General features: G+C 41.7%; 47 protein-coding genes and 1 pseudogene (2 of these 48 only partly in view). 35 read left to right on the forward strand and 13 right to left on the reverse strand.

Annotated features, from left to right (window positions below):
* The 9 genes from purQ to ablB all read left to right on the forward strand — a co-directional run.
* Positions 1–299 carry the 3' portion of a phosphoribosylformylglycinamidine synthase subunit PurQ gene (gene purQ, locus C9414_RS15675; protein WP_024424510.1) on the forward strand. The gene continues 385 nt to the left of window position 1, outside the view, so only the last 299 of its 684 coding nucleotides appear in the window; its start codon lies off the left edge, out of view; its stop codon occupies positions 297–299.
* The gene (gene purL / locus C9414_RS15680) at positions 283–2,514 is read left to right on the forward strand and encodes a phosphoribosylformylglycinamidine synthase subunit PurL (RefSeq protein WP_107164011.1); all 2,232 of its coding nucleotides are present in this window, start codon (positions 283–285) and stop codon (positions 2,512–2,514) included. Before purQ ends, purL begins: the two co-directional genes overlap by 17 nt.
* Positions 2,490–3,920, forward strand: coding sequence for an amidophosphoribosyltransferase (purF, locus tag C9414_RS15685; protein WP_039183010.1), 1,431 nt, complete (start codon positions 2,490–2,492; stop codon positions 3,918–3,920). Before purL ends, purF begins: the two co-directional genes overlap by 25 nt.
* Positions 3,921–4,016: 96 nt before the next feature.
* The gene (purM, locus tag C9414_RS15690) at positions 4,017–5,057 is read left to right on the forward strand and encodes a phosphoribosylformylglycinamidine cyclo-ligase (RefSeq protein ID WP_047202803.1); all 1,041 of its coding nucleotides are present in this window, start codon (positions 4,017–4,019) and stop codon (positions 5,055–5,057) included.
* Positions 5,054–5,623: a phosphoribosylglycinamide formyltransferase gene (purN, locus tag C9414_RS15695; RefSeq protein WP_058837849.1), complete on the forward strand. Its 570-nt coding sequence runs from the start codon at positions 5,054–5,056 to the stop codon at positions 5,621–5,623. Before purM ends, purN begins: the two co-directional genes overlap by 4 nt.
* Positions 5,624–5,638: 15 nt before the next feature.
* The gene (gene purH, locus C9414_RS15700; RefSeq protein ID WP_024426697.1) at positions 5,639–7,177 is read left to right on the forward strand and encodes a bifunctional phosphoribosylaminoimidazolecarboxamide formyltransferase/IMP cyclohydrolase; all 1,539 of its coding nucleotides are present in this window, start codon (positions 5,639–5,641) and stop codon (positions 7,175–7,177) included.
* A 12-nt stretch (positions 7,178–7,189) separates the two neighbouring features.
* Positions 7,190–8,464, forward strand: a complete 1,275-nt coding sequence (gene purD / locus C9414_RS15705; protein WP_107164012.1) for a phosphoribosylamine--glycine ligase — start codon at positions 7,190–7,192, stop codon at positions 8,462–8,464.
* A gap of 111 nt (positions 8,465–8,575) precedes the next feature.
* Positions 8,576–8,770, forward strand: a complete 195-nt coding sequence (locus tag C9414_RS15710; RefSeq protein WP_107164013.1) for a hypothetical protein — start codon at positions 8,576–8,578, stop codon at positions 8,768–8,770.
* 21 nt (positions 8,771–8,791) lie between these two features.
* On the forward strand, positions 8,792–9,637 hold the full coding sequence (ablB, locus tag C9414_RS15715) for a putative beta-lysine N-acetyltransferase (RefSeq protein ID WP_107164014.1): 846 nt from the start codon (positions 8,792–8,794) through the stop codon (positions 9,635–9,637).
* On the opposite strand, the gene C9414_RS15720 is transcribed toward ablB, so the two are convergent.
* On the reverse strand, positions 9,632–11,290 hold the full coding sequence (locus C9414_RS15720) for a PucR family transcriptional regulator (protein WP_107164015.1): 1,659 nt from the start codon (positions 11,288–11,290) through the stop codon (positions 9,632–9,634). The genes ablB and C9414_RS15720 overlap by 6 nt on opposite strands.
* Before the next feature lie 191 nt (positions 11,291–11,481).
* Here C9414_RS15720 and C9414_RS15725 point away from each other — a divergent pair, with 191 nt between their 5' ends.
* The 4 genes from C9414_RS15725 to C9414_RS15740 are packed head-to-tail and all read left to right on the forward strand — an operon-like array spanning position 11,482 to position 15,466.
* On the forward strand, positions 11,482–12,846 hold the full coding sequence (locus C9414_RS15725; protein WP_107164016.1) for an aspartate aminotransferase family protein: 1,365 nt from the start codon (positions 11,482–11,484) through the stop codon (positions 12,844–12,846).
* Between the two features lie 12 nt (positions 12,847–12,858).
* Entirely contained in the window at positions 12,859–13,545 is a 687-nt protein-coding gene (locus C9414_RS15730) for a CoA transferase subunit A (RefSeq protein ID WP_064497684.1), read from the forward strand.
* Positions 13,521–14,186 (forward strand): 3-oxoacid CoA-transferase subunit B, encoded by a 666-nt coding sequence (locus tag C9414_RS15735; protein WP_064497685.1) that lies wholly within the window; start codon positions 13,521–13,523, stop codon positions 14,184–14,186. Before C9414_RS15730 ends, C9414_RS15735 begins: the two co-directional genes overlap by 25 nt.
* A 14-nt stretch (positions 14,187–14,200) precedes the next feature.
* A complete protein-coding gene (locus tag C9414_RS15740; RefSeq protein ID WP_107164017.1) occupies positions 14,201–15,466 on the forward strand; it encodes a peptidase in 1,266 nt (421 codons plus the stop codon).
* Between the two features lie 30 nt (positions 15,467–15,496).
* Here the strand turns inward: C9414_RS15740 and C9414_RS15745 are convergent, their stop codons facing one another.
* Positions 15,497–15,718, reverse strand: coding sequence for a YgaP family membrane protein (locus C9414_RS15745; RefSeq protein ID WP_047204239.1), 222 nt, complete (start codon positions 15,716–15,718; stop codon positions 15,497–15,499).
* A 125-nt stretch (positions 15,719–15,843) separates the two neighbouring features.
* Between C9414_RS15745 and C9414_RS15750 the strand changes: the two genes are divergently transcribed.
* Together C9414_RS15750 and C9414_RS15755 are read left to right on the forward strand one after the other, a co-directional pair.
* A complete protein-coding gene (locus C9414_RS15750; protein ID WP_099662993.1) occupies positions 15,844–17,586 on the forward strand; it encodes an adenine deaminase C-terminal domain-containing protein in 1,743 nt (580 codons plus the stop codon).
* A 559-nt stretch (positions 17,587–18,145) separates the two neighbouring features.
* Positions 18,146–18,460, forward strand: a complete 315-nt coding sequence (locus tag C9414_RS15755; RefSeq protein ID WP_024424524.1) for a YerC/YecD family TrpR-related protein — start codon at positions 18,146–18,148, stop codon at positions 18,458–18,460.
* Positions 18,461–18,701: 241 nt separating this feature from the next.
* On the opposite strand, the gene C9414_RS15760 is transcribed toward C9414_RS15755, so the two are convergent.
* A complete protein-coding gene (locus C9414_RS15760; protein WP_047204237.1) occupies positions 18,702–20,282 on the reverse strand; it encodes an FMN-binding glutamate synthase family protein in 1,581 nt (526 codons plus the stop codon).
* 139 nt (positions 20,283–20,421) lie between these two features.
* Here C9414_RS15760 and C9414_RS15765 point away from each other — a divergent pair, with 139 nt between their 5' ends.
* On the forward strand, positions 20,422–20,652 hold the full coding sequence (locus C9414_RS15765; RefSeq protein WP_039176971.1) for a hypothetical protein: 231 nt from the start codon (positions 20,422–20,424) through the stop codon (positions 20,650–20,652).
* A 47-nt stretch (positions 20,653–20,699) separates the two neighbouring features.
* Here the strand turns inward: C9414_RS15765 and C9414_RS15770 are convergent, their stop codons facing one another.
* Positions 20,700–21,059: a DUF2283 domain-containing protein gene (locus C9414_RS15770; RefSeq protein ID WP_258182641.1), complete on the reverse strand. Its 360-nt coding sequence runs from the start codon at positions 21,057–21,059 to the stop codon at positions 20,700–20,702.
* Between the two features lie 265 nt (positions 21,060–21,324).
* Between C9414_RS15770 and pcrB the strand changes: the two genes are divergently transcribed.
* The 5 genes from pcrB to C9414_RS15795 all read left to right on the forward strand — a co-directional run bounded on the left by pcrB (position 21,325) and on the right by C9414_RS15795 (position 28,696).
* Complete coding sequence (gene pcrB, locus C9414_RS15775) at positions 21,325–22,017, forward strand: heptaprenylglyceryl phosphate synthase (RefSeq protein WP_047204235.1); 693 nt, start codon at positions 21,325–21,327, stop codon at positions 22,015–22,017.
* A gap of 57 nt (positions 22,018–22,074) precedes the next feature.
* Positions 22,075–24,297, forward strand: coding sequence for a DNA helicase PcrA (gene pcrA, locus C9414_RS15780; RefSeq protein WP_047204234.1), 2,223 nt, complete (start codon positions 22,075–22,077; stop codon positions 24,295–24,297).
* Between the two features lie 44 nt (positions 24,298–24,341).
* Positions 24,342–26,348, forward strand: a complete 2,007-nt coding sequence (gene ligA, locus C9414_RS15785; RefSeq protein ID WP_047204233.1) for an NAD-dependent DNA ligase LigA — start codon at positions 24,342–24,344, stop codon at positions 26,346–26,348.
* A gap of 15 nt (positions 26,349–26,363) precedes the next feature.
* On the forward strand, positions 26,364–27,560 hold the full coding sequence (locus C9414_RS15790; RefSeq protein ID WP_047204232.1) for a CamS family sex pheromone protein: 1,197 nt from the start codon (positions 26,364–26,366) through the stop codon (positions 27,558–27,560).
* A 128-nt stretch (positions 27,561–27,688) separates the two neighbouring features.
* Positions 27,689–28,696 carry a phosphotransferase enzyme family protein gene (locus C9414_RS15795; RefSeq protein ID WP_064497688.1) on the forward strand — a complete coding sequence of 336 codons (1,008 nt, stop codon included), beginning with the start codon at positions 27,689–27,691 and terminating at the stop codon, positions 28,694–28,696.
* Positions 28,697–28,740: 44 nt separating this feature from the next.
* On the opposite strand, the gene C9414_RS15800 is transcribed toward C9414_RS15795, so the two are convergent.
* The gene (locus C9414_RS15800; RefSeq protein ID WP_024424547.1) at positions 28,741–29,433 is read right to left on the reverse strand and encodes an MgtC/SapB family protein; all 693 of its coding nucleotides are present in this window, start codon (positions 29,431–29,433) and stop codon (positions 28,741–28,743) included.
* Between the two features lie 167 nt (positions 29,434–29,600).
* Positions 29,601–31,082: a sodium/proline symporter PutP gene (gene putP / locus C9414_RS15805; RefSeq protein ID WP_107164019.1), complete on the reverse strand. Its 1,482-nt coding sequence runs from the start codon at positions 31,080–31,082 to the stop codon at positions 29,601–29,603.
* A 422-nt stretch (positions 31,083–31,504) separates the two neighbouring features.
* On the opposite strand from putP, the gene gatC reads away from it, so the two are divergent.
* From gatC to gatB, 3 genes are read left to right on the forward strand one after another with little or no spacing between them, the layout of a single operon-like run.
* Positions 31,505–31,795 (forward strand): Asp-tRNA(Asn)/Glu-tRNA(Gln) amidotransferase subunit GatC, encoded by a 291-nt coding sequence (gene gatC / locus C9414_RS15810; protein WP_024424549.1) that lies wholly within the window; start codon positions 31,505–31,507, stop codon positions 31,793–31,795.
* 14 nt (positions 31,796–31,809) lie between these two features.
* Entirely contained in the window at positions 31,810–33,267 is a 1,458-nt protein-coding gene (gatA, locus tag C9414_RS15815) for an Asp-tRNA(Asn)/Glu-tRNA(Gln) amidotransferase subunit GatA (RefSeq protein ID WP_107164020.1), read from the forward strand.
* 13 nt (positions 33,268–33,280) lie between these two features.
* Entirely contained in the window at positions 33,281–34,711 is a 1,431-nt protein-coding gene (gene gatB, locus C9414_RS15820) for an Asp-tRNA(Asn)/Glu-tRNA(Gln) amidotransferase subunit GatB (RefSeq protein WP_024424551.1), read from the forward strand.
* Positions 34,712–34,892: 181 nt separating this feature from the next.
* Here gatB and C9414_RS15825 read toward each other — a convergent pair whose 3' ends face one another.
* A complete protein-coding gene (locus C9414_RS15825) occupies positions 34,893–35,738 on the reverse strand; it encodes a TetR/AcrR family transcriptional regulator (protein ID WP_039176996.1) in 846 nt (281 codons plus the stop codon).
* A 131-nt stretch (positions 35,739–35,869) separates the two neighbouring features.
* On the opposite strand from C9414_RS15825, the gene C9414_RS15830 reads away from it, so the two are divergent.
* Entirely contained in the window at positions 35,870–39,079 is a 3,210-nt protein-coding gene (locus C9414_RS15830) for an efflux RND transporter permease subunit (protein WP_107164021.1), read from the forward strand.
* A 30-nt stretch (positions 39,080–39,109) separates the two neighbouring features.
* Here C9414_RS15830 and C9414_RS15835 read toward each other — a convergent pair whose 3' ends face one another.
* The gene (locus tag C9414_RS15835) at positions 39,110–40,063 is read right to left on the reverse strand and encodes a nucleoside hydrolase (RefSeq protein ID WP_061110519.1); all 954 of its coding nucleotides are present in this window, start codon (positions 40,061–40,063) and stop codon (positions 39,110–39,112) included.
* A 181-nt stretch (positions 40,064–40,244) separates the two neighbouring features.
* Between C9414_RS15835 and C9414_RS15840 the strand changes: the two genes are divergently transcribed.
* From C9414_RS15840 to C9414_RS15850, 3 genes are all read left to right on the forward strand, one after another.
* Positions 40,245–41,153 carry a diacylglycerol kinase gene (locus tag C9414_RS15840; RefSeq protein WP_039177003.1) on the forward strand — a complete coding sequence of 303 codons (909 nt, stop codon included), beginning with the start codon at positions 40,245–40,247 and terminating at the stop codon, positions 41,151–41,153.
* Between the two features lie 19 nt (positions 41,154–41,172).
* Positions 41,173–42,600, forward strand: a complete 1,428-nt coding sequence (gene rlmD, locus C9414_RS15845) for a 23S rRNA (uracil(1939)-C(5))-methyltransferase RlmD (RefSeq protein WP_181286160.1) — start codon at positions 41,173–41,175, stop codon at positions 42,598–42,600.
* Positions 42,601–42,841: 241 nt separating this feature from the next.
* On the forward strand, positions 42,842–47,227 hold the full coding sequence (locus C9414_RS15850; protein WP_107164022.1) for a hypothetical protein: 4,386 nt from the start codon (positions 42,842–42,844) through the stop codon (positions 47,225–47,227).
* 142 nt (positions 47,228–47,369) lie between these two features.
* Here the strand turns inward: C9414_RS15850 and C9414_RS15855 are convergent, their stop codons facing one another.
* A complete protein-coding gene (locus tag C9414_RS15855) occupies positions 47,370–47,939 on the reverse strand; it encodes a hypothetical protein (RefSeq protein WP_107164023.1) in 570 nt (189 codons plus the stop codon).
* Between the two features lie 489 nt (positions 47,940–48,428).
* Here C9414_RS15855 and C9414_RS15860 point away from each other — a divergent pair, with 489 nt between their 5' ends.
* Together C9414_RS15860 and C9414_RS15865 are read left to right on the forward strand one after the other, a co-directional pair.
* Positions 48,429–49,403: a tRNA dihydrouridine synthase gene (locus C9414_RS15860; protein ID WP_017366774.1), complete on the forward strand. Its 975-nt coding sequence runs from the start codon at positions 48,429–48,431 to the stop codon at positions 49,401–49,403.
* 108 nt (positions 49,404–49,511) lie between these two features.
* Positions 49,512–49,961, forward strand: a pseudogene (locus C9414_RS15865) (SMI1/KNR4 family protein); the annotation flags it as partial.
* A gap of 135 nt (positions 49,962–50,096) precedes the next feature.
* Here C9414_RS15865 and C9414_RS15870 read toward each other — a convergent pair.
* Complete coding sequence (locus tag C9414_RS15870; RefSeq protein ID WP_059376692.1) at positions 50,097–50,861, reverse strand: MurR/RpiR family transcriptional regulator; 765 nt, start codon at positions 50,859–50,861, stop codon at positions 50,097–50,099.
* Positions 50,862–51,009: 148 nt separating this feature from the next.
* Between C9414_RS15870 and C9414_RS15875 the strand changes: the two genes are divergently transcribed.
* Positions 51,010–52,596 (forward strand): alpha-glucoside-specific PTS transporter subunit IIBC, encoded by a 1,587-nt coding sequence (locus C9414_RS15875; protein ID WP_107164024.1) that lies wholly within the window; start codon positions 51,010–51,012, stop codon positions 52,594–52,596.
* A 17-nt stretch (positions 52,597–52,613) separates the two neighbouring features.
* Entirely contained in the window at positions 52,614–53,939 is a 1,326-nt protein-coding gene (locus C9414_RS15880) for a 6-phospho-alpha-glucosidase (protein WP_039177012.1), read from the forward strand.
* Positions 53,940–54,035: 96 nt separating this feature from the next.
* Here the strand turns inward: C9414_RS15880 and C9414_RS15885 are convergent, their stop codons facing one another.
* Positions 54,036–54,407, reverse strand: coding sequence for a hypothetical protein (locus C9414_RS15885; RefSeq protein ID WP_039177014.1), 372 nt, complete (start codon positions 54,405–54,407; stop codon positions 54,036–54,038).
* A gap of 184 nt (positions 54,408–54,591) precedes the next feature.
* On the opposite strand from C9414_RS15885, the gene C9414_RS15890 reads away from it, so the two are divergent.
* A complete protein-coding gene (locus C9414_RS15890; protein ID WP_107164025.1) occupies positions 54,592–55,029 on the forward strand; it encodes an Rrf2 family transcriptional regulator in 438 nt (145 codons plus the stop codon).
* Between the two features lie 64 nt (positions 55,030–55,093).
* Entirely contained in the window at positions 55,094–56,005 is a 912-nt protein-coding gene (locus tag C9414_RS15895; RefSeq protein ID WP_107164026.1) for an NAD(P)/FAD-dependent oxidoreductase, read from the forward strand.
* Between the two features lie 10 nt (positions 56,006–56,015).
* On the opposite strand, the gene C9414_RS15900 is transcribed toward C9414_RS15895, so the two are convergent.
* Positions 56,016–56,216 carry a hypothetical protein gene (locus C9414_RS15900; RefSeq protein WP_047204219.1) on the reverse strand — a complete coding sequence of 67 codons (201 nt, stop codon included), beginning with the start codon at positions 56,214–56,216 and terminating at the stop codon, positions 56,016–56,018.
* Between the two features lie 113 nt (positions 56,217–56,329).
* Between C9414_RS15900 and C9414_RS15905 the strand changes: the two genes are divergently transcribed.
* Positions 56,330–56,977: a DUF3885 domain-containing protein gene (locus tag C9414_RS15905; protein ID WP_107164041.1), complete on the forward strand. Its 648-nt coding sequence runs from the start codon at positions 56,330–56,332 to the stop codon at positions 56,975–56,977.
* 33 nt (positions 56,978–57,010) lie between these two features.
* Here C9414_RS15905 and C9414_RS15910 read toward each other — a convergent pair whose 3' ends face one another.
* Positions 57,011–57,671, reverse strand: partial view of a 6-phospho-beta-glucosidase gene (locus C9414_RS15910; RefSeq protein WP_041116119.1) — the 3' portion only. Its footprint extends 668 nt past the window's final position; only the last 661 of its 1,329 coding nucleotides appear in the window; its start codon lies beyond the right edge, outside the window; its stop codon occupies positions 57,011–57,013.

The following is a 57,671-nucleotide window of genomic DNA, read 5'->3' on the forward strand; positions in this document are numbered from 1 at the left end:
GTTATCAAAAAGGCGAATCCATTACGATTCCTGTAGCGCACGGTGAAGGCAACTTCTACTGTGATGAAGATACTTTAGCGAAGCTCATTGAACGCGGCCAAATCGCTTTCACTTACGGAGACGATATTAACGGCAGTGTGAATCGAATTGCAGGTGTAACGAATGAAGAGGGCAATGTACTCGGCATGATGCCGCACCCTGAGCGCGCGGTTGATTCATTACTAGGCAGCGCAGACGGACTTAAATTGTTTCAATCTATCGTGAAAAATTGGAGGGACACTCATGTCACTACTGCTTGAACCAAGTCACAAGCAAATTAAAGAAGAGAAATTGTATCAGCAAATGGGATTGAGTGATGAAGAATTCGCTTTAATCGAATCCATTATTGGCAGGCTGCCAAACTACACAGAAACGGGCATTTTTTCTGTCATGTGGTCAGAGCATTGCAGTTATAAAAACTCAAAGCCTGTTTTAAGCAAATTCCCGACAAAAGGAGAGCACGTTCTTCAAGGTCCTGGGGAAGGCGCTGGAATCGTTGATATTGGAGACAACCAAGCGGTTGTATTTAAAATCGAATCACATAACCATCCATCTGCGATTGAACCGTATCAAGGAGCGGCGACAGGTGTCGGCGGAATTATCCGTGATGTATTCTCCATGGGTGCGCGTCCAATTGCTGTATTAAACTCTCTTCGTTTTGGTGAACTGACTTCACCGCGCGTGAAGTACTTGTTTGAAGAAGTAGTGGCAGGGATCGCAGGCTATGGAAACTGTATCGGAATTCCAACAGTCGGCGGAGAGGTTCATTTCGATCAAAGCTATGAAGGCAACCCGCTCGTGAATGCAATGTGTGTTGGACTAATCAACCATGAGGACATTAAAAAAGGGCAGGCCAAAGGTGTTGGCAACACGGTCATGTACGTTGGTGCCAAAACGGGACGTGACGGAATTCACGGTGCAACATTTGCGTCTGAGGAATTTTCTGATGAATCAGAAGAAAAACGCTCAGCTGTTCAAGTCGGTGATCCGTTCATGGAAAAACTGCTGCTTGAAGCGTGCCTTGAAGTCATCAAAAACGATGCACTCGTTGGGATTCAGGATATGGGAGCGGCTGGCTTAACAAGCTCAAGTGCGGAAATGGCGAGTAAAGCAGGTTCTGGTATCGAGATGAATCTAGATCTCATCCCGCAGCGTGAAACAGGCATGTCAGCATACGAAATGATGCTTTCTGAATCTCAAGAGAGAATGCTTTTGGTCATTGAAAAAGGCCGTGAACAAGAGATCATTGATATTTTTGAAAAATACGATCTTGAAGCGGTATCAGTCGGTCATGTGACAGACGATAAAATGCTTCGTTTACTTCACCAAGGTGAAGTGGTATGTGAGCTTCCTGTTGACGCGCTTGCAGAAGAAGCGCCGGTTTATCACAAGCCGTCAAGTGAGCCTGCCTACTATCGTGAGTTTTTAGAAACAAAAGTTGAAGCACCTGCTATCACAGATGCAGCCGACACGTTAAAGCAGCTTCTCCAGCAGCCAACAATTGCAAGTAAAGAATGGGTTTATGATCAATATGACTACATGGTTCGGACAAATACAGTCGTTGCACCAGGCTCTGATGCGGGCGTTTTAAGAATCCGTGGAACGAAAAAAGCCCTTGCGATGACAACCGATTGTAACGCACGTTATCTGTACCTTGATCCAGAGGTCGGCGGGAAAATCGCAGTCGCAGAAGCAGCACGTAACATTGTGTGCTCAGGCGCTCGTCCGCTTGCAGTAACAGATAACTTAAACTTCGGTAACCCAGAGAAACCAGAAATTTTCTGGCAAATTGAAAAATCTGCTGACGGTATTAGCGAAGCTTGCCGCAAGCTAAGCACACCAGTTATCGGTGGTAACGTCTCTTTATATAACGAATCAAATGGAACAGCCATTTACCCAACACCAGTCATTGGGATGGTTGGTTTGGTCGAAGATACAGCTCATATTACGACGCAGTCATTCCAGCAGGCTGGCGATGTGATTTTCGTGATTGGTGAGACGAAGGAAGAATTCGCAGGCAGTGAGCTTCAGAAGATGACAGAAGGCCGTATTTACGGAAAAGCACCAGAAATTGATTTGGATGTAGAGCTCACGCGTCAGGAAGCCCTTCTTGCTGCGATTCAAAACGGACTTGTTCAATCAGCACACGATGTGTCTGAAGGCGGTCTTGGTGTCGCACTTGCTGAAAGTACATTTGGAACAGACGGTCTTGGCGCTCAAATCCAATTGGGTTTAAACAACGAAGCTTCATTATTCAGTGAAACACAGTCACGTTTTGTTGTCACAGTGAAACCAGAGCACCGCGAAGCATTTGCTGCGGCTGTCAAAGATGCGAAAGAAGTTGGAACGGTCACAAATGATGGTGTATTCACCGTCAAAAATCAAGAAGGACAACAATGGATTCATGCAGCGGTCAACGAACTTGAACGCGCATGGAAAGGAGCGATCCCATGCTTGCTGAAATCAGAGGCTTAAACGAAGAGTGTGGCGTCTTTGGGGTTTGGGGACACGAAGAAGCCCCGCAAATCACATATTACGGATTGCATAGTCTTCAACACCGTGGTCAAGAAGGTGCGGGAATCATTGCAACAGATGGTGAAAACCTGACGGCACATAAAGGCCTTGGACTGATTACGGAAGTCTTTCAAAACGGTGAGCTAAAGGATTTGAAAGGAAAAGGTGCAATCGGACATGTCCGGTATGCGACAGCAGGCGGAGGCGGCTTTGAAAATGTGCAGCCCCTTTTCTTCCGCTCGCAAAACAACGGCAGTCTTGCCCTTGCTCATAATGGGAACTTAGTGAATGCAACGCAATTAAAGCAGCAGCTAGAGAACCAGGGGAGTATATTTCAGACATCTTCTGACACTGAAGTGCTCGCTCATTTAATTAAGCGCAGCGGCTATATTGAATTGAAAGAGCAGATCAAAAATGCCCTGTCCATGCTTAAAGGAGCATATGCTTTCTTAATTATGACGGAAACTGAAATGATTGTGGCACTTGATCCGAACGGCTTACGTCCGCTTTCACTAGGTATGCTTGGGGACGCTTATGTCGTTGCTTCTGAAACATGTGCATTTGATGTTGTCGGCGCCACGTATTTACGAGATGTGGAGCCTGGCGAAATGCTGATTATTAATGATGAAGGCCTCAAATCTGAGCGCTTCTCCATGAATATTAACCGCAGCATGTGCAGCATGGAATACATTTATTTCTCAAGACCTGACAGCAATATCAACGGCATCAACGTGCATAGTGCGAGAAAGAACCTTGGCAAAAAGCTTGCTGAGGAAGCACATGTCGAAGCAGATGTTGTGACAGGTGTACCAGATTCGAGTATTTCTGCAGCGATTGGATATGCCGAAGCAACAGGTATTCCATATGAGCTCGGTTTAATTAAAAACCGTTATGTCGGCAGAACCTTTATCCAGCCGTCTCAAGCACTGCGTGAGCAGGGCGTGCGCATGAAGCTGTCTGCTGTGCGCGGGGTCGTCGAAGGAAAGCGTGTCGTGATGGTGGATGATTCCATCGTACGCGGAACAACAAGCCGCCGCATTGTGACGATGCTAAGAGAAGCGGGTGCGACGGAAGTCCATGTCCGCATTAGTTCACCGCCAATTGCACATCCGTGTTTTTATGGAATTGATACGTCCACACATGAAGAGCTGATTGCTTCTTCTCATTCAGTGGAAGAAATTAGACAGGAAATCGGTGCAGACTCCATTGCATTTTTATCTGTAGACGGTTTAATGGACGGGATTGGCAGAAAGTATGATGATCCGCAGCGCGGTCAATGCTTAGCATGCTTTACTGGGAAATACCCGACTGAAATTTATGAAGATACTGTTCTTCCGCATGTGAAGGAAACAGCACTGACGAAATAATCGAATAAAGGAGCAGCAGTCAAGATGCTTTGATATGCTGCTCTTTCATTCTGCTGAAAATAAATGGAAGAGAAGCAGCTAAAAGGAGTGAATGGGATGTCAGAAGCATATAAAAACGCCGGTGTCGACATCGAAGCAGGATACGAAGCCGTCAAACGAATGAAAACACACGTAGAACGTACAAAAAGAGCAGGCGTCATGGGTGCTCTAGGTGGATTTGGCGGTATGTTTGATTTATCTGAGCTGCCATATAAAAAGCCAGTTCTTGTTTCAGGAACAGATGGTGTCGGAACAAAATTAAAGCTTGCCTTTTTAATGGATCAACACGATACGATCGGCGTCGATGCCGTGGCAATGTGTGTCAACGATGTGCTTGCACAAGGGGCAGAACCGCTCTTTTTCTTAGATTACTTAGCAGTCGGAAAAGCAGATCCTTTGAAAATTGAATCCATTGTCAAAGGTGTGGCTGACGGCTGTGAGCAGTCTGGTTCAGCGCTTGTCGGCGGAGAAACAGCAGAAATGCCGGGTCTTTATACAGAAGATGAATATGATATTGCTGGTTTTTCAGTAGGCGTCGTTGAAAAGGATGAAATCGTGACAGGAGAGAGCATCAAAGAGGGGCACTTGCTGATTGGACTCAGCTCAAGTGGAATTCATAGCAATGGGTACTCTCTCGTTCGTAAAGTATTGCTTGAAGACGCTGGTCTTGACCTTCATCAGACGTATGAACCTTTTACAAGACCGCTTGGAGAAGAGCTTCTTGAACCGACTAAAATTTATGTAAAGCCTGTTCTTAAACAAGTGAAAGCCGGTAAGGTTGACGGTATGGCACATGTGACAGGCGGCGGTTTTATTGAAAATTTACCACGTATGCTACCTGAAGGGCTTGGCATTGAGATTGATAACGGTTCATGGCCAGTACCGCCAATTTTCTCCTTTATTCAAGAAAAAGGACAGTTAAAGGCAGAAGAAATGTTCAACGTGTTTAATATGGGCATTGGTTTTGTCTTAGCGGTAAAAGAAGATGATCTTGTCGAAGTGATCAGAGGACTTGAAGAAGACGGAGAGAAAGCTTTTCTCATCGGCCGTGTTCAAAAAGGAGAAGGTGTCACATTCGGCGGTGGAAGCCTCTCATGAAGAAGTTTGCGATCTTCGCCTCCGGAAGCGGGACGAATTTTCAAGCCATTATTGATACATTAAAAAAAGAACAGTGGCAGGCAGAGGCTGCCATTGTGATTTGTGATAAACCGGGGGCAAAGGTGCTGGACCGTGCTGAGAAAGAGGGCATTCCCTCCTTTGCATTTACCCCGAAGGCTTTTCCGAATAAGGCCGCTTTTGAACAAACGATCATTGAACAGCTTAGGCTGCATGAAGTGGAATGGGTTTTCCTTGCTGGGTATATGAGACTGATTGGTCCGACATTACTTGAAGCATTCAGAGGGAAAATTGTGAATATCCATCCGTCCTTGCTGCCAGCCTTCCCAGGGCTTGATGCTATTGGTCAAGCCTATCAAGCAGGCGTCAAAGTGGCAGGCATTACTGTCCATTTTGTCGATGAAGGCATGGATACAGGTCCAATCATTGACCAAGCGTCGATTTACATCGAACAAGGGGAAGAGCTTGAATCGATTGAAAAAAGAATGCATGAACTAGAACACACACTATATCCAAAAGTGATCAAATCACTTTTAGAATTATCTTAATGAGGTGACGAAGGCATGACGATCAAACGCGCATTAATCAGTGTTTCCGATAAAACGAATCTTGTACCTTTTGTGAAAGAATTAACAGAACTTGGTGTTGAAGTGATTTCAACTGGAGGTACACACAAGCTTCTTCAAGAGAACGGCATTGATGTCATTGGGATTTCAGAAGTCACTGGATTCCCTGAAATCATGGACGGACGACTCAAAACACTTCACCCGAACATTCATGGCGGACTTTTAGCAGTGAGAGAAAACGATGAGCATATGGCACAGATTGAAAAGCATGGCATTCAGCCGATTGATCTTGTTGTCGTGAATCTCTATCCATTCAAAGAGACGATCTCAAAAGACGATGTGACATATGAAGAAGCGATTGAAAACATTGATATTGGCGGACCGGGAATGCTTCGTGCAGCATCAAAAAACCATCAAGACGTCACAGTGATTGTCGATCCTCGTGATTATGATACAGTCATTCAGCAAATCAAAGAAGGCGGCGTGTCACTAGAGAAAAAGCGTGAACTTGCTGCAAAGGTATTCCGTCATACGGCTGCTTACGATGCTCTAATTGCGGATTACTTAACAAACTTTGTCGGAGAAACAGAGCCAGAACAGTTCACTGTCACGTTTGAGAAAAAACAATCCCTTCGTTATGGAGAAAACCCGCACCAAGCGGCGACTTTCTATGAAAATGCTCTTCCAGCGAAAGGTTCGTTGGCTACTGCAAAGCAATTACATGGAAAAGAGCTTTCCTATAACAATATTAAAGATGCAGATGCAGCACTCCAAATTGTACGAGAATTCACGGAGCCAGCCGCTGTTGCTGTGAAGCATATGAACCCGTGCGGCGTTGGTACAGGAGAAACGATCGCAGAAGCATTTGACCGAGCGTTCAAGGCAGACGAAACTTCTATTTTTGGCGGCATTGTGGCACTTAACCGTGAAGTAGATAAACAAACGGCTGACGTACTGCATACGATTTTCTTAGAAATTGTCATCGCTCCTTCGTTCAGCCAAGAAGCACTTGACGTGTTAACGGCGAAAAAGAACCTTCGTCTATTAACATTAGATGTAGAAGCGGATCTCGGAAAAAAAGAAAAACAGCTGACAAGTGTCCATGGCGGATTGCTTGTTCAGGATATTGATACGTACGGTTTAGAGGAAGCAACGATCTCAATTCCAACGAAAAGAGAACCAACAGAAGACGAATGGAAAGACTTAAAACTTGCTTGGAAAGTGGTCAAGCATGTGAAATCAAATGCCATTGTTCTTGCGAAAGATCAAATGACAGCAGGGATCGGCGCTGGACAAATGAACCGTGTCGGCTCAGCGAACATTGCGATTGAGCAAGCAGGTGAAAAGGCAAAAGGAAGCGCACTAGGCTCTGATGCATTCTTCCCAATGGGCGATACAGTGGAAGCTGCTGCAAAGGCAGGCGTCACAGCGATCATTCAGCCAGGCGGATCTATTCGTGATGAAGAATCGATTCAAAAGGCAGATGAATACGGCATCGCTATGGTCTTCACTGGCGTTAGACATTTCAAACATTAAGGGGATGACAGTGTGAACGTACTAATTATCGGCAGAGGCGGAAGAGAGCATACCATCGCATGGAAAGTGAATCAAAGTGAACTTGTCAGCCAAGTATTTGTCGCACCCGGCAATGACGGAATGACAGATGCTGCGAAGCTTGTACCAATCGACGAAGGCGATCATGAGGCATTAATTCGTTTTGCAAAAGAAAACGAAATCGGCTTAACCATTGTCGGCCCAGAGGTTCCTTTAATTGCTGGTGTGGTGGATGCATTTGAAGAAGCAGGTCTAAAAGTATTTGGACCGAATGCAAAAGCTGCGGTCATTGAAGGCTCAAAGGAATTTGCAAAAGACTTAATGAAGAATTACCATATCCCGACAGCCGCCTATGCTGCCTTTACATCGTTTGAAGAAGCAAAGGCGTATGTGGAAGAAAAGGGTGCGCCGATTGTGATTAAAGCAGACGGTCTCGCCGCAGGAAAAGGTGTGACAGTCGCGATGACACTTGAAGAGGCGATCGACTGTCTGCATGATTTCTTAGAGGATGAAAAGTTTGGCGATGCAAGTGCATCTGTCGTCATCGAAGAATTTTTAACAGGCGAAGAATTTTCACTCATGGCCTTTGTCAACGGAGAAAAGGTGTACCCGATGGTGATTGCGCAGGATCACAAACGGGCCTTTGAAGATGACAAAGGGCCGAACACCGGCGGAATGGGCGCTTATTCACCAGTTCCGCAAATTTCAGATGAAGTCGTCCAAAAAGCGGTGGAGGACGTCGTCAAACCGGCAGCTCGCGCGATGGTGCAGGAAGGGCGTCCATTTACAGGCATTTTATATGCTGGCTTAATGCTGACACCAGAAGGCTCAAAGGTGATTGAATTCAATGCACGCTTTGGCGACCCTGAAACGCAAGTGGTTCTCCCTCGTCTACAATCAGATCTAGTTCAAGTATTTCTCGATATTCTTGATGGAAAAGATGTGGACTTACAGTGGAAAGACACTGCGGCTGTCAGTGTGGTTCTTGCATCAGAAGGATACCCAGAAGACTATGCAAAAGACACACCAATCGGTACCTTGCAAACGACTGTCTCTGATGTCGTGACCTTCCACGCAGGAACAAAAAAAGAAAACAATCAATTCGTCACAAATGGCGGCCGTGTAGCAAATGTGACCGCATTTGACGACACATTTGAAGCGGCAAGATCAAGAGTGTATGAAGCAGTTGAAGAAATCATACAGCCAGGTCTATTTTATCGCCGTGACATTGGTGCCCGTGCGCTGAAGGCTGCGGGGAAAAACGTTTAATCAAAACACCTTTCTATCTGACGAGATGGAAAGGTGTTTTTTGTTCATGAGAAGGGATGATGCTCGAATATGAAGAAGTAATATGGGATGACGAATTTATGAGGAGGCAGCATGGTCATTCAAGGAATCATTCTATTTGCCATCGTACTACTTATTTTATTTATACTGTTCTCAAATCTCATCATGTATGAAGCGAGAAAGCAAAACAAAGCCAAAAAAGGCTCAGCCATTAGGTATATGATCATGTCGATTTTTTCTGGTATCGTCATTGTTTCATGTTCCATTTGGATTTTTTTTTTTAGCTGATTTATAAGAGAGGATGAGTATATGGTGCAATTGAAGGAACTTGCGAACGAGCGTTTTTCTGCCTCGATCTGTATGGATTCATTTAATGAGCGAATCCGTTTGGATGACTATAGCGGCAGGGTGCGGGATGTGATTCAGTCGGTTCTTCAGGAAGCGGCGGACTGTAAGGCTTCTAAGGTCATTGTGAAAGTCAGGCGTGAGCATATGCCTCTTTTTTTAGAAAAAGGCTTTCGGCTTGAAGGTGTGTTTTCTCATTATTTTCTTGGAAGTGATGCGTACGGCATGTCGCTCTTTCTGACGGAGAGTCGAATGAACAGCCCGTTTTGGCTGAAGGAAGATGAAATTGTTGCGTCTATTCAAGAAAAGCCTCTCAAAAAAGATCAAGGCACTTGGCAGGATGAGTATGTGATGAGGAAAGCGGATACGCAGGATATTCACAAGCTGGCAAAGCTCTATGATACCGTCTTTGAAACGTATCCTACGCCAATGAATGAGCCAGATTACATCCAAAAGGTGATGGAGGAAGGGACGGTGTTTTATGCCGTTGAACACGATGGGCACATTGTGAGTGCAGCATCTGCTGAAATCAATGCGCCTTATGGTCATGCGGAATTAACAGATTGTGCGACCCTTCCGGCATACAGAAAACTAGGATTCATGCACCATTTGATTCTAGCACTCGAAAAAGAACTTCAATCCATGCACATTTATGTCTTTTATTCTCTTGCACGTGCACTGTCCTATGGAATGAATCAAGTGTTTTATCAGCTCGGGTATACGTATACCGGCCGTTTTCAAAACAACTGCTATATTTTTGACAAAATTGAAGATATGAATCTATGGGTCAAAACGCCGAATGAATCATGAAATGGTTCTCATCTGATCAAGCAGACCAGATAGGCGGTACGCCATGATACTGAGCTGCAGCTTCATCCGATCATCCGTGGATTTGAGGCTGCAGCCTGTTCTCGTTTCAATTTGTTTCAGCCGGTAGCTTAATGTATGTCTGTGAATAAACAATTCTCCCGCAGATTTTTGAATATTTTCATTGTGGGCCAAATACACTTCGAGTGTATGGATCAGGTCTGCTCCCTGTTTCTTCGTATAAAGCAAAGGACTTAACAGCTCCACATAAAAGTCATGCAAATTCATACCCGCTTCATTCATTTCAAGAAGCATCCCGTATAAGCCGAGCTTCTGATAATGAATGATGCATTCGTCGGTCTTTAAAAGCGGAAGAAGCCTTGCTGCATACTGTGCTTCCTTCGCGCTTTTTGCAAAGAGACCAATCTGGTCATAGGCTCTCCCAATGCCAATCACGATCGGATGGACGGGAAAAAAATAAGACCAAGTGCTCCGGCACTCTTCTGCTGCGCGATACCACTCCGCTTCTTGAAACGCTTTTTTTCCTGCGGGGGTAAGAACAAAAATGGAATCGAGCCTTGTCTTAAGTAAAAAAGGAATATGTCTGCGTTCAAATATCGACGTGAGCAATTGAGATAGGCGCTGCATCATTTGGTGATCGAGCTGTGTGTGCTGATGCTGAAATTGAAAGTAGATGACCACCTGCTCATCGCTCATATCATATTGCAGCTTTGTTGCTTGTTCGATGACATAGCTTTCTTCTGTGTATTGCTGCTGCAAAATATCATCTAACAAATGACCTTGCATTTGGTTTTCTGTATCTTGAATGGCTTTTTGCTTCAGCCATTCAATCGCATACACGGCTCCGGCATGCTCGATGGCAATCGCGTCGAGATGATGCCACGCATCCTTTCTCTTCAAAGACACAATAAACCCGAAAATATCACCCATTGCAATCACCGGACATGCAGCAAGGACAAACGCACCGCACGTGTCATAGACGAGCCGGCCCTTCTCCTCAGCCTGCTTGAGAAGAGGCGTCGTTTCAATTGGTTCATGATCTGTCAGAAAGCCAAAAGCAGGAGAGTACGTCACTTCATCTTTTATGAGGTGAGATGCTGTTTGATGTAAAAAAACATCAAGCACAACGATGTTTGCCGAAGTGAGATGTGCCAGCTCATCTGTAATTTGTGTGACATTTTTATTGCTGACATTTAAATGAGTCAGTCTTTGGTGGATGGCTGAAGAATATTTAAGCTGATGAAGCTGGCTGCTGACGATTTGCTCTAGAACGGCTTTTGTAATGTCTGAGAAGTTGACATGTGAAGGAATCTCGATGAGTGGAATGCCGCTGTTTTTGGCAGCTTCAATCAGTGATGCAGGTATTTCCGTTAAGTACACGCCTTTATAAATGGCAATGGCGGATAGACGATCAGATTGAATCAGTTCTTCAAGCCGGGCGCGCCTTTCCCTATTGTCTGCAAGCCCAAAGCCGGTTGTGACAAGCAGCTCTCCTTCTGAAAGCCTTGAAGTATCTTCGATAATTTCCACGATGGTCACCCACTGAATGAGGCGGTCCAGTCCATTTTCTCCAGCAAGCAGCTTTGTTTCCTTCATGATATCGAGCGAGAGTGCATCTTTGACGAGAATCGCCATAGACTCATGACCTCCTTTTGAACACTCTTATACACGATGTATAAAAAATACGTGTGAAATTCGGGCATGTGGCGAATGGAGGATGACTGCCCTCTTGATTAAGCTAATCTTATAACAAGTATACAAAATTTTCTTGCGATTCATGAAAAAAGAAAGATGCAGCTGCTGACGAGAGAGGGAGGAATGACAAAGTGGAGACCCGGGATTACTTAATCAAACCAATGTTGAATCAGCATTATCCTGTGGCTGTGAAAGGAGAGGGGATTTATTTATATGATCGGGACGGGAAAAAATATTTAGACGGCTCATCTGGTGCTGTCACGGCAAGTATTGGACATGGCATACGGGACATCATTGATGCCATGACAGAGCAAGCGAAAAAGGTGAGCTTTACGTACAGATCACAATTCACAAATGAACCAGCAGAAGAACTTGCCTATGAATTGAGTACGCTCTGCCCAGGGAACCTGAACTGGTCTTTTTTTGTCGGAAGCGGATCAGAGGCAACAGAGACCGCCATGAAAATTGCCATTCAGCATTGGCAGGAGCAGGGGAAGGCTGAGAAGAATCACATCATCTCAAGATGGATGAGTTATCACGGCATCACACTTGGTGCGCTGTCGATGTCAGGACATATTGCAAGGAGAGAGCGCTTTGAACCACTGCTCGAAAAACACCCGGTGCTGTCTCCGCCATACAGCTACCGTTCATGGCTGCCAAAGGAAGATAGCAAGCAGGTCGAATGGTATGTCCAGGAATTTAAAACCGTCATTCAGCGTATAGGAAAAGAGAGGATTGCGGCTTTTATTGCAGAGCCGATTGTTGGAGCAGCGGGCGCGGCACTTGTACCGCCAGATGGATATTTTGAGGCGATGAAGCGAGTTTGTGAGGAAAACGATATTTTAATGATTGCAGATGAAGTCATGACAGGCTTTGGACGAACTGGGAAAATGTTTGCCATGGAACATTGGGGCGTCGTACCAGATATTATGGTACTCGGAAAAGGCATGAGCGCCGGCTATTCACCAATTGCGGCAGCTGTCTCAGCGGATCATGTGATTGCACCGATTCTCAGCGGTTCGGGCTCTGTGATGGCAGGCCACACATATAGCGGCAATCCGCTTTCAGCAGCCGTCTCACTGGCTGTCATTCGATATATGAAAAAACACCAGCTTTCAGAACGGGCTGATTTGTCTGGCCGATATTTAATGAATGCTTTAAAGGATTTGCAATCAAAACATTCCATTATAGGAGATGTGAGAGGAAAGGGACTGCTCATTGGCATTGAGTTTGTCGCAGACCGATTATCGAAAACACCATTTCCTGCCCATGCTCAAATGACACATTTAGTTGTAGAGACGGCCAAGCAGAATGGGTTGCTTGTTTACCCAGCAAGCGCTGGAGAGGATGGCGTAGGAGGTGCAGCAATCATGATCGCACCGCCGCTTTCCATCGCGCAGCAGGAGATGGATGAACTCATTCATTTATTCGGGCAGACAATGACGCAGGTTGAACAAGAAGTCATCAATCGAGGGTTTTTCCCATCTGCCATGTAGGGAGGAAAGAGGATGAACAAAACAGCGAGTCTTGATGAAGTGATCACACGTTTTAAGGACGGGATGACCATTATGTTTGGCGGGTTTGGTGGTGTGGGCTCACCGCCATCATTGATCGATGCCATCCTAGAAGCCAATATCAAAGACCTGACATTGATCGGAAACGATGCAGGCTTCCCGCAAATTGGTGTTGGCAGGCTGATCACAGAAGGAAGAGTGAAGAAAATCATTGCTTCACATATTGGCTCTAATCCAATTGCCGGGCAGAAAATGCAGGCGGGTACACTAGACGTTCTTTTTTACCCGCAGGGCATCCTAGCGGAAAAGATTAGGGCAGGCGGAATGGGTTTAGCGGGTATTGTGACAGATGTCGGCATGGATAGCCTCAATCTTGATGAGAAACAATTGGTTCCGCTAGGTGGAAAGCAGTATATTCTTGAGCCTGCGCTGACTGCGGATATTGCGATTGTGAATGCCCTCAAAGCAGATGAAGCAGGGAACCTGATTTTTGATAAAAGTGCACGGAATACAAACCCGATTGTGGCGATGGCAGGAGACTGGACCATTGCAGAAGTAGAAGAGATTGTGCCTGTGGGCAGGCTTCATCCAGAGGAAATTGTGACGCCAGGCGTATTTGTGAACCAGATCGTGCAATCAAAAGGAGTGAACTGGACATGGGCATGGGAGACATCGATTTAAGACACCGCATAGCGAAACGTGCGGCACAGGAAATTGAAGATGGGATGATCGTCAATCTTGGGATCGGCATCCCAACCCTTGCAGCTGAATACATCCCACCACATTACGAGGTGTTACTGCATGCAGAAAACGGCATTATGGGAGCAGGCGCTTCACCAGCACGAGGGGAAGAAGACCCGAATTTGTGCAATGCCGGAGGTTTCCCTATTACGTTAACAAAAGGCGGCTCATATATGGACAGCACAACCGCTTTTGGCATCATTCGCAAAGGGATGCTGGATATGACGATTTTAGGTGCACTAGAAGTCAGCAGTCAGGGGGATCTTGCGAATTGGATTGTACCAGGTAAACGAGTACCGGGTATGGGCGGAGCGATTGAACTCGCGCAAAAAGCGAAAAAGGTAGTGGTCGTGATGAGCCACCTTGATAAACACGGACAATCTAAGATAAAAGCCGCCTGCACGCTCCCTTTAACAGCTAAGTCTTGTGTGGATCTGATTATTACAGATATGGCAGTCATTGAGGTCAAATCACAGCTGCTCATTTTGCGTGAAGTCATGCCGCCGTTTCAGCCGGAAGATGTCATGAGGGCGACAGAGGCGCCGCTCATTTTAGCGCCTGATGTCAAATCTGTTGTGTAGAAAGGATGACCGACTTGCAGCCAACCACACGTATCAGAAACTGGATGAAAGAGCATAAGGAGGAAGCCGTGACGCTTCTTCAGCAAATGGTGCAATGTGACAGCACACAAGGGAATGAGCAAGAAGTACAGCAAATCGTAGCAAATAAACTTTCTGCCATTGGCTTTGATGTCGACATATGGGACATTGGCGGAGATAACTTGCTGAACCACCCGTATTTTTATTCCCCAAGGCGTTCTTTTAAAGGAAGTCCTAATGTCACCGGACGATTGAAAGGAAAAGGCGGCGGCAAATCTATTTTATTAAATGGGCATGTGGATGTTGTCCCAGCAGGAGATCACAAACAATGGACATATCCGCCCTACAGCGGGCATATCATAAACGGGAGACTTTATGGACGCGGGGCAACAGATATGAAAGGTGGAAACGTTTCTTTACTCTTTGCACTTGAGGCACTGCATGCACTTCAGATTCCGCTGAAGGGAGATGTCGTGTTTCATAGTGTTGTTGAAGAAGAGAGCGGCGGTGCAGGCACCCTTGCAGCCATACTGAGAGGATATACAGCAGATGCAGCCATCATTCCAGAGCCAAGTCATATGAAAATATTTCCGATTCAGCAAGGATCTAAATGGTTCAGACTGCATATTAAAGGAAGGGCTGCTCATGGCGGAACAAGATATCACGGCGTTTCTGCTATTGAAAAGAGTACGATTGTCCTTTCACATATAGCGGCACTAGAAGAAGAAAGAAATCAGCGAATCACGGAGCCGCTGTTTCAGCATATTCCAATTCCAATTCCGATCAATATCGGGAAAATTCAAGGCGGTGATTGGCCATCCTCTGTAGCAGACCTTGTCACAATGGAAGGCAGGCTCGGGGTGATGCCGGGTGAGACAGTAGAACAGGCAGAAAAGGAACTAGAAAATTGGATGGCAGGACTCGGAGAAAAAGATGAATGGTTCCAAGAGAATCCTGTTGAGGTCGAATGGTTTGGTGCAAGATGGCTTCCGGGTTCAATCGATACGAATCATCCGCTTTTAGGTTTATTGAAGGAACAATATGAAGCGGTCATGAAGCAGCCGCCGAAGATCGAAGCCGCCCCTTGGGGAACTGACGGCGGATTACTGTCACAGGCAGCAGGTATTCCCATTATCGTGTTTGGACCTGGAACAACGGAGCTTGCCCATTTTCCGAATGAATCTATCGACATTGAGCATGTGATAGAAGCAGCAGAAATCATTGCAGGGACAATGGTTGAATGGTGTGAAGCAGCGGAATGAGATGAAATGAACATAAAAAAGAAGGCTGCCTTATTCAGCCTTCTCTTTATGTGTGTTTTGCTGCTCACACATATATGTCACTGGACAAAAACGAAGAATGCCAGATCCTAGTTTCATACCGCCCAACATGATGCCCAAAAGCAGCATTTTACTCCATGGTTTTCTAGCATATAAGGATCCAGCTACAGTACATATTGTCATTCCGCAGGCAATTCTAATGAGCGCTTCCATTAAGCCGAGATTAGGTTTCATTGAAGGTGAATCTCCTTTTTTAAATTATTTTAAGTGTGATTTCAAGAAATTGTAACGTTTCATTAATGCGTAACGTGGTTCGTTATGTTACGATAGGGCTAATACAAATGAAGGAGAGTATGTGAATGTCCGAACGTACTTTTAATTGGAGAAATAATGACATCCGCACACAAATCGATGTAGTCGACTCAAAAATAGTTCCAACACTCCTTTTAACGAATGGACTCGTGCTTAACCCGTTTTTGAAGCAATGGGTGAAGGCAAATATTTGGATACATGATGATCGAATTGTTTATGTCGGAGCAGAGCTTCCTCAAAATAAATCAGCTAAACGTGTGATTGATTGTGAAGGGAAATACATTGTGCCTGGGTATATAGAGCCTCACGCGCACCCGTTCCATATTTATAATCCCCAATCACTTGCAGAATATGTGTCTCAATTTGGCACAACAACAATGGTCAGCGATAACTTATTTCTTCTTTTGCAAAGCAATGAAAAGAAAGCGCTTTCCACTCTGTGTGAATTAAAAAAGCAGCCATTTCAGTATTTCTGGTGGTCCAGATACGATCTTCAAACGGAAGTCAGATATGAAGATGAGATGCTGCCTGTCAACTACCGGAAGGAATGGATTGATCATCCTGACGTCCTTCAAGGCGGCGAATTAACAAGCTGGCCAAGATTGATGGACGGTGATGATCTCATTTTATATTGCATGCAAGAAACGAAGAAGCAGAGAAAACGAATTGAAGGGCATTTCCCTGGAGCTTCTGAGAAAACGCTAACAAAAATGAAGCTGTTTGGCGCGGACAGTGATCATGAAGCGATGAATGCGGACGATGTGTTAAAAAGATTGTCCCTTGGCTATCATGTTTCATTGCGGCATTCTTCCATCCGCCCAGATTTAGTGAATATTTTAAGAGAATTGCATGAGCGTGATTTTAGACACTATGACCACTTTTTCTATACAACAGATGGTGCTGCTCCTCACTTTTATGAGGAAGGCATGATTAACCGCTTGATTTCGATTGCCCTTGAAGAAGGCGTGCCGATCATTGATGCGTATAATATGGCGACATTTAACATTGCAAAATACCATCAAATTGATGACTTATTAGGCGTTGTCGGTCCTGGACGGCTGGCTTCTTTGAATATTTTAGATGATCCAATGAACCCAAATCCTGAAACAGTCATATCTAAAGGGGTTATCCTCAAATTAGATGGCGAGAACCAGCATCAATTCCAAGAAACAAAATGGGAAAATGGCGGGCTTCTTCCATTAGATTTGGGGTATGATCTGACGATGAGTGATTTGCAATTCTCTATGCCGCTAGGTGTGAAGATGAGAAATGCCGTCATCATGGAGCCTTATACAGTGGAAATTGATAACTCAATCAACCAACTGTCATGTGATCATGATCAAAGCTTCTTTAGCCTGATTGACCGAAAAGGCGAGTGGCGTGTGAATACGATGCTAAAAGGGTTTGCAAACAAAGTGCAAGGCTTTGTCAGCTCATTTTCGCTCACGGGTGATATTTTAGTGATCGGGAAAAATAAAGAGGATATGATGCTGGCACATAAGCGGATGAAAGAAATTGGCGGGGGAATCGTCCTCACAGAGAACGGGAAAATTTTGCATGAAATCCCGCTGCAATTATCAGGCTGTGCATCGGCTGAACCATTTGAGACTGTTCTTCAGCAGGAACAAACATTACGCGAGCTGCTCATTGAGCGCGGCTATCCATTTGACTGCCCAATTGATACACTTGTCTTTTTCCAAAGTACACATTTGCCGTATATTCGAGTGACGCCAAGAGGAATATTTGATGTCATGAAAAAAACTGTACTCTTTCCGTCTATAATGCGTTAAAATATAACAGAGTGGAGCTGTATCATCTTTGCCGCATTTCTGACTGCTGTTATAGGGCAGAAGTGAGCTATGGTTCTTCTTCACTGCCATGTAAGTGATCATGATCTTATGTGGAGCTGTTGACAAAGCAGAGGGCTTTGACATGACGAATGAAGTACTCTAATTGTAAAATGATTCTGTCGGTTACGCTGACCGGCCAACATATTTTGAATGATCGAGCAAGGCGGGGCGCATATTTGTGGGTCTCGCTGAGCTTTCCGCAAAGTCTATATATTAGGGCAGAAGACCTAACCAAGCAGAAGTCATCTTTATACCGGAAGCAAACAAGTTTGTCAGATTGTCATACAAGGAAAATGACAGAACTTGTCGAATTTGTTTACGATAAAGAAGCTTCGGCTTACGAAAGAACCTGACGGCATTTTCAGCGTAGAACCAAACCTGTCATGATCTGTTCAAAGCTCATTGCTGAGGTTTTAAAAAAATTAGTCAGGAAAGATACCGCTTTCTTAGAAGATCGTGCGAAGCGGTGTGGCAATAGTAAAGGAGAAGATGTATTAAGATGCAAATTGATAAATTAAGGGGCAAAAGCTTAGACCAGTTATTCAACTCCATCTTATCCCTTAAAGACCTGGAAGAATGTTATCGATTCTTTGATGATTTGTGTACCATCAATGAAATTCAATCTTTATCACAGCGTCTTGAAGTAGCACGTATGCTTCGCGAGGGAAACACGTATCATAAAATTGAGACGGAAACAGGTGCAAGCACTGCAACCATCTCACGTGTCAAACGCTGCTTGAACTACGGCAACGATGCCTATACGATGGCACTTGACCGCGTAGCCGAACAGCAGGAAAATAACGAAACAAAATAATGCAGCTTTCACTGTAAACAATCCTTTTCACGAAAAATGGACTTGTTTGCAGTTTTTTTATGAAAAGCGGGCAGGGACTGATAAATTGTCCCTGTTTTTTTAATTTAGCTCGTCCATAAACCATCTTTCTCATTCATAGGAGATATCATCTTCGTTTGAGATGATTTTCTTAAACTCTACTGTTTGCTAACTTTATACGAAAATGTTAATAAAAAAAGGTGCGTTTCCGCACCTTTTCAAGCTAGACAGATGGCTGTGTGCCTGAGAACATCGGCACTTCGCTTGTCTCGCCATTCTCTTGTCTAAAAATAATATGTTTTTCATTAAAATGAATAGGCGATTCTATTCCCGCAGCTGCGGATAAGTTAAACAAACCTTCTCTAAGAGACAGGATATAATTGCACACTCGGTATTTTTTTTCTTCAATTGATAAACCCTTTTGCAGCTTTGGATCAGTCGTGGCGACCCCGACTGGGCATTTATTCGTGTGGCAGACTTGGGCGCGAATGCATCCGACTGAAAACATGAGACCTCTAGCAATATTCACAAAGTCAGCTCCCATTGAAAGGGCAATCGCAATTTTATCTGGCGATAGAAGCTTGCCAGAAGCAAAGAGCTTTACCTGATCTCTGACACCGTATTCTTTCAAAATTTGATGAACCATAGGGAGTGCCGTGAAAATTGGCAGCCCTGCGGAATCCGCCAATTCATGAAAGGACGCCCCTGTACCGCCTTCTCCGCCATCAACTGTAATGAAATCAGGGTGTTTCCCGCTTGTTTTCATATAGCTGGCAAGCTCTTCAATATTTTCTTTATGTCCGACAACAAGTTTGATTCCAACTGGCTTTCCCCCTATATTCCGCAGCTCCTCAATGAAATCAAACATGTCAGGAATGGAGTGGAACATCTCAAAGCGGTTTGGGCTGTCAATGGATTGGTGAGGCGGCAATTTACGGATATTCGCAATTTCTTCCGTTACTTTTTCGCCGTCAATATGACCGCCGCGTGTTTTTGCTCCTTGTGCCAGCTTGAGTTCAAAGGCTTTGACTTCCTCGTGCTCGCTTTTTTTCTTGAATTCTTCAAAGGAAAATGCGCCATCCTCTGTTCTAACGCCAAATAAACCGGGCCCAATCTGACAAATGATATCTGCGCCGCCTTTGAGGTGATAAGGAGAAAGACCGCCTTCACCTGTGTTCATCCACGTACCGCCGGCCATTTTTAATCCTGAGGATAGAGCTGTAATGGCCCTGTCGCCTAAGGAGCCGTAGCTCATAGCGGATTGACCGATCAGTCCTTTCACATGGAAAGGCTTTTGACATGTGTGTTCGCCGATGACTTGTACATCCTCTTGATGGAGAAAATAAGGATTTGCTTCGACTTCTTTGAAATGTTCACTTCTTCGCAGTAAATTGTCTTGATCAATTTGATACACTTTCGTTTTGATTTTTTCAGATTGATCGATTCTTAGTTCATCTCGCTGCTTTGGAAACAGGACGTTTCGAATGTAATAGCCTGGCTTGTCAAAATCACGTTTTGATCCAAAGCCCATTGTCCGGCTTTTGTACTTTCCTGACATGACCGCCTGCTCGTATTCTCTTCTTGAGAAGGGCAGCTCCTCTCGGTCATTCAAAAACAGATATTGGCGAAGCTCAGGTCCTATTTTTTCAAAGATAAACCGCAGCTTTCCAATGACCGGATAATTTCGCAGAACTGAATGTTCTTCTTGTTTTTCATCCCTCATCCAAATCCAGATCAATAGAATGATTGGGATAATCAAAAAAATGATTAGCAATGTGCCGATGATCATTAAGGTTGTGGTCATGAAGATCCCCTCTTTTCTCTTTCATTGCTGTTGTTATTCCACTTTTCATAAAAAGAGAAACCACATCAACATATTGTGACGTTTAGAAATGAAAAGGCGGGGTAACTTACAAATAAGATCATAAGGGGAGGGAACATACATGAATAAGCGTCCAAATGCGTATGTACTTGCAGGATTAGGGGTTGGAGGAGCTGTGTTATTAGCCGTAAAAAATAAACAGCATCTGAAAAAATGGGCAAGCATGTTCCGGTCAGATGAAAAGGTTCCTGAAAAAGCCGGCCACCCAGATCCATTAGATATCCAAGACAACAAGATGGTCGACGAAGGGGCCATGACATCCGTCCATTATTTTAATGAAGCGAGACAATAGTTTGAAAAAAACCGTTTTGAAAGATCAAAACGGTTTTTTCTTGTCTATCATTTGATGTTATATCGAAGAGGATCGACAATGGTAAAACCGATCAGCCCTTTGTGATCAGGTGTCGAGAATTGGAATTCAATGCCTGACAGATGATAGGTTGAGAGAACTTCCTGATCCGTCAAACGTAAAGAAAGATTATTCTCATAAACCGGTGCATTCCGCAGCACTTCGGATTCTTCTGCAAATAACTCCAAGCCAGCCACCCGGCCCTCTTTGTCGATATCTACATTGATACATTCATTGACATCTAATTCAATGGTTTCTTTGATTTTCAAACGCTCCGATTGCGGGGTGATATAGATGTATCCGATATCTATACTTTGTTCATATGTAATTGTTCTTTTCAAAAGAGTCACCTCTGTTCAATAGATCTTTTTTAAATCTATAGTAAAATATTCCTTTATTGTATAATAGCATGTGACAAAGTGCCAAAATATCAACCTCTTTCAGCTCCTCTTCAAGTCGATTTTTTCATCTTTTCTCCAGCCATTTTATCTAAAGTCACAATCGCTCATTTTCAAAAGAATGAAACTTTTAGCTGAAGGAGGTTACCCATTTTTTGCGGCCTTTGATTTTGTTATAATATTTAAATGGAATGAAACGAATGGAGGAACGTTTTTCATGTATGATGTTACCGAGTGGAAGCATGTCTTTAAACTCGATCCAAATAAAGAAATCTCCGATGAACAGCTAGAAGCGATTTGCGAATCTGGGACGGATGCCATATTGATTGGCGGCAGTGACAATGTGACAGAGGACAATGTGCTTCAATTGATGTCAAAGGTCCGCCGGTTTCTAGTTCCTTGTGTGCTCGAAATCTCAACACATGAGATGATTGTGCCGGGCTTCGATCTGTATTTCATCCCGACCGTTTTAAACAGCTCTCATCCTGACTGGATTGTTGGGCTTCATAAGGACGCGATGAAGGAATTCGGTGATTTGATGTCAATGGAAGAGATTGTGCCTGAAGGCTATGTCATCTTAAATGAAGATTGTAAAGCGGCCAAGCTCACAGAGGCAAATACAGCGCTGGATATCGATGACGTCAGGGCATATGCAAGAGTGGCAGAGCATTTGATGAAGCTGCCCATTTTTTATCTGGAATACAGCGGAACGCTTGGAGACATAGAGCTTGTCAAAGAAACAAAAGCAGTGCTTGATGAAACAGTTCTTTTTTATGGCGGCGGCATCGAGAACGCTAAGCAGGCAAAAGACTTCTCCCAGCATGCAGACGTCGTGGTTGTAGGAAACGTCATTTATGACAATTTCAAAGAAGCATTAAAGACAGTGGATGCAGTCAAAAAGTCATCATAGTCAAATAAGATGAAACGGGTTAAAATAGAACATAAGTTCGAATTGGCGGTGAATGGAATGAATGAAATATCGAATCATCTATTAGAAGGGCTGAATGACGCGCAGAGGGAAGCGGTCAAAGCAACAGACGGGCCTTTGCTGTTGATGGCAGGAGCAGGAAGCGGGAAGACACGGGTGCTCACACATCGAATTGCCTACTTAATGGCAGAAAAGCATGTGGCGCCGTGGAACATTTTAGCGATTACATTTACAAATAAAGCAGCACGTGAAATGCGTGAACGTGTCCAGGCTATTTTAGGACCTGGCGCGGATGACATCTGGATTTCTACGTTCCACAGCATGTGTGTCCGTATTTTAAGACGCGATATTGACCGCATTGGTGTGAATCGCAACTTCTCTATTTTAGACACATCTGACCAGCTTTCAGTCATTAAAAACATTTTAAAAGAACGGAATATCGATCCTAAAAAGTTCGATCCACGCAGCATTTTAGGATCGATCAGCAGTGCAAAAAACGAACTCATTGACGCAGAGGAATACGCCAAAACAGCCGGTGATTTCTATGATCAAGTGGTCAGCGATGTCTATACAGATTATCAAAAGCGTTTACTCAAAAACCAATCACTCGATTTTGATGATTTAATTATGATGACAATTCGTCTGTTTGAGCGCATCCCTGAAGTGTTAGAGCACTATCAGCGGAAATTCCAATACATTCATGTGGATGAGTATCAGGATACGAACAGAGCGCAGTACATGCTTGTGAAACTGCTCGCGCAGCGTTTTCAAAATATATGTGTTGTCGGTGACTCGGATCAGTCTATTTATCGCTGGCGCGGAGCGGATATTACAAACATTCTCTCCTTTGAAAAAGATTATCCATCCAGTGAAGTGATTCTGCTTGAGCAAAATTACAGATCGACGAAACGCATTTTGCATGCCGCAAATACGGTGATTCAAAACAATGCAAACCGGAAGCCGAAAAATCTTTGGACAGAAAATGATGAAGGGGCGAAGATAGCCTATTACCGTGCAGATAATGAATTCGGTGAGGGACAATTTGTCGCAGGAAAGATTCGTCAACTTCATCAAAGCGGAAAGCGTAAATTATCCGATTTTGCGATCCTTTACCGAACAAATGCCCAGTCTCGTGTCATAGAGGAAACGTTAATGAAAGCCAACATTCAATACAACATTGTCGGCGGCACGAAGTTCTATGACAGAAAAGAGATCAAGGACATCTTGGCATACTTACGCCTAGTGGCAAACCCAGATGACGATATTAGTTTTGCACGAATTGTCAACGTACCAAAGCGCGGAATCGGTGCGACATCTGTTGATAAAATTGCAGCATATGCGGAGATGAATGACCTGTCTATGTTTGAAGCACTTGGTCAGGTGGATTTCATTGGCCTGAGTGCACGAGCAGCCAATGCGCTTGATGAGTTCAAACAGCTCATTGATCAAATGACGAACATGCAGGATTATTTATCTGTCACAGAATTAACAGAAGAAATCCTAGAGAAAACAGGCTATCGTGAAGCGCTGAAGCTCGAAAAAACGATTGAAGCACAAAGCCGCTTAGAAAATATTGACGAGTTTCTATCCGTCACGAAGAACTTTGAAGAACAAAATGAAGACAAGTCACTTGTGACCTTCCTGACAGATCTCGCCCTCGTCGCAGACATTGATAAGCTGGACGAAAATGAAGAAGAAGATCAGGATGCCGTCATCTTAATGACACTTCACGCCGCAAAAGGTCTGGAATTCCCTGTTGTTTTCTTAATGGGAATGGAGGAGGGTGTCTTCCCGCACAGCCGTTCATTAATGGAAGATGCAGAGATGGAAGAAGAACGCCGCCTCGCTTATGTAGGCATCACACGGGCTGAAGAAGAGCTTTATTTATCAAGTGCGAAAATGAGAACACTTTTCGGACGGACGAACATGAATCTTGAATCAAGATTCATTCGAGAAATACCAGCCGATTTATTGGACAACCTAAATGAGAAAAAAGAAACAAAAACACCGTTTGGACAAACAAGAGAACGACCGCAAAGACGGGGACCAGTCTCACGTCCACAAACTCAAACGATTCAAAACACAGGCGGCGGCAGTATTGGCTGGGCTGTGGGCGATAAAGCGGCCCATAAAAAATGGGGCGTTGGTACGGTTGTGAGTGTGAAAGGCAGCGGAGACAGCACAGAGCTTGATATTGCGTTCCCAAGCCCTACAGGCATTAAGCGTCTTCTCGCAGCATTTGCACCAATCGAGAAGCAATAAACTGATAGGACTGACAAAACGGATGAATTGAAAGGAAGAAGCAGATGGATAAAGAAGCAGCGAAACGCCGGATCGAGGAACTGCACCAGATTTTGAATCAATACAACTACGAATATCATACACTTGATCGTCCAAGTGTTCCTGACGCTGAATATGATGCGCGGATGCGTGAGCTGATCTCTTTGGAGGAAGAGCACCCTGACTTAAAAGCAGCAGATTCTCCATCACAAAGAGTAGGCGGCGCTGTTTTAGACGCCTTTCAAAAAGTGCGTCACGGCACACCAATGCTCAGCCTTGGGAATGCGTTTAATGAACAGGACCTTCTTGATTTTGACCGCCGGGTTCGTCAAGCAGTCGGTGACGATATCGCATACAATGTCGAGCTGAAAATTGATGGACTCGCTGTTTCTCTCCGTTATGAAAATGGCGTGTTTGTCCGAGGAGCGACGCGCGGCGATGGAACAACGGGTGAGGATATTACTGAAAATCTCAAAACAATTCGTTCCATCCCGCTTAAAATCAAACGCCCACTGTCGATTGAAGTGAGAGGCGAGGCATTTATGCCAAAACCTTCTTTTGAAGCATTAAATGAAAAAAGAATACAAAACGAAGAAGAGCCGTTTGCAAACCCGCGTAATGCGGCTGCAGGTTCACTTCGTCAGCTTGATACGAAAATTGCAGCGAAACGAAACCTTGATATATTCGTCTACAGTATAGCGGAGCTTGATGAAATTGGTGTTGAAACGCAAAGCGCAGGACTTGATTTTCTCGACGAACTTGGCTTTAAAACAAACAAAGAAAGACGGATGTGCCAAACGATCGAAGAAGTCATCGACCTCATTGAAACATTAAAAATAAAGCGTGCCGATTTTTCATATGAAATCGATGGAATCGTTATTAAAGTCGATTCACTCGCTCAGCAGGAAGAACTAGGCTTCACAGCAAAAAGCCCGCGCTGGGCGATTGCGTACAAGTTTCCGGCTGAAGAGGTCGTTACGAAGCTGCTTGATATTGAACTAAGTGTCGGACGTACAGGCGTGATTACACCAACAGCGATTCTTGAGCCTGTCAAAGTAGCAGGGACGACAGTGCAGCGTGCATCTCTTCATAATGAAGATTTGATCAAAGAAAAGGATATTCGCTTGTTCGATCAAGTGATTGTGAAAAAAGCCGGGGATATTATTCCTGAAGTCGCAGGTGTCCTTGTTGATCAGCGTACAGGCGAAGAAAAACCGTTTCACATGCCAACTGAATGTCCAGAGTGTCATAGTGAGCTGGTGCGAATCGAAGGCGAAGTGGCCTTACGATGCATCAACCCAGAATGTCCTGCCCAAATACGTGAGGGACTCATTCACTTCGTTTCCCGTAATGCAATGAATATTGATGGACTTGGCGAGCGGGTCATTACACAGCTCTTCAAGGAACAGCTCGTTTCTCGTGTGTCCGACCTTTATCGATTAACGAAAGAAGAGCTCATTCAGCTTGAACGAATGGGCGAAAAATCTGTCGACAATTTACTGCGTTCAATTGAACAATCGAAAGAAAACTCTCTTGAGCGTTTACTATTTGGACTCGGTATTCGATTTATTGGTTCAAAAGCGGCAAAGACCTTGGCGATGCATTTCGAAAACATCGATCAATTAAAGCAAGCGACGAAAGAACAATTACTTGAAGTCGACGAAATTGGTGAAAAAATGGCTGATGCCGTCGTCACGTACTTTGAGAAAGAAGAAATACTCGATCTGCTGAACGAACTAAAAGAGCTCGGAGTCAATATGACCTACACAGGGCCAAAGCCGGTAAAAGCAGAAGAAAGTGATTCCTACTTTGCAGGAAAAACCATTGTGCTGACAGGAAAATTAGAAGAAATGGCTCGAAACGATGCAAAAGCAGCGATCGAAGCATTAGGCGGAAAGCTGGCAGGCAGTGTGAGTAAAAAAACAGATCTAGTCATTGCCGGAGAAGCAGCGGGAAGTAAGCTGACAAAGGCAGAAGAACTCAATATTGAAATTTGGGACGAAGCTAAAATGCTCGAGGAGCTAAAGAAATAAGAGGAGTGTTTTCTATTGAAAAAGTTGTTATTGCTGCTGACAATGCTCACACTGGTATTGTCAGCGTGTGCACCTTTTGGGGGAAAGGAAGAGGAAGAGGTCACACAAAAAACGGATGAAACGAAGGAAACAAAGGAAACAGCCATCATCCCGATGTACAATATCTCAGACTCCTATTACAAAATGGTGCTGCCGTTTAAACAAGGAGCTGCTAGAGGTCTAACAGCGGAGCGTCTCAATACACGCTTGGACATTGATGAATTTGAAACTGGACTCATGCGACTTGCAACAGAGTCATTTAATACAAACGACTATCTTTTCCAAGAAGGACAGCATTTAGATGAGGACACCGTTCTCAGCTGGCTGGCGCGCAAAAAAACAGGCAGTGATCTGAAAAAGGCAGAAAAAGAAGATAAAGACTTTAAGAATCTGGGCTTAAATCCTGCTCTTCCAAACTCAGGTTCAACAAAGTCTAAAAATGAAAATAGTCCAATTTACTTAGCTTCAATGCTAGAGCATAATTACTTAATTCGAAAAGACAAAAACAGCTTACAGCTTGGCGGAGTTGTCATTGGTCTTGCGCTGAACTCGGTTTATTATTACCGTGAAAAGATCGGTGACCCGCAGCAAGAGGTGACCATCGATTCATCGAAAAATTCAAAGAAACTTTTGGCAGAGGGTGAAAAAATCGCTGAACAAGTGATCAAGCGAATTCGTCAAATGGACGGACTGCAAAAAGTGCCTGTCATGATTGCCCTTTATAAGCAAGCACCAAAATCATCTATCGTTCCAGGTAACTTTATCGCCAAAACAGATGTGAAAGCAGGCTCCGCTGATATCGGAAATTGGGATACGATCAAAGAGGAGAATGTATTCTTCCCTTCAGATAGTGCGAAAAGCAGCTACAAAGATGATTCAGAGCGATTTGACCGCTTCAAGACAAAGGTAGAAGATTACTTCCCGAATTACACTGGTGTTGTAGGAAAAGGCTTTTACAAAGACGGCAACCTGCAAAAAATGAAAATCGAAATTCCAATGCAGTTCTACGGAAAAACGGAAGTCGTAGCCTTCACACAATATTTAACCGGAGAAGTCATGGATTACTACAAGAGTACCAATATTGAAATCAACATCACATCTTCTGATCAACAAGAAGCCCTGATCACGAAAAATGCTGAGGACAAAGAACCGACTGTTCATATATATGACTAAATAAGAGGGATTTTCAAACTCTTGTCAAAATATTAGTAGAAACCAAGAAGAAAGGCAGGTATGTTGATGCTCGTATAATGCTGATTACCGTCAAGAACATTTAAAAAGACGATAAAAGGAGAATCAGCATGCATAAAGAAGTAAAAGCACGATACGATGAACAGAAAGTCTTAAAGAAAGCGGCTCACTTGTATGACTTTCAGCTTGACCAAGTGACATTTCTAGCCGATGCAGAAAATTATGTGTATGAATATAAGGCAATGAATGGGGAGAATTATATATTAAAAATCACCCATACCATTCGTCGCTCACCCACATATATTTTAGGAGAAATGGACTGGCTTCGATTCCTGTCTCATCATGGTATTTCCGTAGCAAAGCCGATTTCATCAGCAAGAGGAAAAGACGTTGAAACCATTCCTGATCAAGCCGGAGGCGCATTTTTACTCCGTGTGTATGAAAAAGCACCGGGGAGAAAAGTGAATGAAGGAGATTGGAATGGGAAGCTGTTTGAAGCGTTAGGGTCCTATACAGGACGAATGCATCAAATAACAAAACAATATCAAGTAAAAGATCCTCTTTATAAGCGTCAAGAGTGGTATGAAGAGGAGCAATTAAAGCTTGATCAATATATTCCATCTGATCAAACGGTTGTGCTTCGAAGAAAAGATGAATTGATGCAAAAGCTTCACCAGCTCCGAATTTCGAAGGATGTGTATGGGCTGGTGCATGCCGATTTGCATCACGGGAACTTTCATTATCATCAAGGAGAGATTATCGCATTTGATTTTGATGATATTGGATACCACTGGTTTATCAATGATATTAGTATTTTGCTATACAATGTTCTTTGGTATCCAGTGATTCCATATGATGATAAAGCTGAATTTACGGCAGAATTTATGAGTCATTTTCTAAAAGGCTATCGACAGGAGAATGAGCTTGATGACGCGTGGCTGGCAACAATCCCTGATTTTCTCATGCTGCGTCATATGCTTATTTATGGGCTTTTACATCAAGCATTTGATCTCCAAACATTGACTTCTGACGAAAAAGCCATGCTGTCATGTTTTCGAAAGGAAATTGAGCAAAAAACACCCATTACTCCTTTTGACTTTCAACAGCTGGCACGATAAAAGAAACCCCTTGCTGTGTTAAACAGCAAGGGGTTTTTTTATAACTACACCGTATCACACTTCACGCCAACGACGCCTTCTAGATCTTTAATATCAAAGTACACATCGGTTGTATAGCGGTCTTTATGCACACGTACGCGTACTTCCATGATCGGATAGTCTTTTTCTTTTAAATCATCAATTCGTACAGAATGAATGCGAATATTGAGGGCTTTCATTTCTTTTAAAATATCGGTCATACGGTTTCGATCAGAAAGAGACATTCTGATGCGGATTTCTTTTTCCTGCAGGCGAATCGGTCCGATCCGCTGGAAGAGCCATGGCAGGAATTCGACACTAATCAGAATAAAGAAAAGACTGAGGAAGGCCTCTTTATAAAATCCTGCACCGGTTGCAACCCCAAGTCCTGCTGCTCCCCAGATCATCGCAGAAGTCGTGAGACCTGAGATGACATCATTGCTTTTTCGAAGAATCACACCTGCTCCAATAAAACCAACACCAGATATAATTTGCGCCGGTAACCTGAGTGGGTCCATTTGAAGCTTAGAGACTCGAGGGAAATTGTAGGCTGCATCAATGCTGATGATGGTTAAGACGCAGGAGCTGACAGCAATGACAATACACGTTTTTAAGCCGAGGGGCTTTTTCTTCAGCTCTCGTTCAAGCCCGATAATCAGCCCGATTAAAGTGGCCACGGCTAATTTTAAGACTGTATCCCATTCAATTGTCCAAAACATGCGTATCGCTCCTTTCACTTCATGTACGTTTCACAACATGTATATGATCTTCTCACAGCCCATATGGCTGCACAACTCTTATTTTATTCAGTTTCTGAAGAAAGAAAAGCTTTTTATTTTATTTAAAAAGAGAGTCATCCGCATAGGGCAGATGACTCTTCAACTCTTTATTTTGTTTCTTCCTCAAGGTGATCTTCCATTTTGTGAAATAGCTGTTTTGATGCTTTTGACGGCTTACTTGTCAATAAGCTGACAATAATGGCAGCTAATCCACTTAGCGTAAAGCCTGGAATCATTTCATAAATACCTGTGGCATGGTTGAGTCCTGTCGTAATCCATGTCAGAACCACAACTGCACCAACGATCATCCCAACTAGAGCGCCATGATGATTCATTCGTTTCCAGTATAGGCAAAGCAAGATGACTGGACCGAATGAAGAACCAAATCCTGCCCATGCATAACCGACAAGATCAAGAATGGTGTCACTTGGGTTAAGTGAAAGGCATAAGGCAATCACGGCGACAACGAGTACAGACATCCGGCCAATCATGACAAGCTCTTTGTCTGATGCTTTTTTTCTAAAGAACGTTCTGTATAAATCCTCTGTCATTGCACTTGCTGTGACAAGCAGCTGAGACGAAATTGAACTCATAATCGCAGCTAAAATGGCAGAAAGTAAAAATCCAGTGATATATGGATGGAACAATACTTTAGAAAAGACGATAAAGATGGTTTCAGGGTCAGCAAGGTTCATGCCCGTTTCATGAACATAGGCAACACCCACTAAACCGACAGACAGTGATCCAATCACTGAAATAATCATCCAGCTCATTCCGATTCGGCGTGCTGGTTTTAAATCTTTAACGGACGTAATGGCCATAAAGCGCACGATAATATGCGGCTGTCCAAAGTAACCTAGTCCCCAAGCAAGGAAGGAAATAATGCCAATGACGCTCGTTCCTCTAAAAATATCTAGCAATTTAGGGTCAATCTGTTGAATATCTTGAAATGTAGCAACAGGTCCGCCTAATTGTGTAAAGGCAACGATCGGCACGAGCACTAATGCTAAAAACATGATAGCTCCTTGGACAAAGTCCGTTAAGCTCACTGCAAGGAATCCTCCAAACAATGTATACAAAACCACAATACTTGACGTCAAAATCAGTCCAAACATGTAGTGAGCACCGAATGCTGACTCAAATAAACGTCCGCCTGATACCATTCCAGACGATGTATACAGCGTAAAGAAAATTAAAATGATGACGGCTGACACAGCTTTTAATAAGGCAGATGATCCTTTGAATCGTTTATCAAAGAAATCAGGAATCGTAATTGCATCATCCGCAATTTCTGTATAAGAACGTAATCGAGGTGCAAGAATGAGGTAGTTCAAGTAAGCACCAACGATTAAACCAATCGCAAGCCAGGCTGTCGATAAACCTGTTTTATACATTTCACCTGGCACACCCATCAGCATCCATCCGCTCATATCCGCAGCACCTGCTGAAAGGGCTGTAACGAATGGACCAAGCCCGCGTCCACCAAGCATATAATCATTTAAATTATGTGTTTTCCTGAATGCATACCAGCCAATGGCAAGCATCCCAATAAAATAAATAGATAAGGAAATTGTAACTTCAATACTCATTTTGTGTTCTCACCTTTTTCGTATTAATTTGACATCACCTCAATCAAAATATACAGAAGTGCGATGGCAGCTTTTTTGTTTGACTGCCTGCTCACTGCTATGGTTACTTAACCTAACAGAGTATTCCCAAGTGATCAACCTGCCTAAACCTCTTCATTTTGAAGAAAAAATGGACAGATCGGTGATAAGAATCAACATGTAAGCGATTACAAAAATGAGCAAAAGTAAAAATTTTCTGAAAAATAAAAAGTCACCTGATGAATATTTCTTTTATCGATTTGATCATAAAGACGTTTCAAGAGAACGGACCTTTTACCGCACCTGCGTAAAGTTGCTTTAGAACAGTAAAATTTGATATGATAAAGTGTATATGACTTATGATCATGACCACGATCACGCATCATTTTTGGAGGTGAACCTGCATGTCAAGAATTTCAATAGAAGAAGTCAAGCACGTTGCTCATTTAGCAAGGCTTGCGATTACAGAAGAAGAAGCTGAGATGTTTACAGAACAGCTTGATAGCATCATTTCATTTGCAGAGCAGTTAAACGAGGTAGATACGGAAAACGTTGAACCTACTACACACGTATTAAAAATGAAAAACGTCATGAGAGAAGATGTTCCGAATAAAGGTCTTTCCATTGAGGCAGTCGTCAAAAACGCGCCTGATCATAAAGACGGCTATATTCGTGTGCCATCAATTTTGGACTAAAGGAGGCCCGAGACATGTCACTGTTTGATCACAAAATTTCTGAATTAAAAGAGCTTTTACATAAAAAGGAACTGTCTGTTTCTGATTTAGTGGACGAGTCTTATAAACGAATCAATGAAGTAGACGGGAAAGTACAAGCATTCCTTGCACTGGACGAAGAAAAAGCTCGTGCGTATGCAAAGGAATTGGACGAGGTAGTTGGTGAAAAGGACGAGCTTGGCCTATTGTTCGGTATGCCGATCGGTGTGAAAGATAACATTGTTACAAAGGATTTGCGCACAACAGCTTCAAGTAAAATCCTGCAAAACTTTGATCCAATTTATGATGCAACCGTTGTGAACCGCTTAAGAGACGCAGAAGCAGTCACAATCGGTAAATTAAATATGGACGAATTCGCAATGGGATCTTCTACGGAGAACTCAGGCTTCAAAGCGACGAAAAACCCGTGGAATTTAAACACCGTTCCAGGCGGATCAAGTGGTGGATCAGCAGCTTCTGTTGCAGCAGGTGAAGTACCGTTCTCACTTGGATCAGATACAGGCGGTTCTATTCGTCAGCCGGCATCTTTCTGCGGAGTTGTAGGTCTTAAACCGACATATGGACGTGTATCCAGATACGGATTAATTGCATTTGCTTCATCATTAGACCAAATTGGTCCGATTACACGCAATGTAGAGGACAACGCTTATGTTCTTCAAGCGATTGCTGGTGTCGATCAAATGGACGCAACTAGTGCAAATGTCGATGTCCCAGATTTTCTTTCTTCATTAACTGGCGACATCAAAGGTCTGAAAATCGCTGTGCCGAAAGAATATCTTGGCGAAGGCGTTGGCGAGGAAGCAAAAGAGTCTGTTCTTCAAGCGTTAAAAGTATTAGAAGGACTTGGTGCGACGTGGGAAGAAGTGTCTCTACCGCATTCTAAATATGCGCTTGCGACTTACTACTTACTGTCTTCTTCAGAAGCATCTGCAAACCTTGCACGTTTTGACGGTATCCGCTATGGCTACCGTACAGATAATGCAGACAACCTGATTGATTTATACAAAAATACTCGTTCTGAAGGCTTCGGAGACGAAGTGAAGCGCCGTATCATGCTTGGTACATTCGCGCTAAGCTCAGGATATTACGATGCGTACTATAAAAAAGCGCAAAAAGTCCGTACATTGATCAAAAAAGACTTTGAAGATGTTTTTGAAAAGTATGATGTCATTGTTGGACCGACAACGCCAACTCCTGCATTTAACATTGGTGAAAAGACAAGCGATCCATTGACTATGTATGCAAACGATATTTTAACGATCCCTGTTAACCTTGCAGGCGTTCCAGGAATCAGTGTGCCTTGTGGATTTGCAAATGGCCTTCCGTTAGGACTGCAAATCATCGGCAAGCACTTTGACGAAGGAACAGTGTACCGCGTGGCTCACGCTTTTGAGCAAGCAACAGATCATCATAAAGCAAAACCTGAACTGTAAGGGGTGAATCAGAATGAACTTTGAAACGGTAATTGGACTTGAAGTCCACGTAGAGCTAAAAACACAATCGAAAATTTTCTCAAGCTCGCCGACACCTTTTGGTGCAGCTGCCAACACGCAAACAAGTGTCATCGACCTTGGATATCCTGGCGTACTGCCTGTACTGAACAAAGAAGCGGTGAACTTTGCGATGAAAGCGGCCATGGCGCTGAACTGTGAAATCGCAACGGATACAAAATTTGACCGTAAAAACTACTTCTATCCTGATAACCCAAAGGCGTATCAAATTTCTCAATTTGATAAACCGATCGGTGAAAACGGCTGGATTGAAATTGAAGTAGAAGGCAAAACAAAACGAATCGGTATTACGCGTCTCCATTTGGAAGAGGATGCAGGGAAACTAACGCACACAGGAGACGGTTACTCACTCGTCGATTTCAACCGTCAAGGAACACCACTTGTTGAAATCGTATCTGAGCCAGACATTCGCACGCCAGAAGAAGCGTATGCTTACTTAGAAAAATTAAAATCCATTATTCAATATACAGGCGTTTCTGACTGTAAGATGGAAGAAGGTTCACTTCGCTGTGATGCCAACATTTCTCTTCGCCCAATCGGCCGTGAAGAGTTTGGTACAAAGACAGAGCTCAAAAACTTGAACTCATTTGCTTTCGTACAAAAAGGCCTTGAATTCGAAGAGAAGCGTCAAGAGCAAGTATTGCTTTCTGGCGGCTTGATCGAGCAGGAAACACGCCGTTATGACGAAGCGTCTAAAAAGACAATTCTTATGCGCGTTAAAGAAGGCTCTGATGATTACCGCTACTTCCCAGAACCGGATTTGGTGGAGCTGTACATTGATGACGAGTGGAAAGAACGCGTAAGAGCATCCATCCCAGAGCTTCCAGACGAGCGCCGCAAACGCTACATCGATGAGCTTGGCCTTCCTGCATACGATGCAATGGTACTCACACTGACAAAAGAAATGTCTGATTTCTTTGAAGCGACCATTTCAGAAGGCGCAGAAGCGAAGCAAGCATCGAACTGGCTCATGGGTGAAGTATCTGCATACTTAAACTCTGCTCAAAAAGAGCTGGACGATACAAAGCTAACGCCGCAAGGGCTGGCTGGTATGATCAAGCTGATTGAAAAAGGAACGATTTCCTCTAAGATCGCGAAAAAGGTATTCAAAGAGCTCATCGAAAATGGGGGAGATGCAGAAACAATCGTCAAAGAAAAAGGACTTGTCCAAATTTCTGACGAAGGTGCACTGCTCAAACTTGTCACAGAAGCACTTGATAACAACCCGCAATCCATTGAAGACTTTAAAAATGGTAAAGACCGCGCGATTGGTTTCTTAGTCGGACAAATCATGAAAGCATCGAAGGGCCAAGCGAACCCGCCGATGGTGAACAAGATTCTCCTTGAAGAAATCAAAAAACGCTAAATAGCAAAAAAACCGCCTGATGAAAAAGGCGGTTTTTTTTGATTGAAATGACAGGGTCTTACTATAGATTCGGACCACAGCCGTATATCAATTTAGAGATACTTTTCTTATAATGAAGCATAAGCGAAAGTGCACATTCGAAGGGGGAAATGTGAGCTAAATCAAAAAACAGCACGTTATGTTACTGAAGAAACAGCCTCAATTGTTCCACTGCTCTTAGAACAGCAGGATCCTCACACTTTTCTAAATTCGTCAGCATTCCTTGGATGACTGGCTTACGAGGTTCAGCTTTTGCCAGCTCTTCTTCAATCACTTCAATGGATACAACGGTATCATCAGAAAGCAGATGCTCCAGCTTTAACAAACGAAGCTCCTCTTGAAGGGAAGCAGCACTAGGCGCTTCATCGTCCCAAATGGTTTGCTTCAAAATCGGCTTCGTCTGAGAGCGAAGCAATCCTTGAACCAGATCATCAAACCGTTCGAGTATAAAGGATGAGAGCTCATCAAATGATAATTGCATTTGATCCTGTAAAAGCAGAACCTGCACATACGATTGGATAATTCCTTGAATCATGACTGACAGGTCAGTTATATATGGTTCGATCTCCTGTCCATAAGTGGTCAAGATGGAAATTTGAATTTCATCATTCATTTGCTTTTTCACAGTTTTTGAATACTTTTTAATTTGCTGGTTTTCCGGAATAATGTTCTCGCTGAGGATCAGAATGATAAAATCCTTGTTCTCAGCAAAATGCTGAAACTGTTCAGCAATTTGTTTCTGAAAGATCTCTCTCGGCGCGAGATGCTGATTCTCTTTTCGAATCGTTTCGATTGTTTGCATCGAAGTGTCGATATAATATTCAAACGCTCGGTTGAAAAGCTGTTCTTTTGATTTGAAATGTAAATAAAATGCGCCTTTTGATATTCCGCATTCATCTGCAATTTCCTGAATGGTCGTAGAAGAAAAACCCTTTTTCGCAAACAATTGGATGCTTGCTTTAATGATTTTTTCTTTTTTTTCGTTCATGAAATAAGGCCCCTTCAGCTTTAGAATGTTACGTCAAACGCAAGTGAAATGGTTGACGGCATTGTATATCACCGTTTATTATGATATAGAATGACCAGTCAGTCAATACATAAAGGAAAATGGAGGATATAATGAATTCGATCATCAATTTTGTATTAAAGAATAAGTTCGCTGTATGGCTCATGACGATTATCGTAACAGTTGCTGGTCTATATGCCGGATTGAATATGAAACAAGAATCAATCCCGAATATCAACACTCCAGTCATTACGGTTTCTACAACGTACCCTGGCGCAACGCCGGACGAAGTATCAGATAAGGTGACAGATCCAATTGAAAAATCAATTCAAAACCTCAATGGGGTCAGCGTAGTCACTTCTAATTCTTTTGAAAATGCATCATCCATTCAAATCGAGTACGATTACAGCAAAGACATGGATGAAGCAAAAAAGGAAATTGAAGATGCGATTAGCAATATCGATTTCCCTGAAAATGCAGAAAAACCTAAAATCGCACGCTTTAGTATTAATGCGATTCCAATCCTAGCCCTTAGTGTCTCAGGTGATAAAGAATCATTACAAGACCTTACACGAAAAGTAGAAAATGACCTCGTTCCTTCACTTCAAGGGTTAGACGGCGTCTCTTCTGTTGAAGCTTCAGGACAGCAAATCAAAGAAGTAGAATTTTCGTTTAAAGAAAAGAAACTAAAAGAATACGGTTTAGATGAAGAAACTGTCCAAAACATGATCAAAGGCTCTGATGTGAATGTACCATTAGGTCTATACACATTTGGCAACAAACAAAAATCAGTTGTCGTGGACGGCAATATTTTAAGCGTCAAAGATCTGAAAAACATGCGAATTCCAGTCACACCAAGTGCAGGCGGCGGTGCGGGAAGCGCTGGAGCTGGAGCACCATCTAGCAGCGCAGGTGCGCAAGGTGCCGAGCAGCAGGCGGGAAGTGCAAGTCAGCAGCAAGCAGCAGCACAGCAGCAAACAGGTGCAGCAAGCAGTCAATCTGTAGAGCTGCCAACGATCAAGCTGTCTGAGATTGCAGATATTAAAGTCGTCAAAGAGGCAGAATCGATCTCTAGAACGAATGGGAAAGACAGTATCGGTCTGCAAATTGTCAAAGGCTCTGATGCCAACACAGTGAGTGTTGCAGAAGAAGTGACAAAAGAGCTTGAGAAATTTAAAAAAGACAACAAAGGAATCAAAGTAAGCACCACATATGATCAAGCAGAGCCGATTAAAGAGTCTGTCAGCACAATGCTGAACAAGGCGATTATCGGAGCAATCTTTGCGATCATTATCATTCTCTTGTTCCTGCGAGATATCAAATCAACATTAATCTCGGTCATCTCCATTCCGTTATCTCTGTTGATTGCTGTCTTACTATTAAATCAGCTGGATATCACGTTAAATATCATGACACTTGGTGCCATGACCGTCGCCATCGGGCGTGTTGTCGATGACTCGATAGTGGTCATAGAAAATATCTATCGACGAATGGCGTTAAAGGATGAACCGTTAAAAGGCAAGGCACTCGTCAGAGAAGCCACAAAAGAAATGTTTATCCCAATCATGTCTTCAACGATTGTGACAATTGCGGTATTCTTACCGTTAGCATTAGTAGGTGGAATGATTGGTGAACTGTTCATCCCATTTGCCTTAACGATTGTGTTTGCGTTACTTGCTTCACTGCTTGTCGCTATTACAATTGTTCCAATGATGGCACACACTCTATTTAAAAAGAACCTGTACGGCACAGCGAAAAAGGTAAAAGAACATAAACCAAGCAAGCTTGCTGGCGGTTATAGACGTGTACTTAATTGGACACTCAACCATAAATGGATCACATCAGGAATTGCCATTCTTATGCTTATCGGAAGCTTATTCTTAGCACCACTTGTCGGTGTCAGCTTCTTACCACAGGAAGCAGAGAAAACGGCGATGGTGACATATACACCTGAACCTGGACAAACGAGAGAGCAAGCAATTGATGAAACGAAAAAAGCTGAAGAATATTTGATGAAACGTGACCATGTCAATACAGTTCAGTATTCTCTTGGCTCTTCAAATGCCATGACAGCAAGTGTTGGCGGTAACTCTAACGGTGCATTATTCTTCGTACAATATGACGAGGACACACCGAATTTTGATAAAGAAAAAGATCGTGTAGTCAAAGCCCTGCAAGACAAAGCGTCTAAAGGGGAATGGAAATCACAAGACTTCTCATCTGCTGGCGCCAGCAATACTGTGACGTACTATGTGTACGGGGACAAAGCAAGTGATATTGAAGGCACAGTAAAAGATGTTGAGAACATCTTAAAAGATGAGAAAAACCTGAAAAATGTCAGCACAAGCTTATCTGAGAAATACGACGAATATACGTTTAATGCAGATCAAGAAAAACTGGCAAAACTAGGTCTAACTGCTTCACAAATCGCTCAAGCGATTGCACCTCAAAATAGTGAAACAACACTGACAAAAGTCACAGAGGACGGCAAAGAACTTGATGTGAAGCTTCAAACGGAAAAAGATGAATATAAGAGCAAAAAAGATTTAGAAAATAAAAAGATCACCACACCAACAGGGCAAGAAGTCCGAATTGGTGATGTCGTCAAAGTAAAAGATGGGACGACAGCAAATACGGTGACAAAACGTGATGGAAAAATCTACGCGGAAGTGTCTGGTGACATGACAACAGACGACGTCTCAAGCGTAACGCAGGATGTTCAGAAGAAAGTCGACAAGCTTGATCTAAAATCTGGCGTAACGATTGACACAGGCGGCGTAAGTGCGGATATCCAAGAATCCTTTACACAGCTTGGCCTTGCAATGCTTGCAGCGATTGCCATTGTGTATCTCGTTCTCGTCATCACATTTGGCGGAGGTCTTGCACCATTTGCAATTCTCTTCTCACTTCCATTTACGGTTATTGGCGCTCTCGCTGGATTGTTTATAGCAAAAGAAACCATCAGCTTAAATGCCATGATTGGATTGCTTATGCTGATCGGTATCGTTGTAACAAATGCCATTGTCTTGATTGACCGCGTGATTCATAAAGAACAAGAAGGTCTCTCAACAAGAGAAGCGTTACTTGAAGCAGGTGCAACAAGATTACGTCCAATCTTAATGACGGCACTTGCGACAATTGGTGCACTGCTGCCACTCGCATTAGGATTTGAAGGCGGAAGCCAGATCGTATCAAAAGGACTTGGTGTTACCGTAATTGGCGGTTTAACAAGTTCTACACTTCTCACATTGGTCATCGTTCCAATCGTGTATGAAATGTTAAGCAAGTTTAAACGTAAGAAAAAGTACGCAGAAGAAGAATAAGAGGAAGCCCCGCTCATTGGCGGGGCTTTTTTATTTTGAAATCTGGCAAACAGCTTTTCTCATAAGTTCTTCAAATGCATGGAAAAAGGCATCGCGATCGACATGGTCAATCACTTGAATTGATTTTCCATCTGGATGTTCTTCTGTCCGTCCTTGCTTTGGCGTCTCGGTATAAACGATCGCATTCACTTCTTTTGAACGGGTAAATGATGTAGAAGCAAGAGTAATTGTTGTCAGCACATCCCATAGGTAATACGTCGAATTGGTTTCATGATGAATGAGCGGCGGACAAAAGGCGTAGCACTGACCGATAAAATCTATTCCAATATGAGAACGAAGAGAAGCCCAGCGCTGACGTACATCAAGTGTAAGCGGGACTTGATTTGTACTTTCAAGTGCGACCATTTCAATAGGAAACGGTTCCTGAAAGACAGTGCTCACAGCATAAGGATCCCAAAATGCATTCCATTCTGCTGTCCCGTCATGCTCGGGTTCTTCAACATTGCCTTTTTCAAGGAACGTGCCGCCCATCCACACCAATTTCTCAATTTTGTTAGAGATTGAAGGATCTTCTTCTAAAGCGCGTGCAAGATCTGTGAGCGGACCAGTAAAGAGCAGGGTGACAGGTTCTTTTGCCTTCTTAACTGTTTCAATCAGATGAAGGTGTGCTGGCAGCTTGGACACCTTTGTATCAACAGTACCTTTTTCATTTAAAATTGGCAGAGCATCTACATAGAAAGCATGCATACGCCACTCCTTCGGAAATGGATTGACGCCTCTAGAAGTTGAAGCAGCGACTTCAATTTCATAAGGGCTGAATCGATCAATGATTTTTTGAGATGCACTGAGAGCAGGCTCTAAATAACAATCAGCAGGAATCACAGACATTCCGATGACTTTCAGATGTTCCATTTGAAGGAGAAGAAATAAAGAGACGAGGTCATCAACACCGCCGTCATGATTAAAATAGACAGGCTTTTTCATCGCATATCATCCTTTACAGCGTTTTCTTTTATCTTATCAGAATGCTTTCTTACTGAGGGAAATGTGCTTGGAGATTTTACATATTAGGTGGTTGTTTTGTTGCCATTTTCAAATCTCATAGTATAATTAAAGGTTGTTAGTGGTGAAAATAGATTGCATAATGAATATAGGATGATGATGAATGAAACGTGCTCGAATTATATACAATCCGACATCTGGGCGTGAACTCTTCAAGAAGAATTTACCGCAGGTTTTGCAAAAATTTGAACAAGCTGGCTATGAAACTTCTTGTCATGCGACGACATGTGCAGGAGATGCCACGCAAGCAGCAGAAAAGGCCGCACAGAGAGATTTTGATTTAATTGTAGCAGCAGGTGGAGACGGCACGATCAATGAAGTCGTCAACGGACTAGCACCGCTTGAAAAAAGACCAAAACTAGGAATTATTCCAGTTGGAACGACAAATGATTTCGCAAGAGCACTTGGAATTCCACGAGAAGGTGTTTTGAAAGCGACAGATGCCATTATTGAGGGTGTAGCCAAGCCGCTTGATATCGGTAAAGTCAATGGCCATTATTTTATTAATATTGCTGGCGGCGGCCGGTTAACAGAGCTCACCTATGAGGTGCCTAGTAAGCTGAAGACCATGCTTGGACAGCTTGCTTATTATTTAAAAGGCATGGAGATGCTTCCATCTATCCGCCCGACAGAAGTCGAAATTGAATATGACGGCAAATTGTTTCATGGAGAAATCATGCTGTTCCTTGTTTCACTCACAAACTCAGTTGGCGGCTTTGAAAAACTAGCGCCAGATTCCATTTTAGATGATGGGATGTTTGACCTGATTATTCTAAAGAAGGTCAATTTAGCAGAAGCCATTCGAGTGGTCAGCCTTGCTCTCAGAGGCGAGCATATTCATGATAACAATGTCATCTACGCAAAAGCGAATCGCGTAAAGGTAGATGTAAAAGATAAAATGCAATTGAATTTAGATGGTGAATATGGCGGCATGCTGCCAGGTGAATTTGAAAACCTGTATCGCCATATTGAATTTATTGTGCCAAAAGAAACAGCTGAAAAAATAGGGTGAAGACTGAACTTGGTTCCTTATGGCGGCCAAGTTTTTCTTTGCAAATGAGGTGATAAAATTGGTAAAAATGAAACCGCCTGTTGAAAAGAATGAATACTACAATGTAACCTTCGAAGATTTAACGCACGAAGGTGCAGGTGTAGCGAAAGTTGAGGGTTTCCCTGTGTTTGTACCGAATGCCCTTCCTGACGAACAAGGGAAAATCAAAGTCACACGTGTCAAAAAAGGATTTGCTTTTGGACGACTCATGGAGCTGACAAAGGAAAGTCAGCACAGGCAAGATGCGCCATGTCCTATCTATAAGCAGTGCGGCGGCTGTCAAATCCAGCACATGAGCTATGAAGGCCAGCTGCTTTTTAAACAGAAACAAGTAAAGGACGTATTGGAGCGGATCGGCAAGCTTGATATGAGCCGTGTAAAAGTTCATCCTGTACTCGGCATGGAAGACCCTTGGAATTACAGAAACAAAGCACAAGTACCAGTTGGTGAACGAGAAGGCGGACTTGTTGCAGGATTTTATCAGCAGCGTACCCATGAAATCATTGATATGGAAAAATGCTTGATCCAGCAATCAGAAAATGACGAAGTGGTACAGGCAGTAAAAGACATCTGCAATGCGTTTGGCATCAAAGCATATAACGAAGAGCGGCATAAAGGCTGGCTGCGTCATGTCATGGTTCGCTACGGCATGGCAACAGGTGAAATGATGGTTGTGTTTGTCACAAGAACGGCTGATTTTCCGCAAAAGCAACAGGTGATTGAGCAGATTATAGCACGCTTCCCACATGTTCGGTCAATTGTGCAAAATGTGAATTCAAAGAAGACAAATGTCATTTTCGGAGACGAAACGACCGTTTTATGGGGAGAAGAATACATTTATGACACGATTGGCGACATCAAATTTGCTATTTCAGCCCGCTCGTTTTATCAAGTGAATCCAGCTCAAACAAAGGTGCTTTACGATAAAGCCCTTGAATATGCGGAGCTGCAAGGAGAAGAAACCGTGATCGATGCGTATTGCGGAATCGGTACAATTTCCTTATTTCTCGCACAAAAAGCAGGCAGAGTCTATGGCGTAGAAATTGTGCCAGAAGCAATTGAAGACGCAAAACGCAACGCTGACTTAAACGGAATCAACAACGTTGAATTCGCAGTCGGCGAAGCAGAAACTGTTATCCCAAACTGGTACCAAGAAGGCATCAAAGCAGATACGTTAGTTGTCGATCCGCCAAGAAAAGGCTGTGATGAAGCACTGCTTGATACGATTTTAAAGATGAAACCGAACCGTGTTGTGTATGTGTCCTGTAATCCTGGGACGCTAGCTCGTGATTTGCGTATTCTTGAAGATGGTGGGTATGTGACGGAGGAAGTGCAGCCGGTAGATATGTTTCCGCATACCTCACATGTGGAATGTGTGGCGCAACTTATTTTAAAAGAAGGCAACTAACCTGTATGGGGGTTGTCTTTTTTTTTATAGTAGGGGATTAAAAAAGTTTTAGTTGAAGTTCTCTCAAACTCTTTGTCGGTAACTACTGGTACTTAATCAGCCAATTCACAGAAAATTTTTTAACTATTTGATATAATAAAAATATGAATAAAATGTAAAATAGGTAATTAAAAGGATGATGAGAAGGTTTGTTATTGGAATATAAGAAAAATCATGGTCGTCGATTAGGGGGGGAATAATAGTGAGCATTTTAGCATATATAGCTGGAACTTTGATTGTCCCAAACATTGCTGGTTATCTTTTGACAAAAGGCTTAACAAATCGAGATGAAAAGAGATTAATTAAAGACATAGAAGATACAGTTACTGAATTTAATCGTAAGTTTGATAATACTGAGGTTGATAGTAACTATTTTATAGAATTTCTTGAACAGAACAGGACTGTTGAAACAATAATACAGAGAGTATTTTATGCATATAACACTTCAAAGGAAGATTACCAAGATATATTTAAGAAACTAGCAAAAGAAGCGGTTGAATTTGTCAATATTAAAAAAGATGAATTTAAGCATACGCCTATTAAGAAACCGACCGATTTTGAAGAGTACTTCTCTGATTTGTTTGATATACTAGTAAATTTTCGAGAATCGTTATTAGATATTAAAGACAGTGCGATTGTATCAATGGTTAATGAGTCAATTGGTAAATCAAAAGGGGAAATTATCAGAACAATTGAGGAGATAAGAGACAATTATTTGTTAGGAAGGAATAAACATCTTTCGTCTAATGAACAAATCAAGCGTAGGCTAGAGGAGTTGAATCGCGAATATAAATCAACTTTTATTCCGTTGGACAATAGTCTTATAAAGAGAAAAGAATTTTCTATATGTAGGCAAGCATTAGATTCAGAGAAATCTTTAATAATACATGGAAAGGCTGGAAGAGGGAAAAGTGGATGTACAGAAGATGTTATCATTTATTGTGAAGAAAATGAGATACCATATTTGGCAATTAAATTAGATAAACGAGTTCCAAGTATGACTGCGGAGAAGTGGGGAGAAGATTTAGGATTACCTGCATCAATCACTCATTGTATCCACAGTGTTTCTAAAAATAAAAGGGCAGTAATTATTTTGGATCAGTTAGATGCCCTGCGTTGGACTCTGGCGCATTCTAGAGATGCTTTATTAGTATGCTCTCAGATTATTAATCAAATAGAGGTATTGAATAATGATAGAGCAAACAAGATATCTGTTGTTTTTGTGTGTCGAACTCATGATTTGGAAAACGATAATAATATTAGAGCATTATTTAAAAAAGATGATTCAAAAGAGAACGTTATTCAATGGGATAGGGTTCAGGTTAATGAGTTGGACGAGGATTTAGTTGAAGGTATTGTTGGAAAGCGTTATGAGCAACTAACAAGTAAACTGAAAGAGATACTAAGAATTCCAAGTAATTTATATATTTGGAAACAGCTAGATCCTGGTAAAGTATATGAAGAATGTTCTACAGCAAGCCATTTGATCTCTGAATGGTGGGGGCAGCTATCAAATAAATGTTTTGAATTTGGATTGAGAGAAGACAATCTATTTCAGATTAAAGATAAAATAGTAACATTTCTAGAGAGATCTAGTAAAATATTTATTCCTTTAAGTATATTAAACGAAAATAAATCATCTTTAGAATTTTTATCTTCAAATTCTTTCTTAATTATTCAAGGAAAGAAAGTTTCGTTTGCCCATCAATCTATATTAGACAGTTTTTTAGCAGAAAAGATGCTTCAGAGATATTATGATGGTGAAGATATTGTAGATATTATTGGTACTAAAGATAAACAAACACCTGGTAAAAGATATCAAGTGCAAATGTTTATGCAAAATTTATTTGAAATTGATAGCCATGATTTTATTACTGTTGGACAAAAAATGTTTGAAGCAAAACAAATCAGGTATTTTGTCAAATTTGTTTTTTTCGAGGTGCTAAATCAGATAGATAAAATAGATGAAAATATACAAAACTTTATAGTGAATAACTGTGATAATGAAAGTTACGGCAATCACATTATTAATAACGTTATATTTTCAAAGCCCAATTATATTAAGTTGCTTAGACAATGTGGCATTTTAGAGAAATGGTTTAACACCCCATCTAAGAAAGATATGGTTATCAATTTCTTTGTAAGTATAAGCCCAAATTTTGAGTCTGAGGATATTACGTTTATTGAAAAATATTCATTTAATTCACAGGAAGACGATAATAAATTCTCTAAATGTTTTTTGCGCGATATAAATCAAGATACGGATGAGTTATTTGAATTAAGAATGAAATTTTATAAGCGATATCCGCGAATGGCTGATAACTATCTTGATTTTAAGTCGATGCTCAAAAATAGTGAATTAAGAACAATACGGCTACTAGCTTTTTTATTGGAAAATAAAATTAAAAGCAAAGGGAAACAAATTTATTATTACGAAGAAACATTTCTCTATGAAGACTCTGAAATTCTAATCAATAATGGAGAAGAGGTTCTTAATTTATTATTACCACTCGTTCCAATAGATAAAGACGTAAGCTTTATTTATAGTGGTTGGTCTGGGGAATATATTCATAAAAGAGGGCTAGAAAGGGCTTGTATCCAAATTATAAAGAAAGCGAATGCCGCAATAATTTCTCAACAACCGAAAAAATTCTTTGATCGCTATAAAGAGTTCATGGGAAAAGGTAATGATTTATTTAATGAAATTATATTGGATGGATTATTCAGAGTATCAGAAAGTTATAGCGATGTTGTTATTAATTATTTGTGCAGTGATTTCAACAGTAACGTATTCGTTAATACAAGTGGCAATGGTGATAAATTACTTCTTGCCAAACAAATATTAGAAAAACATACGAGATACTGTAGTGAGGATATTTTCAATTTATTAGAAGAGAGAGTTCTAAGTTATCTTTCTCCGCAAGCTAAAGACTTATATCGTCGTAGAATTAATTATAATAGAGAAAAAAATGGTCGTACAGTTTATTTGAGTTTTTGGGGTGATTTTCAAAAAGAAATTTTAGAAGTTCTTCCCTATAATCGATTGAGCATTCAAGCAAAAAATTTGTTGCGTATTTTAAGACGTAAATTCCCTAAAGGGTCAACTTTATATAAATATTCAGATGGACACAGCGGATCGATAAGCTCACCCGTGGCGGGGAAAAAATTAAATAACAAAAAGTGGATAGAGATTTTAACTAATAAAAAAATTATTCAAAAAGATTCTTCCAGATGGATAGAGGTTCCAGAAGGTTTTATTAGTTCTTCTATTGAAGAATTTGCAAGTAGTTTTAGTAAAGCTGTTTCCGAGGAACCTGAAAGAATGATAAATCTAGTTCTTTCAAATAAAGAGAAAGTTCTGGAATCATACGTAGATTCCTTATTTAGTGGCGTTGCATCTAGTAAGGCATTGGGGGATGTGCCGATAGAGTTATTGGAAAAAATGATTTTGACCTATCCATATGATTATACCTCATATCGGGCGAACGACATTTGCTCAATCATTAGAGACAGGAAAAACGTAAATTGGTCTCAGGAGATTTTGGATATTCTAAAGGATATTGCTATCAACCATAATAACCCAGAATTAGGAACTATAAATGTAACTAATAATGAGGATAAAGAAATGCGTAGCTATGCCATGCTACAAAGTAATGCGATTAACTGTGTAAGGGGTAACGCAGCTCAGGCAATAGCTGAGTTATTATGGAATGAAAGAACTTTGTTTAAACAGTTTAAAGATACAATTGAAAGATTGGTATTTGATGAAAATCCGGCAGTGAATTTAGCTAGTTTATTCGCATTATGGCCTGCCTATAATATTGAAAGAAAGTGGGCATCAGAGATAATATTAATTCAATATAATAAAGATTACAGGCTAGCAGGTTTCTATGATACGAAAAATATGCTCTTTTTGCTTTATCCTAAGCATCGTGAACAAGTACTGAAAACTATAAAAAAATGCTACGAATCTGAAGATAAAGACTTGATTGAAATGGGTGCAAATTGTCTATCAGAAATGTTTATTCGTAATAATGAATTTTCCGAAATTATTGATAACGTAGATGCAATGAGCGAAGTACAAGCAAAAGCCGTACTTCATATGGCTACTAACTATTTTAACAAAGGTGAATTTAATTCAATAGTAAAAGGTTTAATACGTAAATTTAAGGCAAGTACATTAGATCTCGAGATTCCGATTTCAAGATTATTTTATGATGATCTTATTGATTTAAAGAGAGATAAGGATTTTATGATTGAAATAATGAATTCTAGTTTAAACCGTAGAATAGTACATGCATTTGTTCGTTATCTTGAAGAAAAATCAAAATCAATAGTTGATTACAAAGATATTATATTTTCAATGAGTCACCACTTACTTGGAAACGAAGTTGGTAAGTTTGAAGAGATTTGGGGGATAGAAGATGAAATTTCTAAATTAATCATTGGATTATATGACGAAACCTCTAACTCAACTATTCCTGAGATAAAAGCTATTGCAAATGAATGTCTTAATATATGGGATTTGATGTTCGAAAATCAATTTGGTCAAATTAGGTCCTTGAGTCAAAAACTAATGGAAAGGTAAGACGTTGTTGCATAACTATTATGTGCATCATTTTACACCTTTAGACCTTTTAAGTAACTATCAGATATCTCGTGTAATCTATATTCGCATCTTTATGTTAACTGGATAAATTTAAAATTCTATATATAAATAACCCCCTTGTCTAGATAGGGGGTTCTTCTTCTATATGTTGATTTTTTTGATCCAGCGCAGTGGATATGATATCAAGACCAATGTATAAAAAGCTAACAAAGAAAGATAAAATCAATGCACCATTTCCCCATATTGAAACTTCAACTAACTTTAAATTTAATACATATTTAATCGTGAAGTAAATAAGCGCCCACGAAGCAAAAAATTCTAAAATATAAGTTATCCATTTTGGGATCTTCAACAAAAAAGTGAGTCCTTTCCCTATAAATAAAACTATAAACGACCAAAAAACTACGATGATGCTGACTAACAATGAAAAGGTAATCAAAGAAAATAATGAATCATAAGTGATGTATTCACCGAATAGAAAATTCACTCCCAATGAGACTAGAAAAAGCATAACAGTTGGAAGCGCAATAACAATACTAAGGGAAAAACATATTAGTAAAATAAGAAGAACGGCAACAAAAGCGCCAGGTGCTTCATCTACAATGTTTTTCTTTCTGAAAAATGTATAGAGCATGATAGATACTAAAAGGAGTACTAAAAAAGTCATTAGAATAACGTAAGAAAAAGACATGATCACCCTCCATAAAAAAGTGCTATTTAGTACTTATTGTTTATTTAGAGAAGATTAATAATGAATTTGCCATTGTTTTAGTAACTTTTAATAAAAGCATAGTGAACTGTTTTATGTATTATTACTATAAGATAATTACTCCTTTCTATAAAATACACAAAAATCATAATAATATCCATATTAAGGTTGATTGGTATTTTTGCTATTTGTATAATGTGATATTTGTCGATTTCAAATTTGAAATAATTGAAGTTTTTTTCATTAGTTTGGCGAATGCCTTACCTTCTCCCATTGAATGACACGTTTCTCAGCAGCACTTTTGAAAGGCGTTTACGTCTCCTCAAATTTTTGATATTTTATAAAGTGCTGATAGCATTTTGTTATTGTTCATTTTATGCTCCTTTTGCGTTGAATCCTAACTAAAGTATATAATGATAATAGAAGGACATGCCCTTTAGGCGCAATGTCATGAGAGGAATTGGATGAAAGATGAGTAAAAATTTCTGGCGTGATTTACCACGGCCATTTTTTATATTAGCACCAATGGAAGAAGTGACAGATGTTGTGTTTCGTCATGTTGTGAGTGAGGCGGCGAGACCTGATGTGTTTTTTACAGAGTTTACGAATAGTGAGAGCTATTGCCATCCTGATGGCATTCAAAGTGTGAAGGGGCGTTTAACGTTTACAGAGGATGAGCAGCCGATTGTTGCTCATATTTGGGGAGACAAGCCTGAGAACTTTAGACAAATGAGTATTGGAATGGCGGAATTAGGATTTCAGGGGCTTGATATTAATATGGGCTGTCCTGTTCCAAATGTCACGCAAAACGGGAAGGGCAGTGGCTTGATTCTTCGTCCAGACGTTGCCGCAGAGCTGATTCAAGCGGCAAAAGCTGGGGGATTACCTGTCAGCGTGAAAACAAGACTTGGTTTTACTGAGGTCGACGAATGGCGCGGATGGCTTAGACACATTTTGGAGCAAGATATTGTGAATTTATCAATCCATCTTCGTACAAGAAAGGAAATGAGCCAGGTGGATGCGCATTGGGAGCTCATTCCTGAGATTAAAAAACTTCGTGATGAAGTAGCCCCTGATACTCTTTTGACAATCAATGGTGATATTCCTGATCGTCAAACAGGCTTAAAGCTCGCTGAACAGTATGGAGTGGACGGAGTGATGATTGGGCGCGGGATTTTCCATAACCCATTTGCCTTTGAAAAAGAGCCGAAGGAGCATACAAGTGATGAACTGCTTGGTCTTTTAAGATTACATCTTGATCTCCATGATCAATACTCATCATTAGGCTTGCGTCCATTCAAGGCACTGCACCGTTTCTTTAAGATTTATGTAAAAGGATTCAGAGGAGCGAGTTTCTTAAGAAATCAATTAATGAATACATCATCAACAGATGAAGTGCGTGCCATGCTGGATGAATTTGAAGCGAGAAATCAAGAACAATCATGACCAACAAGAGGAGGGGGCGAACCCTTCTCTTTTTTATTAAATAGGACTATTAAACTAGTTCTCTTAAATGGTAAAATGAGATAGAAATAACAATTGGAGGTATTTTATTTGAAACCATTTTGGGATAAAGACAGTGAAAGCGATGAAACATTTAAGAAAATCAATGAGAAAGGCATTGCAAAAGCGGAAAAGAAGCTAGGCGTCATCTTGCCTGATACATATAAGAAACTTATTCTCGAACAAAATGGCGGGTATACCCTGCATAACGCTTTTCCCACGGACCAGCCGAATGGATGGGCAGAGGATCATGTGTCATTTGATCATTTAAGAGGAATTGCCAAGAATGAAGGCATTATGGATAGTGATTATTTAATAGAAGAATGGGAATTGCCTGAGGGACTTGTGCTCATTTGTGGAGATGGTCATACGTGGATTGCATTGGATTACAGAGAAACAAAGGAACATCCGCCGGTTCATTACTTTGATCTAGAAGATGAGACGGATTTCAAATTAGCGGATTCGTTTGATGAACTGCTTGCTGGGCATTATACTGCTGAATAACATGAAAAGGAAAAGGCAGCCGCAAGTAGATAACCGTTGTTATACAGTGTTTTTTGAGAGAGACAAAAGAGTCTCTCTTTTTTTGTGAAGCCATATGGATTCTTTCACCATTTCACTCCAAAACTGTTATGTTTAAGTCCTATTATTCAATTGGTTCACTTTCCACTCACTATATTTTCTGACGATAATATCTGCCACAATGTAAAATGGCAGAAAGCTGGAGTTGTCCACTTTGTTATATAAGTGAAACGGGGTGCTGCTTACATAGATGTTAAACATGGCATTTTGTGCAAGGAGGTTATTCCTTAATGTGGTCATGCTGATAAATTTGATATGTCTCGTTTTCACCAATTGAATGATTTCATCTAAATTCTTCGATTCACCCGATAAAGAAATGATAAATAAAAGGTCATCCTCACCAAATTCAATGATTCCATCTGTTAAGTCCCGCTTGCTTCGTAATACTTGAGATTTTTTATGCAGTGACCATAGCTGCCGCTGTACATCATTGGCCAAATCGAGTTGTGCAGTTCCTGTACCATAAATATAAATATACGGTGCGCGATCTATCAGTTGATTTAATTGATGAAAGTCCAGCTGCTCCATATATTTTCTTGTCTGCCGGATATCTTGATCAAGCAGCTGCATTAAATCTTGTGTTGTCTCTTCAGTGAAAGCATTTAATTTCACATAAGACTTTAAGTCACTATAGCCGTCGAACCCTATTTTCTTGGCAAGCCGATGGATGGATGAGATGGAAGTATGAGCATAACGGGCAAGGTCCTGAATTTTCATTGTCTTCATTTCTTCAAGATGATCATGGATCGTTTTAATAATGTGTAGGTCATTCTTATTTAAATCTTCGAAGTATTCATTAACCAGCTTGTCCAGTATCATGCGATGTGCCCTCCAACATGAAAATATTTTCTTCCTGTGAAAATATAATCTAATGTTACAACTTGATTTCTAAATACGTCAAACCTATTGGTTTTTGTAAGCGCTGCCTTTACAGTGGTGTTATGGATCAAGCAAAGGGGTAATGCTTATGAATGCAATCAAGCGGTTTGGCAGTGCTATGGTAGTTCCTGTACTTTTATTCGCGTTTTTTGGTATTGTTGTCGGCCTCGCGACTTTATGTAAGAATCCAGCGATTATGGGGGAAATGGCTGCAGAAGGTACGATGTGGTATAAGGTTTGGACACTGATTGAAAGCGGAGGATGGACGATTTTCAATCATATGGAATTAGCCTTTGTGATTGGATTGCCCATCTCACTTGCAAAAAAAGCCCAAGCCCGTGCGACGCTCGCAGCTTTGATGATTTATCTCGTATTTAACAATTATATTCATGCTATTTTGACACTTTGGCCGTCTGCTTTTGGTGTTGATTTATCTCAAGGTGTTGAGAATGTAGCGGGGGTAAAAGAAATTGCGGGTATACCTACGCTGGATACAAGTATCATTGGTGCGGTGATGATATCTGGAATCGTCATTTGGATCCATAATCGTTTTTATGATCAAAAGCTGCCTGAAATGCTTGGAATTTTCCAGGGGCTTGTATTTGTTGTCATCATCGGATTCTTTGTGATGATTCCTATTGCTTTTGCCGTTGCGTTTGTCTGGCCCTATGTTCAGCAGGGGATTCAATCTCTCCAAGGGTTCATGGCACAGTCTGGTTATATTGGTGTCTGGCTGTTTCATTTCTTGGAAAGGGTGTTAATTCCAACAGGACTTCACCATTTTATATATACACCTTTTGAGTTTGGTCCAGCGGCTGTAAATGGGGGGTTAAAACCATATTGGATCGCTCACTTAAATGAATTTGCGTCCTCAACTTCCGATTTGAAGGATCTTTATCCATACGGATTTTTATTACATGGGAACATTAAGATGTTCTGCTGTTTAGGAATAGCTCTAGCCATGTATTTTTCTACACCGAAGGAAAATAGAAAAAAGGTTTTGGCTTTGGTATTACCCGCCACATTGACAGCCATATTTGCGGGAATTACAGAACCGCTTGAATTTACTTTCCTATTTCTCGCGCCTTATTTATTTGTCATACATGCACTTCTTGGAGCGACCATGGTGACAATCATGAATATGTTTGGTGTTGTCGGAATGATGGGTTCCGGGCTGATTGAAATAGCTGCATTGAACTGGATTCCGCTCTCTTCAAATCATGGAGGGATTTATCTGATCCAAGCGATGATTGGACTTCTCTTTACTGCATTGTATTTTGTCATATTTAGATGGATGATTGTGAAATTTGATATTCCATTACCAGGACGAAAAGATGAGGAGGAGACGAGACTATATACCAAACAAGATTATGAGAGTCATAAAAAAGCTCATGACAAAAAGGAATCACCCGTTAATGCATCAGAGTATGAAGAGAAAGCCGTTTATTTCTTAGAAGGCCTTGGCGGTAAAGAAAACATTAAAGATGTGACAAACTGTGCCACACGACTGCGTATTACAGTGATTGACCCTAGCTTGGTGAAAGATAGGGACTACTTTACAGAAAATAAACTGGCACACGGCATGGCTAAGAGTGGTCAAAGCATTCAAATCATTGTTGGTTTAAGTGTACCGCAAGTAAGAGAGTCCTTTGAGACTAAACTTTCATTAGATTGAAAAAGGAGCTGGATATCATGAAAAGATTTAATATTACCATTGCTGGAGGCGGAAGCACATTTACACCGGGAATCATTTTGATGCTGTTAGACTATTTAGAGGAGTTCCCAATTCATACAATTAAACTCTATGATAATGATGAAAATAGACAAAAGACGATTGCAGATGCATGTGAGATTATGTTAAAAGAACGAGCACCAGAAGTACGATTACTGGCAAGCACGGACCCAGAAGAAGCGTTTACTCAAGTCGATTTTGTGATGGCACATATTCGTGTCGGAAAATATGCAATGCGTGAATTAGATGAGAAAATTCCATTGAAGCATGGAGTTGTCGGACAGGAAACATGCGGTCCAGGCGGGATAGCTTACGGAATGCGTTCTATTCCAGGTGTATTAGAACTTGTCGATTATATGGAAAAATACTCACCTGAAGCTTGGATGTTAAACTATTCGAACCCTGCAGCGATAGTAGCAGAGGCAACACGTAAGCTAAGACCGAATTCTAAGATTTTAAACATATGTGATATGCCAATTGGCATCGAAGAATTAATTGCAAAAAATTTAGGCTTATCTTCACGGAAAGAACTAGAAGTAGATTACTATGGTTTGAATCACTTTGGCTGGTGGACAGATATTCGAGATAAATCAGGAAATAGCTTAATGCCTGAGGTGATTAAGCATGTAAGCCAGCATGGTTATGCAACAGATGGAACATCTGAACTAGAACAGCAGAAGAGCTGGAACAGCACATTAAAAAAGGCCAAAGATATTCAAGCGCTTGATCCAAAAACGGTCCCTAATACGTATTTGAAATACTATCTATTTCCAGATGAAGAAGTAGCACATTCCAATATAGAATTCACACGTGCCAATGAAGTCATGGAGGGACGGGAAGCTTTTGTTTTTAGTGAGTGTCAGGCCATCATTGATAAAGGAACTGCAAAGGAAACAAAGCTGACCATTGATGAGCACGCTTCCTATATCGTTGATTTGGCAAGAGCCATTGCTTTTAATAAAAAAGAACGGATGCTGATGATTGTAGAGAACAATGGCGCTATTAGAAACTTTGACCCAACAGCAATGGTCGAAATTCCTTGTATCGTTGGCAGCAATGGTCCAGAAAAATTAGTAGTTGGAGAAATTCCTAGATTTCAAAAAAGTCTCATGGAGCAGCAAGTTGGCGTAGAAAAACTAGTAGTAGAAGCATTTGAAGAAGGGTCCTATCAAAAACTATGGCAGGCCATCACATTATCGAAAACGGTGCCGAGTGCAAAAGTAGCAAAAGATATTTTAGACGACTTAATTGTGGCAAATCAAGCATTTTGGCCAGAATTAACATAACAGGAGAATAAGCAATATGGGCGTGACAGCGCTCATATTGCTTATTTATTGTGATGGAGACGAAAAGACCCCTTACCAAAAGGGGCCCGTCATTCCTTACTCCGCACTCTCCTCAACCTCACGGCTATCCTCAGTTTCACCAATATAAATAGGGCCGTTTGCGTGGTCGATTCGGATTGGCCATTCGTATGGAATTTGAAGACGTCTAGCGATGGCTCTCCAGAATTTTGTGGAATCCAATTCGAATTCTTGGAAGTCTTTTAATAAGTCTTTGTAAGACGAGCCGTCAAATTGAATGTACATATCTTGAAGGCGCATGAACGCGACATGTCTCACTTCTAGTGCTGCTGCGGCTTCCATTTCTTCTTCTGTTGCTTCTCCGATGATTGTACCTGCGGGCGGTAGCATGTCGTATACGTTAAATTCCTCTTCTTCTTCGTGAGCTGCATTGTGCTGTTGATCTGACATTTTTCTTCACTCCTTCTCGTTTTCAAGCAAAACTTTATTCCGTGCTTACTTCTATTATCGGAAGGAAATGTGAAATGTGGAATGAAAAGAGGAGCAGATCCACAGCACTTGCTTTTTTCTCTTGAATCATCTATGATCAATTACAGATATAAAAGGTCTATAATAGATAGAAAGGAGTTTCCTCATGAAATATTCTAAAGCGACCAACTATGCGCTACATACGATGGTGTTTTTAACTCTGGCGCCAAAAGGTAAAGCGATTGGCGTTGAGCCACTTGCTAAGATGCAAGACCTTTCACCAACCTATTTATCCAAAATTTTAACAAAGCTTGTGAAGGCGGGATTGATTGAATCAACACCTGGTGCAAAGGGAGGATACACCCTTATCAAACGAAAGGAAGACATTTCGTTTTTAGATGTCATTCAGGCTGTAGAAGGACAAACGAATTTATTTCGCTGCTCTTTAGAGCATGACTCCTTCATGCCCCATGATGGCTGTTTGATTGAACAAGTCATGCAGGATGTGGAAACGAAAATGCAGGAGACGTTAAGTCAAAAACGGTTAATTGATATTGCGAACCAAATTGAGCAGACAGAAAAAAATCCATTTTTCAAGATGTGATTTTTTTGAACTAATTATAGATATTAAGAGTCTTTAAAGTCTTGGATAAAAAGGAGAGATTGATATGTTATTAGATTGTGCGATTATCGGAGGCGGGCCAGCCGGATTAAGTGCAGCACTTGTTGTGGGTAGGGGCAGAAAACAGGTCATTGTATTTGATGACGAGCTGCCGAGAAATCGAGTGACTCAGGAATCACATGGATTTATTACAAACGATGGAATGACACCGTTTGAGATTAGACAAGCCGGAGAGGCAGATCTTCAAAAATACCCTAATATCCAAATCAAACGAAGTAGAATTAATGATATACAAAAGCGAGAGGAATTCTTTACGTTACTGACACACGAAGGGGATACATTCGAAGCGAAAAAAATCATCTTGGCAACTGGACTTCAAGATATATTGCCAGAGATCGAAGGAATTCATGATGTGTACGGAAAAACGTTGTTTAGCTGCCCTTTCTGTGATGGATGGGAATTAAAGGACAAAGCACTTGCCCTCATTGCAGAGAATCAGCGAGCCTTGCATATGGCTAAGCTTCTATCCAATTGGACAAAGGATTTGATCGTGTTTACGAATGGGCACGTGTTGGCTGAAGAGGACAAGTCACTTCTGACGGTGCATTCTATTCAAGTCATTGATGTGCCTATTGTGTCGATTGATCATGACAATGGTCAGCTGCGCTCTCTCCAGCTTGCAAATGGGGAGACGGTGAAAAGGGAAGGCGGTTTTGTCGCAAGTGAATTCAAGCAGTCAGCGCCATTTGCCGAAAAGCTTGGCTGTCAAATGACGAAGAATGCGGGGATTGAAACAGATATTCTTGGACGTACAACCGTCAGTGGTGTCTTTGCATGTGGTGATAATTTAGGCGGTCCTGCTCAGTTAGTTCTCGCAGCAGCAGCTGGAAGTCAGGCAGGAATGGGCGTCATTCATGAACTTGTGCAAGAAAAGTTTCAAGAAAAAACATCTCTATGAAAAGAGATGTTCAGCGGAGAGCGGTTTTCCGTTTTGCTAAGACGTGAGCTGTCCATTCAAAAAGTGCGTAGATCACAAAGAAGATCAGGATCCAGCTGCTGGCATCGACCCATACATTGGTGATATGAATGATGTTCGCCTGATCAAGTCCAGTCTGTATCCACATAGTGATCAATGCGGTGAGGAACACCTGTAAAAACCATTTTTTCAATTGGTCACACCTCCATCTCTTTCTATCATATAAGAAATGACAGTTAATTTCCAATTGTTTCCCTGTATGTTTCAACGGTAAAATAAGAAATAAAATCAATGGAAGGACATGACATGAGCGATCAAACAAATAGCTTTTTAAAAAGTCATTTTCCTGATCTTGTCCTCACCCCGCCTCTTTTTTATGGGTGGCCTTTTGGTCTTCGCTTTGAAGTGGCAGATTGGTCATTAGGAAAAGAATCGATTGTATTAGAAAAAGCGGGAGATCGTGCTTTTGAGATTGTAAAATATGCTTTTGATTCAGAAGACGAAATGCTGCTTGTAACGGATGTGTATACAGAACATGAACATGAATTAACGAAGCGAAAGCTCCTGGTTTATCAAAAATATGTCCGCCGGCAAGTACGCAATCGATTGCGTCACGAGCTTTTGACCTATGTTTGGCCAGAACTAGATGAGCCACTGACATTGGAGAGATTTACTCTGAAATGCAGGTTACAAGATATACGATTACGCCTGCTTCTACAAGCTATATGCCGAGAGGATTTCTATGCACCGAATCAAATCATGAAGGGCAAGCTTCAATATGAAAATTATCTCATCAATCTCTCAAAACATATGATTTTTCACTTATATGATGATCGAGGCTGTGATCTCATCGCGGCAGAGCCAGAGCGTTTAAGACCAGTCTATGAAGGCTTACAGCACTGGCTATTAGATTATGATCGCCCACAGATGGACCGGCTATTTACAGCCAAATAAAAAAACCGCACTTTCGACAAGTGCGGTTTCTTTTTATGCTTCTACTTTATTGAAAAACTGTGGCAAATATTCTTTGTGTGCTTCTAGCATTTCATCTAGGATGCTTTTTGCAATGGCATCTGATGGGACAAGCGGGTTGATGGTCATTGCGACAAGGGCTGTGTTGTAATCGCCTGTCACAGCTGCTTCAGCGGCTACACGTTCAAAGGATTTAATTTGAGAAATAAGTCCTTTGACAGCGACCGGCATTTCACCAACAGCGATTGGTTTAGGACCGTCTTTTGTGATAACGCAGTTGAGTTCAACGGCAGAATCATTTGGAATGTCACTGATGGCGCCATTGTTAATCGTGTTGACCGGCTGAATGTCATGCTTATCGTTATAAATGGATGCAATTAAGTTACAAGCTGCATCACTGTAGTAGGCACCGCCTCGTTTTTCAAGCTGCGGCGGCTTGATGTCTAGATCAGGGTCTTTGTAAAGCTCGAACAGATCATTTTCTAATGCGCGAACGACTTCCGCACGAGTTCCTTCGTTTGCTGCTGCTTTCTTTTCTTCAGCCAGCATATCACTTGTTTTGTAGTAGTAACGGTGATACGGACAAGGAATAACGCCAAGCCCTTTTAAGAAATCAGCATCCCACGGAATCGCTTGAATGTTGTTCATCGACATGCTGGAGTTTGGATCCGCCATG

This window comes from Bacillus sp. Nf3, from assembly GCF_003028545.1.
Lineage (GTDB): Bacteria > Bacillota > Bacilli > Bacillales > Bacillaceae > Bacillus > Bacillus safensis.

Excerpts from the sequence above, each read along its gene's own strand:
- purL (WP_107164011.1), top strand. The coding sequence starts at position 283 with ATGTCACTACTGCTTGAACCAAGTCACAAGCAAATTAAAGAAGAGAAA.
- purF (WP_039183010.1), top strand. The coding sequence starts at position 2,490 with ATGCTTGCTGAAATCAGAGGCTTAAACGAAGAGTGTGGCGTCTTTGGG.
- purM (WP_047202803.1), top strand. The coding sequence starts at position 4,017 with ATGTCAGAAGCATATAAAAACGCCGGTGTCGACATCGAAGCAGGATAC.
- purN (WP_058837849.1), top strand. The coding sequence starts at position 5,054 with ATGAAGAAGTTTGCGATCTTCGCCTCCGGAAGCGGGACGAATTTTCAA.
- purH (WP_024426697.1), top strand. The coding sequence starts at position 5,639 with ATGACGATCAAACGCGCATTAATCAGTGTTTCCGATAAAACGAATCTT.
- C9414_RS15710 (WP_107164013.1), top strand. The coding sequence starts at position 8,576 with ATGGTCATTCAAGGAATCATTCTATTTGCCATCGTACTACTTATTTTA.
- ablB (WP_107164014.1), top strand. The coding sequence starts at position 8,792 with ATGGTGCAATTGAAGGAACTTGCGAACGAGCGTTTTTCTGCCTCGATC.
- C9414_RS15720 (WP_107164015.1), bottom strand. The coding sequence starts at position 11,290 with ATGGCGATTCTCGTCAAAGATGCACTCTCGCTCGATATCATGAAGGAA.
- C9414_RS15730 (WP_064497684.1), top strand. The coding sequence starts at position 12,859 with ATGAACAAAACAGCGAGTCTTGATGAAGTGATCACACGTTTTAAGGAC.
- C9414_RS15735 (WP_064497685.1), top strand. The coding sequence starts at position 13,521 with ATGGGCATGGGAGACATCGATTTAAGACACCGCATAGCGAAACGTGCG.
- C9414_RS15745 (WP_047204239.1), bottom strand. The coding sequence starts at position 15,718 with ATGAAACCTAATCTCGGCTTAATGGAAGCGCTCATTAGAATTGCCTGC.
- C9414_RS15750 (WP_099662993.1), top strand. The coding sequence starts at position 15,844 with ATGTCCGAACGTACTTTTAATTGGAGAAATAATGACATCCGCACACAA.
- C9414_RS15755 (WP_024424524.1), top strand. The coding sequence starts at position 18,146 with ATGCAAATTGATAAATTAAGGGGCAAAAGCTTAGACCAGTTATTCAAC.
- C9414_RS15760 (WP_047204237.1), bottom strand. The coding sequence starts at position 20,282 with ATGACCACAACCTTAATGATCATCGGCACATTGCTAATCATTTTTTTG.
- C9414_RS15765 (WP_039176971.1), top strand. The coding sequence starts at position 20,422 with ATGAATAAGCGTCCAAATGCGTATGTACTTGCAGGATTAGGGGTTGGA.
- pcrB (WP_047204235.1), top strand. The coding sequence starts at position 21,325 with ATGTATGATGTTACCGAGTGGAAGCATGTCTTTAAACTCGATCCAAAT.
- pcrA (WP_047204234.1), top strand. The coding sequence starts at position 22,075 with ATGAATGAAATATCGAATCATCTATTAGAAGGGCTGAATGACGCGCAG.
- ligA (WP_047204233.1), top strand. The coding sequence starts at position 24,342 with ATGGATAAAGAAGCAGCGAAACGCCGGATCGAGGAACTGCACCAGATT.
- C9414_RS15795 (WP_064497688.1), top strand. The coding sequence starts at position 27,689 with ATGCATAAAGAAGTAAAAGCACGATACGATGAACAGAAAGTCTTAAAG.
- C9414_RS15800 (WP_024424547.1), bottom strand. The coding sequence starts at position 29,433 with ATGTTTTGGACAATTGAATGGGATACAGTCTTAAAATTAGCCGTGGCC.
- putP (WP_107164019.1), bottom strand. The coding sequence starts at position 31,082 with ATGAGTATTGAAGTTACAATTTCCTTATCTATTTATTTTATTGGGATG.
- gatC (WP_024424549.1), top strand. The coding sequence starts at position 31,505 with ATGTCAAGAATTTCAATAGAAGAAGTCAAGCACGTTGCTCATTTAGCA.
- gatA (WP_107164020.1), top strand. The coding sequence starts at position 31,810 with ATGTCACTGTTTGATCACAAAATTTCTGAATTAAAAGAGCTTTTACAT.
- gatB (WP_024424551.1), top strand. The coding sequence starts at position 33,281 with ATGAACTTTGAAACGGTAATTGGACTTGAAGTCCACGTAGAGCTAAAA.
- C9414_RS15825 (WP_039176996.1), bottom strand. The coding sequence starts at position 35,738 with ATGAACGAAAAAAAAGAAAAAATCATTAAAGCAAGCATCCAATTGTTT.
- C9414_RS15830 (WP_107164021.1), top strand. The coding sequence starts at position 35,870 with ATGAATTCGATCATCAATTTTGTATTAAAGAATAAGTTCGCTGTATGG.
- C9414_RS15835 (WP_061110519.1), bottom strand. The coding sequence starts at position 40,063 with ATGAAAAAGCCTGTCTATTTTAATCATGACGGCGGTGTTGATGACCTC.
- C9414_RS15840 (WP_039177003.1), top strand. The coding sequence starts at position 40,245 with ATGAAACGTGCTCGAATTATATACAATCCGACATCTGGGCGTGAACTC.
- rlmD (WP_181286160.1), top strand. The coding sequence starts at position 41,173 with ATGGCGGCCAAGTTTTTCTTTGCAAATGAGGTGATAAAATTGGTAAAA.
- C9414_RS15855 (WP_107164023.1), bottom strand. The coding sequence starts at position 47,939 with ATGTCTTTTTCTTACGTTATTCTAATGACTTTTTTAGTACTCCTTTTA.
- C9414_RS15860 (WP_017366774.1), top strand. The coding sequence starts at position 48,429 with ATGAGTAAAAATTTCTGGCGTGATTTACCACGGCCATTTTTTATATTA.
- C9414_RS15870 (WP_059376692.1), bottom strand. The coding sequence starts at position 50,861 with ATGATACTGGACAAGCTGGTTAATGAATACTTCGAAGATTTAAATAAG.
- C9414_RS15875 (WP_107164024.1), top strand. The coding sequence starts at position 51,010 with ATGAATGCAATCAAGCGGTTTGGCAGTGCTATGGTAGTTCCTGTACTT.
- C9414_RS15880 (WP_039177012.1), top strand. The coding sequence starts at position 52,614 with ATGAAAAGATTTAATATTACCATTGCTGGAGGCGGAAGCACATTTACA.
- C9414_RS15885 (WP_039177014.1), bottom strand. The coding sequence starts at position 54,407 with ATGTCAGATCAACAGCACAATGCAGCTCACGAAGAAGAAGAGGAATTT.
- C9414_RS15890 (WP_107164025.1), top strand. The coding sequence starts at position 54,592 with ATGAAATATTCTAAAGCGACCAACTATGCGCTACATACGATGGTGTTT.
- C9414_RS15895 (WP_107164026.1), top strand. The coding sequence starts at position 55,094 with ATGTTATTAGATTGTGCGATTATCGGAGGCGGGCCAGCCGGATTAAGT.
- C9414_RS15905 (WP_107164041.1), top strand. The coding sequence starts at position 56,330 with ATGAGCGATCAAACAAATAGCTTTTTAAAAAGTCATTTTCCTGATCTT.